This window comes from Spiroplasma sp. TIUS-1 (assembly GCF_010365785.1).
GTDB lineage: Bacteria > Bacillota_I > Bacilli_A > Mycoplasmatales > Mycoplasmataceae > TIUS-1.
The window spans coordinates 115,343-173,013 of record NZ_CP048387.1 but is presented as its reverse complement, the minus strand read 5'-3'; the positions used below and the strand labels follow the sequence as shown (position 1 = coordinate 173,013).

Genomic DNA, 57,671 nt, shown 5'->3' with positions numbered 1-57,671 from the left:
GGTGCTTTATCTTTATTAGTTACAAGTACAATTTTAGGTGTTTCAATTATTTTTGGAATGTTCGGTATGCTGTTTGAAGAAACAATTCCAGCACTAGCAAACTTAAAATACATTTCGCTAAATATTTTATTTGATACTTCATTTATTGATGCAGATAAAGTTGGAACATGAATTGGTCAATACCTTGCAATGATTGCTGGTTCAATTGGTTTATTCTTTGGAGCTGTAATATATTTCAAAAATAAAGACTTACCTTTATAAAAATAAAAAAACGAATTAGATTCGTTTTTTTATTTTTTAGAAATAACTGCTTTTATAAATCCATTAAACATCGGATTTGGTTTTGACAATCTTGATGTAAATTCTGGGTGGTATTGTGATGCTAAGAAAAATGGATGATCCGTAATTTCAATTAGTTCAACTAAATCACCTTTTTTATATATACCTGAAATTTTCATTCCAGCTTTTTCAAATTCATCTCTGTATTTATTATTGAATTCATATCTATGTCTATGTCTTTCAACCGCTTTTGATCCATAAATTTTTTCAGCTAATGTACCCTTAATGATTGTAGTTTCATATTCACCTAAACGAAGTGTTCCCCCTAGTTGATCTTTATTATTACCTTCAATTAAATGAATCACTTGATTTTCTGATTCAGGGTTAAACTCAGATGAATTTGCATCTAAATAGCCTAGAACATTTCTGGCAAATTCAATTGTTGCAACTTGCATACCAAGACAAATTCCTAAATATGGTATTTTATTTATTCTTGCATATTTAGCAGCTAAAATTTTACCTTCAACCCCATTTATTCCAAAACCACCTGGAACCAAAATACCATCACTGTCTTTTAGTTCTTTTTCAATATTCGTTTCAGTCAAAGTTCTGGAATTAACTCAATTAATTTTAACTTTTGTATTATTTCAAATACCTGCGATTTTTAATGATTCGCTTACAGAAAGGTATGCATCTTGTAAAGCAATATATTTTCCAACAATTGAAATTTTAACTTCATTTGTTGCATTATGTTTTTTTTCACTTGCTTCAATTCAAGCCTTTAAGTTTGGTTTCAATTTAACATCTAATTTATCTGCAATAACATCATGAATATTTTGTTTATATAAAGCTAAGGGCACGTCATAAATTGAAGACTGGTTATCTCCAATAATTACTTGATTCGGTTTTAGATTACATAAGTTTGATATTTTTTTTATCACATTTGGTGGTACAACTTCATTTACATCAGAACGTGCAATTAAGATATCAGGTTGAATTCCATGTGACAACATTTCTTTCACTGAATGTTGTATAGGTTTTGTTTTAAATTCTCCAGTTACATTCACATAAGTTAATAGTGCAACATGCACAAATAATGTATCTTTTTCAGGTAACCTATTTTGAATTTGTCTTATGGCCTCAATGAATGGTTGTGATTCGATATCTCCAATTGTTCCACCAATTTCTACGATCACAAAATCAACTTCATTATTACTTGAACAATCATATATTTTTTCAATTATTTTTTCTGTAATATGAGGAATTGTTTGAACAGTTTGCCCTTTGTAAACACCTTTTCTTTCGTTATTTAAAACCTCTCAATAAATTTTACCTGCTGAATAAGAAGATGTTTTAGATAAATTTGTATCTATAAATCTTTCATAATGGCCTAAATCTAAATCAGTTTCACCACCATCAGCTGTAACATAAACTTCACCGTGTTCAACTGGATTCATTGTACCTGGATCCATGTTTAAATAAGGATCAAGTTTTTGCATGAAAACTGATTTTCCAGATGATTTTAAAATAGCACCAATTGAACTACCAGCAATTCCCTTACCTAAACCAGAAACAACTCCACCTGTTATAAAAATGTATTTTGTTTGTTTTCCCATATTTATCCTTCTCTATTAAGTCTAAATTATAGCATGATTTTTTATCATAAAATATCTTCAAAATATAATGAGTTAACAAAATTATTTGCAAAGTTTTTAAATTAATTAGCTTTGTTTATTAGAATAAAAAAATCTGCATATTTTTTTAAAAGTGCAGATTTATTTTTTAAAATATAAATTTTTTATTATGATTCTCATTTCATTTTTCTAGATGATACGAAAGAATAAACACAAATTAATACAATTGCTAATCCTACATATAATCCCATTAGTCAGTCAAAATTAAATTCAACAGTAGAATTACCCATTATTGTATCTCCACTCGATCATGCTTTGTTAAATGGTTCTAAACAATATTTAAACACATTTATATATGTAGCATATTTAAGAACATCTGATCCTTCAATCATTGATGTTGGTAAAAAAGATCCAGATAAGAATGCAACAGGCATATAAATAACATTTGACACTGCAATATATGTTGTTGTAGATTTAAAAATTGAAGCCAACATCATACCTAAACTTATTGCTGAAATTAATATTAATAATAAGAATAATAATGAAGGTCCAGTTAGGTTTGCTCAAGCAATTGATCATCCCATATCTCCTCACCCAAACATTAATGCACCCATTAATAATGTTCAAAGAAACCCTAGAATCATTATTAATATTCCAGTTAAGTTAACTGTTAGTACAAAAACAAATGGTTTTATGTTTGTAGCTCCGATTCTTTTCATAAGCACACTATTTTTAAAATCAAGAATTGTTTGAGGAATAATAAATATTCCACAAGCTATAATTTGCATTGCTGCTAACGCTCCAATTATTCCATGAATTGTTCCCTCTCCACCAATATTTTGAAATGCAAAACCTTGCAAGAATAATAAAATTATAGGAAATATAAACACAAAGAACGGTACAGCTCCACCTTTTAAATAATATTTAAATAGTAATTTAGACAAAGGAATATTTTTTCCTTTAATTCTTTCATCATTAATAATTCTGTCAACTTTATTTTTTTTAATTTGTTTTTGTTGTTCAGATATTAATGCTTCTCTTTCTAAATTAGATTTAGATTTGTGGATTGCAAATTTTTCTCAAGTATAGTTGTGTACTGATCCATATTTTTTAACAATATCAGCTACTAATCCTTCTTCAATTATTACACCTTCGTGGATATATACGAATCTCTCACAAAGTTCTTCAACCTCACTCATCATATGAGTAACTAATATTAAGGCCTTATCTTTTTCTACAATTTGTTCTTTAATATGTTTAAATATTTCACTTCTAACTTCAATGTCAAGGCCTGTTGAAACTTCATCTAAAATAACCAAATCTGGATTGTGAATTAAACTCAATAATATATTTAATCTTTGTTGTTGACCACCAGACAGTGAAACGATAAATTTATTTTTAAAATCTGATATTTGATATGTTTTTAATAATAAATCTAATTCAGATTCTTTCATTGGAATTGAGAACGTTTCTAAATAATATTTCAACATATCTATAACTGTAATTCCAACAGGATACTTTGATTCTTGAAACTGTAATCCAATTACCATCTCCTCTTGCTTTGTAACAGATCCACTAGTAGCTTTTCTTATTCCACCTATTATTTCTGAAACAGTTGACTTACCAGAACCGTTCGCTCCAATTATTCCAATTCTGTCACCAGGATTGATTGTTAAACTCACACCTTTTAGAGCTTCTTTATCTTTATATTTTTTTACAACGTTATTTATAACGACTAAAGGTTTATTCTTATCTATCATTTTGCCTCCAAAATTTGTTATTCCCTTAATCTTAACAATAAAAAAAATAATTTTTTCAAATTATTTTTTAATCTCCCATTATTTTTGATAAAGAAACCCTTTTCATTGATTCAAATATTGCAAAATAAGTTATTAAATATATTATTATTCCTACAATAAATACAATCGGTATAATTCATCATGAAATTATGAATGGAACACTCACTTCAGCCGCTAATAAGGCGTTTGGTAAGGTTACTCCTAGTATTATGCTGTATGCCACTAGAGGTATAATTATACCCAATATTGCAACGGGCAAGAATATTGACATAATGATTGCATTAATCTCACCTTTTCTATAACCTTGAAGTCTCATGAACCCAATAAATATTTTAAACTTACCAACAAATATATCAGTAATATTGTAAAGAGTTATTATTGCAACAATCAAGAATATAACTACAAAAATAATTGAAATAGAATAACTACTTACAATCATGTTAATAAATGCTTCTTTTTCTTTTGAAACATAATCAACTTTACCGACTGATTCGATTAGTGAATCATCTAAATTTGATGTAGCATTATTTCCTAATTCTGTTGTCATCATCATTCTTTTAATTTGGTCGTTTATGTTATTCTCTCTACTCATTTTTGAATTAGATCAAATATTTATTTCACGTCCATCAAATAATTCTACTGAATCTGATGGATTTCTTAGACCGAGAATTTTATTTGCATCAACTTGATTCATTAAAATACGCTGTCTATCATAAATCCTTTCGGCACCTGCCACAACCAATGTCAGTTCTGAGATTTTTTCATAATCAGTTTTTACTGTAAACAACTTATTAGCTAAACTAAGATTTAATAAATTATTTGTTCCACCTTTTGACATTAAATCAATTAGTTGAGCAGAATCTAGGTCTACTAATTCTCCAGATTCATTTGCTAGTCTAATATCATAAGGACTGATGATAATACTTTTATCATCTTCTTTTATTATATTGTCCATATAAACTTTAACTGGTTTTTCATTTAATGAATTAACATATTTTTCATAATCTTCTTTAGTTTTATCAAAAGATTTTTTTAACTCTTTGTCATTTTCAATTATAGTTTTGTCAATCTTTAATTTAATATTTTGCATCAATTTATATGATTTATCTGCTTTTGCAATATCTTCACTATATGTCAATTTCGATAAATCAAATTCTTTTGAATTTATATCAGTAGATTCCCCTTCATAATATATTCTAAATTTATCTTCAGAATTATCAATTGTATTTAAATCTAAGAATTTTCTATTAAATTTCATTTCAATTTCAGAACCAATATCAAATCCTCGTTTAAAAATTTGATCACTTACTAAAACGTTTATTTTCTCACCATCACCTGTGGGTTTTGAAATTAAGTTTGAATGTTTCAAGTCAATTGAACGTTGATCATTTGCTACACCCACAACATTAACATCCTTGAAAACTCTGCTTGTTGATTTGTTTTCTATTGTGCTAACAAAACCTGTATATAAATCATCTTTTTTATCAATTGGGATTGAGCCAAAATTAAACATAAAGTTTTTGAAACTTTCTTCGTCATTGTTTCAGTCTTCTTTAATTGTTGACGGTAAAATGTTGTTTGACATTTCTTTTATACAATAGCTATATGTAGATTCATAATTTGAACCGATTCCAGAAATTGGTGATTGTCCAAACAATGAAGGCAATGCCACACATGCTAAGTTTTCTATTTGCTTTGTAACGGGTTTACTTGAACCATTTATTTGTTTATCAATATTAGCCATTCTATCTAATAACTTGATATTTATATTTGCTCCTTTAAATGTCATAAGTGAATTTGCAAATGCATTATCAAAAATTGATGAATATTGTTCAGAATCAAAGAAGTCTTTATAATCATCTTTTCAACTACCATCTTCATTAGTTACTTCAAAAATATTTTTTGGTCCTTCATTAACATATTTACTATTATTACTATTAAATTTATATGCAAAAGGGTTGTTATTATAAATAGATGTTGGGTTATTATCAAAGAATGAATATCTTGTAATTGGAACATTGTCAATTGTTCCTGTATAAGAATAATTATTTTCCATTTTTACAGGTTTATAGTACTCGTTTTTAACGTTATTTAAAGTTGTTGGTACAACTAATCCTGCAGTTAATATTGTTATTGAAATTAATATAGTAATAAAGAATAATGAAATATCTCTAATTGAAGTTCCAATCAAAGCAACACGTAACTTTGAAGATGTTGTTTTTGGTTTAAATATTTTTGCAAATAAAGATGATATAGTTGTTGAGTTTTTTGAGTACTTTGGTTCCATTAAAGAAAGTGCGCTTTCTTTAATTGTTGAATAAGCTATAAATCATACTAATGCAATTATTATTCCCAAAACCACAAAAAACTCAACTAAAAATAATTCTCAATCATAGTTAATGCTATTTTCAATATTAAAATATACCGAAAAAATATTTAATATTGGTATCTGAGCAAAAACACCAAGAATTCAACAAATTGGTACGATTATGAAAATTGGGAGAGCCATAAATGAAACAAATGAAAATATTAATTTTGATTTTCTATAACCCAATGCTTTTAGTGTTGCTATTTGTTTTCTTTGAGAATTCAATATTTTATTGAAAATGTTATATACAACAAAAACAATTACCGCAATCATAACTACACCTACTAATATTGAAATAAATATATAGATGTCAATTACCTGTTTTAATAATGTCTGTCTTTTGTTTATAAAACTAGTTTCACCATAATCTTGAACAATAACATTATTTGATACTTTTATATTTTCATTATTATTTGTTTCTAATAACTTAGCTGATATGTCACCCAAGGCAGAGGATTTGTCGGCCATATACAATTTATACATTTCAATATTTTCTAACATGTTATGTTTAACAGGATTCTTACTTCTTAAAAATATTCTTGAAACATCTTGAAATTTATTATTATTGACAACTGGTTTTGAAATTTTTGTATTTCTATTAAATAGGTTTTTGTAGTCATATGAATTAATATAAAAAATTGCTTGACTTAATTGATTAGGAATTAAGTCTTCTTCATATATTGTTGGATATAAATTCCTTGCATCAACACCATATCCATCTAACCTAAATTTGATACCACCAAGTCCAGGAATTATTGAAATATCATCTCCAACTTTTCAACTTTTTGCTCGACCATAACTTTGAGAGGAAACAAATGTACTAGATCCAAATAAACTATCTTCTTTTGAACTTAAATTTCGCTTTTCAAAAAGAGTTAAATTTAAATCATCATATTGTTTACCTTGTTCATTTTGAAATGCAGAAATTATTCTAAATTTTTCACCCAATTCATTTCACATAACAACTTGTCGAGTAATATCTAAATCAAATTCTGTAAGTTGAGCTACCATCAAATAATAGCTTGTATAAAATCCTTCGTTTTTTAATATTTTATCTCCAATCTTATAAATTGGTTTGTTGTTTATGGCTGATGTAAAGTTATTAGTTGACTCAAAGTCTTTTACTAAATAGCTACCTTGTGTTTCTAAAGAGTTATCAATATCATTGTATTTAATTTCATAACTTTCACCACTTGCCGAAAAGTCACCCTCTTCAGATTTTCCTAAAACATATCTTCCATTTTCAATAAATCCATATGTTTTATTATTCAAATACTCTTCAATGTTATTTACACCTTTATCAATTTGTCTTAAAATATCATTTTTTACAACGTTGGTAATACTTGAATTGTTTAGATAAAACATATATTCATAAATTAAATTAGCAGTTTTTTCCTGTTCAACATTGTATTCATTTGAACGAAGATTGAATTTTGAATATAGTTGCCCTATTAATGATCTGTTAAAGTATTCTGAATTAAAGTTAAATTTATATAAAAGACCAAATTTTCCACTTCTTACAACTTTATTTATTTCTTCTTGTGATGCATTAAAAACATAATCACTTTCATAAATTTGTGTTCCATCACTTTTTTTTGCAAATGATTTTTCTCTTTGATTAGGCTCGTCAATAATAGAATCAAGATCTCCAAAATTAAAGTTTATGATTTTTTTATTCTTAGTTAGATAGACTATGTTTGACTCATATGTGTTTCTTTCATTTTCACTAGTTGCTACTTTAAAATCGCCTTCCGAAAAACCAAGTAATGCTGATTGATGTTCATTTAATTTTTCTTCAGAATTTTTATTTGGATCTTGAAAAGAAATATAATTATATTTTCTACCACTTTTATCAGATTCAGTGGTATCAATATTAAATGCAAATCATGGAGAAAGTGTTTGTGTATCATTTGCTGAATAGTTAGAAGTAGTCATTTTGTATGAAAAATCATGTTTAAAAGATTTTTTTGTTATTTCATTATTTTGAGAAATCAATATTGATAAGGACATTCCCAGCATTGAAGTAAAAACAATAATTAGACACATTAAAAAAATATATATCCCAAATTGAATATAATCTTTAAATATTTGTCTAACATTATTTTTGAAAAGCTTTAGCAAAATTATTTTCCTTTATTTTTAATACATATTGTAGAACTCTTGTCCTTCATCATTAAATGCTCTTATTGATGTGATAACTCACATTTGTTCGTCTGGATTTCTTGAAACATTTTTTCATATTACTTCATATGAATGTTTTACAGGAACATACGCCCCATAATTTTCTTCTGTGCCTTTCAAATAACCATTATAATTTCCAAGTCCATCATATTTGATTAAATCTGAATCCTTAATTTTTAATTGTTCTTTACCTAGTACTTGACCAGACTTTTTATCAAAATTAAAATTATTATTTTTATTGATAATGTCTTTATTTTCTGGGGCTTTAATTTGATAAGGGTTAAAATCTTTTGGCACAATTACTTTTTGAGTTTGTTTACCAGCATTTGAAGTTGGATCACCATTACCATTGTAAGAAAGGGTAAATTTCATTTCTCCATTTAATGCTTTTTCATTATTTGTATTTATCTGTACATTATTAATATCTCAATATTCATCATCAGTTATATACTTAAATACATTTTCGTGCATTTCTTCAACTGTATTACTTACTGCATTTTTGAATGTATTTAATATTTTTCTAATTGGACTATCTTCTCTTCCATATTCTTTGTAACCAGAATAAAACTGGTCCAGCATTGAACCTTCTATTAAAGCGTTTGAACTTGTTTCAAACCCCAAATCACTTAAGAATGAATCTCTAGCTGCATTTTTCATAGTGATAAATGATAAAGTACTATTGCCATCTGAATTTTCAATTTCTAGAGCTTTTTCTTTTGCTTTTTCAATTACACCGAGTCCATCTTCAGAATAATCTTTTATTAACACTTTAAATATTCCAGAAACAACTTTTATTGATTCAATGCCACCTATTCCAGTTTCTACATTCATAGCATCACTTCAAACATCATCTTTAATATAACTATTTATGAACATTTTATATCCAGATACTAAATCACTTCCATTTTTAAATAGTTTTTCGTAGACCTCTTTTTTATCTAAAAGACCCTCTTCATAATTGAAAACAATTTTATCTAGTAGATTTACTACTAATTGAGCTTGGTCAACTTTGAAGTTCTTTTTTAAATTTACATAAGGTGTGCCACTATAAAAAGGTTCAACTCCATTTGCAGCTACAATTTCTTTGTCCGCTTGGAGCCAATCATAATTTTTCCCATTTTTAGCAACCTTTGAAACACCGTTTCACAATTCAAAAATAATTTTAGATCCAATTGCTCTATCATCAGACAATGATCCTAAAAAATCATTTGATATATTAAATACTGGCAAAATAATATCTATAAAAGACATCATATTATTTATACCCATTTTAGTTGAGTTAATATTTTCAAAAAGTGTAGAAACTTGTGCAATGTGTGAACTCACATTTGCTTCTCCTGCAGTAAATGATAATAATTTTCCAGTAGATCCAAACTGTAAAATTTCTTCTCCATTTTTACTATTTGTGATATCCATTAACTTATTTGGTTCAGTTGACTTTGATTTTTCCACTTTTAAATTATTAGACTTTATTTTATTATTACCTTCCGGAGACTTTAGAATACCAGGAAATGCAGTTGCAGATTTTAAACCATTACTAGTTACTGAATTATAATAAAGATAACCTCCAGCGTTAGTTCCAACAGATTTCTCTGCCTTTGTTTTTGGACCTGAAGACCCAGCAACTAACCCAGAGTAATCACCATCATAACCATTGTCTAAAAGATAATTTGTAAGTGCACCATTATCTTGAATTCCTCAAGAAAGTTGTCTCCTATAGAAAGAATCTAAATCATCACCTTGTGGTAAATTTGTATTCTTTCCAAAACCATTATAAAAACCTAAAGCAGAATTTTTTTCTCTAAATTTATTGCTTGCCCCATCTTCACTGTAGGCTTCATCAAATGCACCATTAACAATAAAATTATTATAAAAGTCATCATCCATCATGCCCATTATGTAACTTGCATATACTCCACGATAATCTCCATTATCATATGAATTAAAATGTGGGGCTAAATAACTTTTATACTTACTTATATCATTTGCAGGATTTATAACTTTTCCTTTGTAGTCATATAACATTGGTAAAAATTGTGCACTATTCATTGGAGTTAAAATGCTTGATAATATTTCATTAACATTAAAATTTAAATTTTCATGTCTTGAAGATAAAATAAGACGAGACATAAATTGCGCCCCCTCTATCATTCCTAATTGTTTTGTTGTAAATTTTTCTTTTGAAAGTCCTGTATTTTTATCGTTACTGTTTGTACATGCAACAATTAAAATTGGAGTTTGAATAGTTAAAAATAAAGTTGTTAAAGATAATAGAAGTTTTTTCATATTAACACCTTATAAATTTCATTAATTTTATTTTTTTAATTAAATCCTTATTAATCATTATGACAAAAAAAAAAAAAATACAATTCTGAAAATGTTTATTAAAAAAATAAATAGATTTTTTTTAATAAAAAAACACTATTTTAAATAGTGTTTTCTTTTTGTTTTTTTTCTCCATAAACAGCACCATACATTCCTGATTCCCAAGCGTCGGTTACTTCATTCATGAAATAACATAGATATAATTTATTTTTTTTATAATCAAAAATAATTTTCATTCTTCCTTCAAAATTTCTTAACTTTGGGTTCTCTAATTTAGATTCCATTGTGATCTCTTGAATATAATTTAAATCCAATTTTAATAAATGATGTTTTTTGCTAATCATGAAGTTATGACTAATCATTTTTCCTACAGCCATATCATGTTCGTTTTTGATACCAGTAACCTGTCTTGTAAAAAAATTTTGCTCAAGCTCAAATACATCTGAATAATAATGAACATCTTTAAATTGACCTTTATTTGCAATTACATAATCATAATTTTCTTTTGAAATTAATTTCATTTTTCTATTGAAATCATTATCATCAATACAATCACTTCTTAATCAAACTAATTGATTATTTTCCAATCATTTTTTTAATTTAGTAATATGTCTATTTTTTATATATGCAATAAAAGGAGTAATAACACAAACTGAAATTAGTAAAGTAATCATAACTGAACTAAGTATAATGGCTAAATTGGATCAATTAGACAATCCGGCATCGTGTAGTCAAAGTTCATTAATTATAATTTCAACAGTTATTGGTAATCCGATATGAAGCATTAATTCATATATGCTATCTAAAATACTTTCTTTTCTATATTTTTTATATGTAATCTGTTTATCCACTTTAACCCTTAATTTAATTTATAAGTTTTACTTTCACGTTTATAAATTACTATTTTATTATCTAAAATTTCATTAAATTTATATATACCAAAGAAGTGGTATCCTGGTTCATGTAGTTTATCTTGATAATTCACAAACACAACAAGTTTAATGTTTTCTTCAATATATTTATCAGTAGTCTTTTTAATATTTTGAGTTGTGTTGTAATGATAAATGTTATCATCGTTTTCTTCTAAGTAAATTGAATACCCTGATTTTATGTCCTTTTCTTTCTTTTGTTTATTACTCAAATTGACAAATCAAATTTTATATTCAGAATCAATTTTATAAGTTCCTGTTAATTTTGATATACCATTTTCATCTGAAAATAGAGCGCTAACAATATCGGCAATAACTCGGTATTGCACATTATCATCAACAGATATTTCTTTTTTATCTTTTATTTCTTTTATTGAATTACTCATAAGCTCCTTGAAAATAAAAATAGAAGTGACCTTCTATTTTACAATTAATGATGGTTGTGTCATTTCCTCTGGAATTTCCACACCTAGTATGTCTAAGATTGTTGGAGCAACATCTGCAATAGCTGCATCTTTTTCTCTTAGTTTTATATTTTTATCAGTAATTATAATTGGTACTTGTTGAGAAGTATGTTTCTTATTAGGCCCACCTTCAGCATCAATCATAATTTCAGCATTACCATGGTCTGCTGTAATTAACATTGTTCCATTGTTTGCTTGAGCTGCATTATAAACGCGCTCTAATTGTTTATCTAAAGTTGATACTGCCTTCTTAGTCGCAGCTAAATCACCAGTGTGTCCAACCATATCACAGTTTGCATAGTTTAAGACAATTAAGTCATATTTTTGACTTTCGATTTCTTCAATTAATTTATCTGTAATTTCAACAGCAGACATTTCTGGTTTTAAATCATAAGTGGCAACTTTTGGAGACATAATTAAATCTAATCCTGCGTGGGGTAAAGTAATTTCATTTGGTTTAGCTAAACCATTTTTAAAGTAATCTTTTCCACCATCAAAGAAAAATGTTACGTGTGCAATTTTTTCAGTTTCAGCAATTCTTAATTGACTCATTCCTTTAGAACTCAATCATTCACCTAATCCGTTAATAACTTCAATTGGTAAGAATGCTACATGTTTTGAGGTTACTGAGTCTGAGTATTTCATCATTGACACAAAGTGGATCTTATCACCTAAGAATTTTTCATCTTTAAATGCAGGATCTTTTCATCCAATGAAATCTTTATTTGTAACAATAGATGCCATTTGGATTGCACGATCTGGTCTAAAGTTTGCAAATATTACTGCGTCACCTTCTTTAATATAACCATTTGATGCTGCTTTGTTATATGCAGGAATGATCCCTTCATCATCTTTTCCAGCATCATATTGTGACTGAATGTAATCGGCTGAATTTGTGAAACTTTCTTTAATAGTTCTTTGAGTTAAAGCATTGTATGCAGCAGCAGTTCTTTCAAATCTTTTATCTCTATCCATTGCATAGAAACGTCCTGAAATAGATCCCACTTTACCAACACCTAATTTAACAAATAATTCTTCTAAGTCCTTTAAATAATTTAAAGCAACTTTTGGTTTTGTGTCTCTTCCATCTGTAAATAAATGTACATAAATTTCCTTAACACCTTTATTTGCGGCAGCCTTGATTGTTTCAAAAATGTGATTCATATGAGCATGAACTCCACCATCTGAGAATAATCCCATAATATGTAGAGCTGAATTATTTTTCATAACTAAATCAAATGATTCATTTAATGCAGCATTATCTTTGAATGTATTATTTTCAATTTCGTTATTAATTAAAGATAGTGATTCAAATTTAATTCTACCTGCTCCCAAATGAATATGACCCACTTCTGAGTTACCCATTTGCCCAACTGGTAATCCCACTCATCTTCCAGCAGCGTGCGCAGGAACTCATGGATATTCTTTTTTTAATTTATCAACAAAAGGCATACCAGCTTGTGTTACTGCATTACCTTTGTTATTTTCGCTTAATCCTCAACCATCTAAGATAGTTAAAATTACTTGTTTTTTTGACATAATATATCTCCTAATTTTATTATTTATTAAAGATTAATTCTTCAATAGTTTTTGCCACACAACCTTCTGCGTCAGTGTATTTAGAAACTGTTTTTGCAGCAGCTTTTGCAGCAGGCCCTGAGTTAGCAGGACAAACTGAATAACCAGCAACATTTAATGAAGCAACATCATTTGCTCCATCTCCCATTGCCAATACTTCACTGTGATTAATTTTTAACATACCGCAGAAGTAGTCCACTACAAACCCTTTATTGATGTCTTTTGCATTAATTTCAGCAACACCTCCGGGTTCTCATTGAACATGGAATCCTTTATCTTCTAATATCTTTTTATCTTCTTTTGTAAATCCAAAAAACAAAAATTTATATGAATTTGGGAATTCCTTTAATTCTGTTGACAGTAAATATTTTGCATCTGGATGACAGAATACTTTTTCAACTTCTATTAATGCTTTATCGGCACTGTAAATAACATCAAAGTTATCTGCTGAGTAACTCATAACAGAAAAACGATTTTCTGTATCAACATAATTTCATAATCATTTTGTCATTTCATTTGAAATAACACTTTTTTTAATTTCTGTATTTGTTGCTAAATTTCTAATATTAGCTCCATTAAAAGATGCAACATAATAGTCACCATCTTTCAAATTACCTAACTTATTAAATTCATTGAAGTGTGTGTAGTATGTTCTACCTGTGGCAAATACTACTTTTACACCATATTCATCATGTGCTTTTTTAATTGCTTCAAAGTTTCCTGGATGTGGTCCTGCAAATTTAATGTGACAAGTCCCATCTAAGTCGATTACTATTAATTTTATTTTTGACATAAATCTCCTAGTTGTTAATTTTTGTTAAAAACCAATTCTTCAATTGTTCTTGCGACACAGCTTTCAGCATCTGTATAATTTGATATTCTATTTGCCGCACTTTTTGCCGCTGGTCCACTATTTACAGGACATATACCATATCCTGCTTTTTTTAGAGATTCAACGTCATTTGAACCATCGCCCATTGCCAATACTTCACTATGATTAATGTCTAATTTTTTACAAAAGTAATCAACTACATAACCTTTATTAATATCTTGGAAGTTTATTTCAGCAGTATCACTTGAAGGTTCTCATTGAACATGAAAACCTTTTTCTTCAAGTATCTCTTTGTCTACTTGTGTGAAATGCTTGACAACAAATTTATATGTTTCAGGAAACTCTTCTTTCTCATAAGGTGAATGCACTTCAAAATCTGGATTATTAAAGTGTAAAACTCTTTGGACCAATAAATTATCTTTACTGCTTATAACATCACGTGAATTATGAATATAGCTCACTGCAGAAAAACGATCTTCTTTATTTATATAATTTCATAGTCATTTTGTTAAATTGCTAGGAATAGGATTTTCTTCTAGTAATGTTTTATTAGACATATTTTCAATGTATGCACCATTAAATGCTGCTAAAAAATAATTACCTTTTGAAATATCCCCCAGTTTGATAAATTCATTGTACTTAGAATGGTTTGCTCTACCTGTTGCAAAAACAACATTTATTCCATATTCGTCATGTGCTTTTTTAATCGCCTCAAAATTATTAGGATGCGGACCACCACCCATTTTGTGACATGTGCCATCTAAATCTAGAATTAGCAATTTGACTTTTGACATTTTAAACCAATAAAGCTAAGAATGAATCAACTTCTAATGAAGCTCCACCAACCAATGCTCCATCAATGTCTGGTTGACTTAAAATTTGTTTTACATTATCAGGTTTTACTGATCCACCATATTGAATAACAACTTGGTCTGCAGTAGCTTGATCATATAAATCAGCAATAATATCACGAACACCTTTACATACATTCTGTGCAATTTCTGGAGTTGCTACTTTACCTGTACCAATTGCTCAAATTGGTTCATAAGCAACAATTACTTTAACTGCGTCTTCTTTTGAAACTCCTGCAAAGTCAGCAACTAATTGTGCTTTAACAAATTCAATTGTTTTTCCTTTTTCAAATGTTTCTAAAGATTCACCACAACATAAAACTGGTGTCATATTTGCAGCCAATAAAGCTTTAACTTTTTTGTTAATTACTTCATCTGTATCATTAAAGTATTCTCTTCTCTCTGAGTGTCCCACTAATGAATAGTTAATATTAATATCTTTTAACATTGGTATTGATATTTCACCTGTATATGCACCTGATTGTTCAAAGTGAACGTTTTGTGCTGAAACGACCAATTTTTTTGAATTTGTTTTAACTGTGTCTAATAATGTTGCAGATACTGCAACTCCTGCAATTAAGTCTGGTTTTGTTTTGAAACCTTTTTCTGCCAATTTCATAAATTTTTTAGCTTCTGAATTTGTTTTAAACATTTTTCAGTTTCCAATTATTACTTGTTTTCTCATATAAAAACTCCTTATATATAAACTAATTTTAATATAAAAAAAACATATCACAAAATATGTTTTAAATATTTGAATTTGGTTAATATATTATAACTTCGAAGCTGCTTTTTCATCAATGATGATTGTTACATCTTTGTGGTTTTGTAATAAAGTACAAGGTCAACTTGGATCAACTTTTCCATTTACTAATTCGGCAATAGCCTCAGCTTTAGATTCTCCTAAAGCAATTAGTAATATTTTCTTTGCTGACATAATTGATTTCATACCCATCGAAATTGCTTGTGTTGGAACATCTTCTTTTTTAGCAAAAAACCTTTTGTTTGATTCTATTGTTGATTCAACTAAGTTGACAATTGATGTTAGTGAATCAAAATCACATGGAGGTTCATTGAATCCAACGTGACCATTAACTCCAAGTCCTAAAAGTTGCAAGTCAATTCCACCTTTAGATGCAATTAATTCATCGTATTGATTTGCTTCTTCATTTGTTTGAATTGCTCCACTAGGAATATTTGTATTTTCCTTTTTAATGTTAATGTGATCAAACAATTGTTTTCTCATAAAATAATCATATGATTGTTCATCAGTTGATTTTAAACCTTTATATTCATCTAAGTTGAATGTAATAACATTTGATCAATCAATTTTTTCATTTTTAGTTCTTTCAATAATTTGATTATATGTTGAAATTGGTGTTGAACCAGTTGCTAAACCCAATACAGGTTTATCTTTATTTATAACTAGGTCTAATATAATTTCTGATCCTAATTTCCCTGCTTCCATTTCATTTTTTACTTTTAATATTTTCATAATAGCTCTCCCCATTTCTCTATTAATATATTTTATCTAAAATATCATTTCATGTGTCAAAGTATGAATATAAATTTGGAATCTCATCAACATTTCATTCTCGTTCTTTATTCATTCTAGATAACATAACATAAGTAAGTAACTTGTTTTTACCTCTAACAAGATATTGTACTTTTTCGCATTCTATGATAATTCCAAATTGTTTTGGTGTAATGCTAATGATGTTATTGTATTTTATTTTATGTTTAATTCTTTGATCTTTATCAGTAATAATAATTTGGCTTGTTGAATAAAAGAAATCAAATGTTCCAATTTGTTCTATTTCTTTAGTATTGTTAAAAAAATGTAAGTTACAACTAGACTGATATAAATTGACTTTTTCTTTTGATTTAAACTTAATTTGCATTTCTTTTAAGGGCCTTCATGTTGTAAAAACTAGCTCTTCCAACTGCCTCACAAATTTCTTTTCCCTTTCAGTAAGTTCTATTTTTAGTTTTTTAATTATCTTATTGAATTCAAATAAGAATAATTCTGTAATTAAAAAATTGTCTTTAACTCATTTAAATAGAACCCAATGTTTATAGTCAACATAATTTTTATCTTCAGAATGTTGTGAATCAAGTTTTTTTAATTTAAGTTTTCCAATTTTTAAAACATTATCTGGATTCAAAATTGGAAAAAGATCTGATCTAATTTTTTGAAAATTTGAACTAGCATTGTGAATTACAAACATAAATTACCTTTTTAAATATATAAATATTATAATCTATATATTAATTCCTTGGAGGTGTACATGAAATTGATTAACGGCACTGAGTTATCTAATAAGTTGAATGAAGAAAATCGTATTGAAGTTCTTAAATTTAAAAGAAAACCAAAATTACAAATTTATCAAGTTGGGGATGATTTTTCTTCAAATAAATATATTAAATATAAACAAAAAAAAGCAAAAGATTTAGGAATAGAATTTGAACTATTAAGATTTAAAAATAATGTTTTAGAAGAAGTTGTTATTGAACAAATTAATAAATCAAACAATGATGATTCAGTTACAGCAATCATTGTACAACTTCCAATTCCAAAACATATTAATCAAATAAATATTATTAAAGCTATTGATCCTATAAAAGATGCTGACGGTTTTACACCTGTTGCCATGGGAGAAACAGTTCTTGGTCTGCCAATTAATCCACCAGCAACCCCTAAAGGTATTATGAAATTAATAGAGGGTGAAAAGATTAATCTTATAGGATCTGATGTAGTCATTATTGGTAGAAGCAATATTGTAGGTAAGCCGCTGGCAAATATGTTAATAAATAAGCAAGCTACAGTTACTATATGTAATACAAAAACAAATAATTTAGATACTCATATAAAGAATGCTGAAATAATTATTGCCGCAGCAGGATCTCCAAATTTAATTAATAAAAATAATATTGGACACAACCAAATAGTTATTGATGTTGGTTCAAACTATGTTAATGGAAAATATTGTGGTGACGCTAATTTTGATGAAATTAAAAATGAGGTCTCACTTATTACCCCTGTTCCTGGAGGCGTTGGTCCAATGACTATTTGAGCATTGTTTGATAATGTTATTCAATTATACAAATTGCAAAATAAAAATAACACATAAGTGTTATTTTTTTGTATCTTAATGGGGCGTGTAACGGGTCTCGAACCCGCGGGTGCCGGAACCACAATCCGGTGCGTTAACCACTTCGCCATACACGCCATAACTAAAAATTATTATACATTATTTGTTTTTAAGATAATGTTAATATTTCTGGTGTTTCCAATAAGTATTTGATTCATTTTATAAATTCATTTGCTTGTTCTTCACTAGAAACCCTTTGATCATATGTCAATACAAAGTTCATTGAAGCCTTACTATAAATTTTTCCTTTATATTCAAATGGCTTTTTAATAATTTTACTCATAGCAACAATAGCTACATTTCCACCTTCTAAAGTTGGTTTCATAAATGTTGATGATCCAGTAAATGTACCTATTTTAATTGATGAATGTTCTTCAGGTAGATTTCTTCCTCTTCTGATATCAGATGTAATTCCGATTAGCTTATTTCCTAATTCCTTAATTGATAAACCATTTGCCATAGAAACTACAGGAACAACGGTTTTTTCATCAGTTTCAATAATAACTCCAATATCATGCTTTTTAACATTTACCGGTTGTTGATTTGTTTTATCAAATCTACCATTGAAAACTGGGAATTTTTCTAATGCCGTAGATAATGCTTTAACAACAAACGCCATTGATGAAAATGGGAATGCAGAATCATTTTCTCGTAATTTATTTTTTAATTTGATTATTCTTGACATATCAATACTTGTAGAAAGTGTGTTTGGTTGAACTGTACTTCTAACAATTTCTAATGTTTTTTTTGTAACCGGTCTTGATTCAAAGTCCTCTAATCCAAACATAACATCTGCATCAGAAAACCCCTTATTAACATCCGCTTCAAAGTCAACAGTATTATAAACTTCTCTATTAACTTTGTTATCTAATAATTCTTTTTTTAATAAAATTATTTCTTTTTTCAATTGAGCTAAATCATCTGTTTTTGTTCTATGTTTTATTGTAGTAGCAGCTGATTTAACAACATTAGAAATTTCAGTTTTTGTTGACGGCAATTTAATAATTGGTTCACTAGAATTTTTCTTATTATCTTTTTTACTATTCTCACTTTTTTGTGAAGGTAAATTAATCAATAGTTTTTGGCTTTGTTTAGTTGATACAGGTTTTATTGAATTTGGATTCGATAAGGGTTTTTCAACAAATCTTTTTTTTGCCAATGATATTTCATCGCGACGACTAGTGATTTCACTTGGTTCTGGCAATTGAGGACCTGAAGCTGCAATTAAATTTTTTTTCGGTTGCTTTGGTTTTTTAACTTTAACCGGTTGAGGTCTTTCAATTTTAAAACCTGTTTCATTATTTAAAGTTGCCCTAATTGATACCCTCTGAATTTTAGCTTCTTCATCCAATTTCTCTTTTAATAAAGCTTGATCTCCAGTAACTGGTGGTAATTTTTTTTCTACTCTATCATAAATACCATTCAACTTAAGTCATATAACAAAATCATGGCGTCCTTCAACTGTGTTCTTGTATTTTGTGCTAATAACTTCACCTGTTGCATTGTCCGAGATTTTTAATTCACGGTTAAAGTGAACTGGAATCTCAATACCTTCAATATAACTATCATTATTTGATCTTCTTTTTCCAGCCAATTCAACGTCAAGTTCTTTACGTCTATTGTCAAGTGCATTGGCTTGCATTTGATTTTGCCCGTTCAATGAAGAACCTTGGTTTAATAATTTTCTTTCTGTATAAGTTAGACTAGATTTTGGTTTAGTTCTTAATTCATCTAGTTTTTTTTCTTGAGCTGACTCTGGTAACGTCACATTTTTGCCCAATGAGTCCGTTACAAATGATGAATAATTATTGAATTCAGTTGTATCAACTTTATCAATGTCTAACGTACCTTCTTCATAATCCTCTTTTCTTTGATTAATTATATTTCTATAAGTTTTTGGTCTACCTTTAGAATCAAGTGAAGAAGTTGCATCTATTCTCTTGTTTTCAACAACCTTGTAGTTCTCTTCTGCCATGATTTTATTCATACGTTGTTCAACAAGTTCACGAAATTTTGGTACATTATCTTCTAAAATCTTATCAGAAATATCAGTATTTGTTTTTGAATTTTTATCAGCCATGTAGTAAACCCCTTAGATATTTATTTTAATTATATTATATACAAAAAAAATAAGGTTTATTCAAACCTTACTTTTGAGATTGTTACACCTTTTTTTACTAATTTTTGGAAACGTTTTGCTTCTTTTATATTTCGAAGAACTATATCTGAATCTTTTTTAGACAGACCAGCAATCATGTCATCAAAAACTTTTTTGTATTGCCTCTTAGCAATAATGTATTCTTCAATTCCTCATTGCTGTTCTGCTCAAATTTGATTTTTTTCACGTTTGAATTCTTCAATTTCACGCTCGTGATATTCTTTTGGAATCAGTCTTAATTTACGTTTGAAATTTAATCATTCAACTTTATCATGAATTCTAACTTTTCGTCTTTCTTGTTTGGCAGCATATCTATTAGCTTTTCTTTGTGCCATACGATAATCATGTTCTTCTTTTGATAAAACAACATCATTCAATGTGTGCCATCTGTAATATTTTGAATTGTTTAATGATAAGAAACCTAATGTAACACCAATAAAAACTCCAGCAATTCCAAAACATGATCCAACAAACATTACTATGTAAGTTCATTGTGGATTGTCGTGCGCAAAAGATACAATTTGAGTACCATCACTATTTAAATTATAAGTTAAGCGATATTTATGAATGTCTAAAAATCAGTATGGATAGTAGAATTGTGATCCGAATCTTGCCTCTCGATCTATTATTCCGATTACTACTCCATCTGGGCCAAATAAACTTTCCCATCCAGGAAACGTGTTGTTATCATTATATGAATATATATGCTCGAAAAAAGCTTCGCTATATTGAATAAATCTTAATTCACCCCTAACCATAACAAAAATTAAATATAAAAATGGATAAGCACAAACCAATAAAATTCCAACTTTGTTGAATTCTTCAATTGACATATAAACATTACCAGTTGATGTTGCAAAGTTAAATACCATGAACATTGGTATTGCTAAATGAAGTACAATTGTTGATACTCAATTTATTGGACGATAAGCACCTATTTCATCTGGTGATGCCAATAGCCCAAACCAAAAAACTATAAATGTAACTGTAATATATGTTGTAACTGCTATTTCTAACCCAAGTAATCTTTGTGTTCCATAGATTTTTTGTAATGAGATTGTGAATATTAAATAAAACACAACAATATAGTTTGATTGTGTAGTTCAGAATGCATAATAAATATTAATTCTTTCAATAGTAGGTATTCCACCCAAGTTGTATTTAGGTAATCAAATTTGAGAACAAAAGTCAAAAATTAAAAAAGCAACTAATATATTAAGAATAATAACTTTAATTGTAAAGTCTAAATTTCTACTTGTTTTCATTATCTTTTCCTCGTTTATTAGTTATTATAAATAAAAAAAACCAAGTATTTCTACTTGATTACAAAGTTTACAATTCTATCTGGAACTGCTATTTCCTTTATTAGTGTTTTATCTTCTAATTGATTTTTAATTAAATCGATTAATTTTGCAGTTTTTAACAACTCAGGTGATTTAGTCCCACGATTTACTTTAAATGTTGCTCGTAATTTACCATTTATTTGTACTGCAATAGTAACGGTATTTTCAATTAACTTTGATTCATCAAATTTTGGTCAAGTTTGATCACAAACAGAACCTTTTTGGTTTAATTTTTCTCATAATTCTTCACATACATGTGGAGTAATTATTGATAACATTATCAAGAAATTTTTTAGGTACTCAATATATATTGGTTTTTGTTGTGCATAAACTTCATTTACAAAAACCATTAATTGTGAAATAGCTGTATTAAACTTATAGTCATTAATCATTTGCCCAAAATTTTTTACCATCTTGTTATAAGCAACTTCAAGTGAACCATCATTCTTGTTTGTAATTTCAAATGTGTTTATCATTCTATAAACACGATCAATTCATTTGCGCGAACTATCCAATCCATCTTCACTCCATTGCAACGAAGCTTCAATTGGCCCCATGAATGCAATAAATAATCGAAGAGCGTCTGCTCCATGTGATTCAATAATGTCATCAGGATTTACAACATTACCTTTAGATTTTGACATCTTAGTTCCGTTGTTATCAAGAACCATACCTTGATTAATTAATTTATTAAAAGGTTCTTGAGTGGGAACAATTCCTAAATCAAATAATACTTGATGCCAAAATCTGATGTACAGCAAATGCCCCACAGCATGTTCTTGCCCACCAATATATAAATCAACTGGTAACCATTTTTTAAACAATTTCATTGCTTCTGGTGATTCCAAATCAGTAAATTGATTTGGAGCTTTAGCTAAAATATAAGCCAAGTGATATCAAGATGAAGCAGCAGATTGAGGCATTGTATTTGTTTCTCTTACAAGTTTTTTACCATCAACTTCAATATTCAATCAATCCTTGATGTTAGCAAGAGGAGATTCTCCAGTACCCGATGGTTTAATATAATCTGTTTTTGGTAATTCAACTGGTAAAGATTTTTCCAATAATACAATATTTTGATTATTATCAAATGCAACAGGAAATGGTTCTCCATAAAATCTTTGTCTTGAAAACAATCAATCACGTAACTTGTAATTTACTTTTACGCTAGCCTTCTTATATTCTGCCAAAAATTTAATTAGTATATCTTTGGCTTTTATAACATCCATACCTTCAATTAATTTTGAATTAATGTATTCAGATTTACCAATAAAAGCCTTACTTTCATCATCTGCTTTTAATACAAATTTAATTGGTAATTTAAATTTTTTAGCAAATTCTCAATCGCGTGGATCATGAGCAGGAACTGCCATAATAACTCCTGTTGCATAATCATTTAATACATAATCACTAATTCATACAGGTATTTCTTCTTTAGTAATTGGATTTATTGCATAGCTTCCTATAAATACTCCAGATTTAGGTTTTGACTCATCTTGTCTTTCAATATCTGATTTTGATAATGTTTTTGAAACATATTCATCAACATCTTTTTTATTATCTTCAGTTGTTAACTCTGATACAATTTCATTTTCTGGTGCAACAACTAAGTAAGTAACCCCATAAATAGTATCAATACGAGTTGTAAATACATTCAGTTTTTTTTCTGAATTTTTTACATCAAATTCAACTATTGCGCCTTCCGATTTACCTATCCAATTTTTTTGCAAATCTTTAATAGACTTAGGCATATCAATATTATCAAGACCTTTTAGTAACCTTTCAGCATAGTCAGTAATCTTTAAAACTCATTGTCTCATTGGTTTTTTAAATACTTCAAAACCACCAACTTCAGAAATCATTTTTCCGTCTTTATTAATCACTTCTTCATTTGCCAATGCTGTACCTAATTCAGGACATCAGTTTACGTTCACATTTCTAATTTCTGCTAAACCCTTTTTGTAAAGTTTAATAAAAATTTGTTGTGTAATTTTGTAATAATTTGGATCAGATGTAATTACCTCTTTATTTGGATCATATGAGTAACCCATTTTTTCTAGTTGAGTTCTAAAAACTTCAATATTTTTTATTGTGAAATCTCTAGGATCATTTCCAGTTTTAAGAGCGTATTGTTCAGCTGGCAATCCAAAAGCGTCATATCCCATTGGGTGCAAAACATCATATCCATTTAATCTTTTAAACCTTGAATATATATCTGTTGCAGTATAACCCTTTGTGTGGCCAACATGCAATCCAGCCCCAGACGGATATGGAAACATATCAAGAATGTAAGCTTTTTTATCGCTATTATCTTTAGTAGCGAATGCATTATTTTTTTTTCAAATTACTTGTCATTTTTTTTCAATTGCTTTATGTGAAAATTCCATACACCGTCTATGTCTCCTATCTCTCTTTTTGGTATTTATACATTTTTGTTAGTACTGTTTTTCTTGGAGCAATTTTAATACCAAATTTTGCAAGCTTATTCATTTTTCCAATAATAACTACTGATTTATTTGTTTTTAAACATTTACGCAAAGATTTAATAGCATAAGTTCTAGTACTCATAACTTTTACCTTTGAATAATAAGTTGCGTCAATTTGATTAGAACTTCTATTTCAAAAATCCGTTTTTAGTGGTCCAGGACATATTGTAATAACACGCACCTTTGATTTAGCTTTTTTTAATTCTAAGTTAACTGCTTCACCAAGAGATACTACATAAGCCTTCGAAGCATAGTAACCAGCAAATACTGGTCCGGGAGTAAAAGCTGCCATAGAACCAACATTAATAATTCTTCCTACATTTTTAACTTTAAAAATTTTTACAAATTCTTTAGTTAATATATGCAAAGATTTAATGTTTAAATCAATCATGTTCATTTCAGACATAGTATCTGATTTTTCAAACATTCCCCAAACACCATAACCTGCATTATTAATAACCAGCTCAATATTTTTTTCTTTTACTTGTTCAATTAATTTAAAACAATTTTCATTATTACTTAGGTCCATGTTAATTGCAATAACTTCTCTATCTGTATACTTGTTTTTCAATTGTTCTAAACTAGTTGTGTTTCTTGCAACACCAATTATGTCATAACCTTGTTCCAATAAAAGATCACAATATTCAAATCCCAATCCTTTAGAAGCACCTGTTATAAGTGCTCATTTTTTATTCATTTTTTTCTCCATGTCCATGATCTGATGACATACTAAATAAAACTTCTTTATTTAATATCATGTAGTTCAATGCTGCTGCAACCGATAATATTGCTGCTGTATATGTTGGAATCATAACGATTTGGTTAATTAAACCAAATTCACCATATAGTCATTCTCCATTGTCATTTCAACTTGCTAACCCTACAAAAAATAATATTGACAATCCCAACATTTGTATTGCTGCTTTATATCTACCAAGATTATTTGCAGACATAATAGTTTTTTGTGAAGCAAGTAACTGTCTTACAACATCAATAATAAAATCTCTACCAATAAAGATTAATACTATTCACAATGGTAATATTCCAATTACTGCAAAAACTACAAGTAATAAGTTTGTTAATAATTTATCAGCAATTGAATCAAAAAACTTTCCAAAACTTGTAACTTGATTATATTTTCTTGCTATATATCCATCCAACATATCTGATAGTGAAGCTAAGATAAATAATATTCCCGCTAATAAATCTGTTAATGAAAGTGAATAATTTCCTGATGTAAATTTTGTTGTTATAACATCTCATCCATAACCTTTTGCTGGCCCTAAAAACATCACAATAATTATTATTGGGATTAACACTAATCTAATTAATGTAACTCTATTTGCTCAATTCATAAATAATTTCCTTAATTTAATTATATACATTAATAAAATTAGTTATTAATTGATTTAAGGTTTCACTTTAACATTGAATTTAAAAAAAAAAAAAAAAGGATTTCTCCTTGTTCCATTTCATCTTCTAAATGGTCGAAATAAGTGGACTTGAACCACCGACCTCTCCGTTATCAGCGGAGTGCTCTAACCAGCTGAGCTATATTTCGAAATGGTGGTTTTGAACGGAATTGAACCGCCGACACATTGAGCTTCAATCAATTGCTCTACCAACTGAGCTACAAAACCATTAATGGCGACCCCAACGAGACTCGAACTCGTGATCTCCTCCGTGACAGGGAGGCGCGATAACCAACTTCGCTATGGGGCCATTGGTTGCGGGAGCAGGACTTGAACCTACGACCTTCGGGTTATGAGCCCGACGAGCTACCAACTGCTCTATCCCGCGATATATAAAAAATGGCGGAAGATGAGGGATTCGAACCCCCGCTCGGGTTTCCCCGACTCTCGGTTTTCAAGACCGACCCCTTCAGCCAGGCTTGGGTAATCTTCCGTAAAATTTTTTTATGGTCCTCATAGCGAAGCCGTTTCTGGCGTCGAATTTGGTGGACATTATTGGACTTGAACCAATGACCGCCCGGTTATGAGCCGGGAGCTCTAACCAACTGAGCTAAATGTCCAAAATAATTAATATAAATATGGTAGCGGGGGCGAGACTTGAACTCGCGACCTCCCGGGTATGAGCCGAGCGCTCTAACCAGCTGAGCTACCCCGCCATATTTGGTGGACCCGATCGGGATCGAACCGACGACCCCCTGCGTGCAAGGCAGGTGCTCTCCCAGCTGAGCTACGGGCCCAAATAAATGGTCGAGAAGACAGGATTCGAACCTGCGACCCTTCGGTCCCAAACCGAATGCTCTACCAAGCTGAGCCACTTCTCGTTATATAACAAATATTACTGGTATGAATATTTGTGATGTTTCTTGCTGGCGCGCCCTAAGGGACTCGAACCCCTAACCTTTTGATCCGTAGTCAAACGATCTATCCAATTGATCTAAGGGCGCATGTGAAATATCATAAATATTATATATAAATTGTGCCTATACTTATAGACAAAATAAATTATATATTAAAAATTATCTATTCCCTTAAAAACGGTTTAAATTTCAAATTAATTTTGAACTAATAAAAACACAAAGTAATTTAAGACCTTGTGTTTTATTTGTTCTTTTTTTAAATCCAAAACTTATGATTTTATTCAATATCTTTTAATCATGAGAATGTTCTTTCAACTGCTGTACTTCAACCTTTGTTTAATCATGCAGCCTTTTTCTCATCAATTGTTGGAGATAAGACAAAATCTTCTACATAATTTTTTTTGATTTCTTCAACATCTTTTCAGTACCCAATTGATAACCCTGCAAGATAAGCTGCTCCCATTGCAGTTGTTTCAACATTTACTGGTTTTACAACTTTAGATTGAGAAATGTCAGCTTGAAATTGCATTAAAAACTTATTGTTTGAAGCTCCACCATCAACTTTTAATATTTTTAATGGAGCTTTAATATCTTTTTGCATAGCTCTAACGACATCATTTGCTTGATATGCAATTGCTTCTAGAGTTGCACGCACAATATGTTCACGTTTAGTACCTCTGTCTAATCCAAAGATACCTCCACGAGAATAGGCATCTCAATATGGTGAACCTAATCCTGTAAATGAAGGGACAACATAAATTCTTCTGTCATCAGTAACTTGACCTGCATATCATTCTGTTTCAACAGCGTTATAAACAATTCTTAAATTATCACGTAGCCATTGAATAGCTGAACCAGCAACCATGACTGAACCTTCAAGTGCATATGTTATTTTTCCATTGTATGCAACAGCTACAGTTGTAAGCAACCCATGGCTAGACATAACACGTTTTTCACCTGTATTCATTAGGATAAAACATCCTGTTCCATAGGTAATTTTTGATTCACCATCATTTACACATAATTGTCCAAATAATGCTGATTGTTGATCTCCAATAGAAGAACAAATTGGAATTTGTGTCAGATCTTGTTTATTAATTAAACCAGCATAAGTTATTCCATATTCTTCAGAACAAGATTTTATTTCTGGCAAGATACTTCTTGGAATATCAAATAATTTCAATAATTCATCATCTCAATCATTTGTGTGAATGTTATACATTAATGTTCTTTGAGCATTAGTATGGTCTGTAACAAAAACTTCACCACCTGTCAGTCTATAGATTAATCATGTATTTATTGTCCCAAACATTAGTTTACCTTCTTTTGCAAGTTCTCTTGCACCTTCAACGTTATCTAATATTCATTTAACTTTTGTAGCTGAGAAATACGGATTTATTATTAAACCAGTTTTCTTTTTAACCATATCTACTTCTTCTTGCTTCATTGATTCACATCACTTAGCTGTTCTTGTATCTTGTCATACAATCGCATTATATATTGGAACCCCTGTTTCTCTATTTCAAATTACTGCAGTTTCTCTTTGGTTTGTAATACCAATTGCAGAAATTTGCTTACCTTCAATATTTGCCTTATTTAAAGCTGTTGTAATTGTTGAACGTTGTGTATTTCAAATTTGATTCGCATCATGTTCAACTCAACCATCTTTAGGAAAATACTGTGGAAACTCAGATTGAGCAACAGAAATAATTTTACCCTTTTTATTTGTAATTAGAGTTCTAGCACTAGTAGTACCTTCGTCCAATGTAACAATATATTTTTCCATATTTATCTCCTTATTTTAACTTAGAGGCAAGATTGATTTTTCTTTTGGATTTCAATCTTTTCTCTTGTTTAATTTTTCTACTTTTTCTACTAATTCAATTACATAATCTGCGATGGCTGGAGCTGAAGCAATAGCTGGAGATTTCATACCAGCTACATTAATAAAGTAATTATCATCCTTAGCTGGCTTGATTCAAAAATCATTTTCAATTGGCTCAATAGGTCTTGATCCAGATAGTGTCATACATGTCTTATTCATATTTATTGATGGAATTAGTTTTTTACCAATATCTCCAATAAAGTCAAATTGCTTTTGAGTGACTAATCTTGTTTCATCTTTAGGAACCCCATCTTCTGCAGTGGGACCAACTAAAACATGACCATTTAACATAGGTGATACAATTACACCCTTTCCGTGAATTGTTGGAACCATAAACACAACAGAATTAACAATACCTGCTTCAGTTTTTTCTAGTATCCTGTATTCTCCACGTTTTGTTACTAAGTTAAAGTCAGGATAACCAGCCATTTTGGCAATTACGTCTGCGTAATGCCCAGCAGCATTGATTATAAATTTTGAATTTATAATTTCACCTTTACTTGTTTTAATTTCAAATGCATCATTTATTTTTTTAATTTCTAACACTTTTGAATTAACATGTAGTTCTGCTTTATTTCTAATTGCATTAGAAAATAATACTTTCGTCAGCTCTGGTGCATCAACTGCAATAGATGAATTACACACAAGAGCCCCAACAGCTTCTTTTGATATATTTGGTTCTCGTCGGTGAAGTTCTTTTGAATCTATAATCTCCATTTCACTTGGTTTTAAACCATTAGTTATTCCGCGATCATATAACATATAAATATGTTTCATTTCTTCTTTGTTGAAAGCTACAACTGTTGAATCTATTCTTAAATATGGAAATTCCATATCTCTAATTCAATCTTCATATCTTAATTTACCCTTTTGATTTAAACTAGCGTTTAATCTTCCAGGTGTTGGGTCAAACCCTCCATGGACTAATCCTGAATTTCCCGATGTTGTTTCTAAAGCAACTCTTGAGTTTGCTTCTAAGATTACTAAATCTACATTGTATTTTGCCAATTCACGAGCTATTGAAGCTCCAATAATTCCTCCACCAATTATGCAGATATCATATTTTTTCATATTTTTTATTCCTTATCTAATTTGCTAATAATGTTATTACACCAGCTAGTGCTCCACCAGCTAATGGTGCAAGTACTGGTATTCATGCATATGTTCAATCTGAAACAGATCCAGATTTTTTAAATAACAGCATGTGTGCTATTCTTGGACCTAGGTCACGAGCTGGATTAATTGCATAACCTGTTGTACCACCAAGTGATAGACCGATTGCCAATACAACTATTCCAACAATAATTGGACCAATGAATCCTGAAACAGTTCAGTGTCCTAATCCTAAAATTGCAAATACCAATATTGCAGTTGCAACCATTTCCATTAAGAAATTTAATGGAATTGATTTTGTTGTTGCTCCTGTTGAATGCATACCCAACACATTACTACATCCAAGTTCACCATCTGAAAGTGTCATTTTAATATGTTTTCAATATAAAATATCTAGTAATAGTTGACCTAAAAATGCTCCAATAATTTGAATAAACATTATTCCAAAACAGAAAGCCAAAGCTTGTCCATTTGTCATATCCAAAGGTATTGCAACTGCATCACCAATTCCATTAATCATTACACCTAATGTAACTGCTGGATTTAATCAACCAGCTCCATCAAATGAATTAGATATTAGTGCTGCCACAGTAACTGCAAACCCTCAACCTATCGTAATTGAAAGCCATCCAGCATTTTCTCCTTTTGTTCCCTTTAGAACTACATTTGCTACAATACCATTACCCATAATGATTAAAAGTGCTGTACCAAATAATTCCGTAAGAATTAAACTTGTTATACTCATATAATTTTCCCCCTATTAACAATATTATATGATTAAATAATTTTTACAATATTGTGTCAATTTATTGGAAATTATTATTATAATTTAATAATAAAAAAACTCCTTGTTGGAGTGTTACTTTCTTATTGGAGGCGCTAGTCGGATTCGAACCGACGATCAGGGTGTTGCAGACCCATGCCTTGAACCCCTTGGCCATAGCGCCATATAAAATATATTATACAAAATATTAGTTAATAATAGGTATTATATATTTAATGAATATTAAGGAGAATTAAGATGAAACAATCAAGTAGAGCAAAAGAATTTTGATCTATGTTCTTGTTAGTTGCTGGTATAGTTATTGGTGCTGGTATCTATTTAAAAAATAAAGAATTGTTAGCTCAAACAGGTAACCCAATTATTGCAACAGCACTATGAGGTGTAGTTGGATTAGTTTGTATTATGTCTGTTGTTGTTTTTGTGGAGATTTCTAAGTCGACTTTAAAATCTGGTAATGGAACAATTGGTAACTGATCAAAGTTATTTTTAAATAGACGTATAGCTTCTTTTTTTGCAATTGTTTATACTTTTGTTTATATGCCAACTACTCAATCAGTGTTTGTAGCTGGTGTTGTAGGATATATGATTCAAGCAATTGGTATTGAATTATCACCAGTTGAAATACTATCAATTTATTTAACATGTTGTATTTCTATACTTGCATTGTTTGTTATCACAAATATATATTCTCCAAGACATTCAAAAAATCTACAATTATTTGGAGGAGTATTTAAATTTATTCCTTTAATCGTTGCTATGATTGCTGGATTCATTCTTTGAGGAATGGGAACAAGTAATTCATTTAATGATCCAGCAATGGCAGAAAATATTAAGGCACTTTCATTTTTGGGTGGATTTGGTGCAATATTATTTTCTTTCGATGGTTATGTGTATATTGCAAATATGCAACGTGGAGCAAAACATCCAGAGCAAGTATCTAAAGCTTTAACTGCAGGTATGGTGTTTGTTACTATCTTTTACATCTTGATTGCCTTAGCTACATTTGGTGGTGGTAACGGAACAATTGAAGGAGTTCTATCTAAAATATTTGGTGGTGGTAAAGAAGCAGAAAATGTTGCTTGAATTATTGCAAATATAATAATGATGTTAGTTTGTTTACTATCTGTAAATATGTTTACAAATTTAGGTATGACCGAAATATTTAGTGACTACAACTGTAAAATTATTTATATTCCAAAATCTAAAGCAAGCATTAAATCTGCTGCATTATTACAATTTGTTTTAACTATAATTTATTTCATAGCAACTATACTATTGGGAACTCTAGCTCCGCATGGTGAATGACAAGGTGTTAACGCAAATGTTGGGCATTTTAATGGTGATCTACCACTCTACCTAGATCAAGCTGCATACTTCATTAATTCATTTTCATCTGCTACAACAGTTATGGTTTTTATTATGTTAGATATGTTAATTTTTGGAGCCATGATTAATCGCTTTACGCGTAAAGTTGATGTACCTAAAGTAAAACTATTTTGACCCGCTGCAATAGTTTCAAGTTTAATGATAATGGTATTTAATATCTTTGGTATCGTTGCATTCTTGATTCCTGACAAGGGTTTTACATTTGTAGAATCAAATGGTTTTATATTTTTATTAATATTAATATTCTGTATTTTTTACGCAACAATAATCTTTATTGCTCAAGAAATATTCTTTGCAAAAAAAGATCCCTTCAATGGTTTCGAAGGTGTTGTTGATGAAAATTTACTTACAAATAATTGAGTAGAGGCAAATAATGAACAAATCAAAATCTAAATCAAAATCCTATGAATTTTGATCAATGTTCCTATTAGTAATAGGAATGGTGATTGGAGCTGGTATATACTTAAAAAACCAGGAACTATTATCACAAACTAATAACCCTATTGTAGCAACTTCCTTATGAGCAGTTGTTGGTTTAGTACTTGTACTAAGTGTAGTTATTTTTATTGAAATATCTAAATCAACAATGAATCATGGAAATGGTACTTTGGGTAACTGACTAAAAATTTGGGTTGGAAGAAGAACAGCATCTGTATTTTCAGTAATGTATTCTTATATATTTATCCCATCTGTAATTACAGGATTTATGACTCCCGTTATTACATATTTTTTAATAACTTTAGACATCTATATAAACCCCTTATCACAACTATTTATTTATCTGTTTGTAGGTATTTTTATACTTATAACAATATATGCATCAAATGTTTGAATTCCAAAAGTTTGTAAAGGTATACAATTGTTTGCATCTGTATTTAAATTTATCCCACTATTTGTGGCTTTAATTGCAGGTTTTGTTTTATGAGGAGATAACTCATCATTCAATGACGAAACCTATAAACAAGGAGCAACAGCAATTACCTTTCTTTCAGGTTTTGGTGCTATCTTACTTTCTTTTGATGGATATGTATATATTGCAAACATGCAAAAAGGAGCAACTCATAAAGAACAAGTTCCTAAAGCTTTAATTGCAGGAATGATATTTGTATCTGTATTTTATGTAATAATGGCTATTGCCTTGTTTGGTGGAGGTGATGGTTCTATTGTTGGAGTGCTTTCAAAAATATTTGGTAATAGTGCTTCAGGTCATAGAGCGGCCGTGATTTTAGCAAATACAGTGATGATGTTGGTATGTTTTACTTCAACAAATGTTTTTGTAAGTGTTGGTATGACTGAAATGCTAAGTGACTACAACGCTAAAGTAATTTATTTACCAAAAGAAAAAGCAAACTTTAAGTTTGTAGCACTTCTGCAATTCTTGTCAACAACAATATTTTATATAGTATTAGTATTACTTGGGACTTTTGTACCACGTGGGGATTGGGAAGGAATTAACTCTGGATATGATCTTTGAGAAAACATTGAAACTAGAAGTTTATTTATGAATGCAATTGGAGATTTTATCGGACAAATGGCTAGTGCATTAACAGCTTATGTTTTCATTGCTATTAACACTTTAATAGTGGCAGCTATGATTAACAGATTTACAAATAAAGTTAAAGTTGAAAAATTGAACTCATATGTTTTTTGGCCAGCAGCAATTATTTCTTCTATCATGCTAGCAGTAATTAATATAATGGCTGTAGTAATATTTATTATTCCAACAAATGATGCAGTTCCATTTGTACAAACAGGTCAATTTATATTTTTATTATTCTTTATATTGTCTATAATTGCATCGTGCGTTCTGTGAACTATTCAAGAAAAAGTCTTTAAAAAGCATAATGAAACTTATTCAGATTTTAGTGAAAACATTGATGAAAATATGAAGTTAAATAACTGAGATTAATTTAATTATAGTTTTTTTAAATTGATTATTAAACACTAAGTTAAAACACACTTAATATAAGTGTGTTTTTTAATACTTCACTTTATTCTAATTGCTCAGAAAATGTAATATAATAAAAACCCATAGGAGTTATTATGGAATTTAAAGAAATGATTGATGCATGTAAAAAATACACAGGAACAAGAGACCTGGGGCCTGAAATTAAATGTGGAATGGTTGGTGCAGCATTATTAACAAAAAATGGAAATCTATATACAGGTATATGTTTGAATAATCATTGTTCAATTGGATATTGTGCTGAAAGACAAGCAGCCGGTGAAATGATTAAATTGGGAGAAACAGAAGTTGTAAAAATGGTTGCAATTGATGATTCATTTGCAGTGATTCCACCATGTGGTGTATGTAGAGAATTTGTTATGCAAATTAATCCTAAAAATTCCGAATGCGAAGTGATGTATTTAGATGGTAAAGTTAATAAGTTAAAAAACCTACTGCCCCATTATTGAATGGAATTGTTTTTCAAAAACAAAAAATAAAAAAAGAGTTTTAAGAACTCTTTTATTTTTTAATATTAATTAATTCATTTTTATAAGTTTCTTTTGACTCTTGCTTTACTTTCAAAAAATCCATTTTTTTATCTTCTACAAATTGTTTGTAATCCAATTTAATTTTCTGTTTTTCATCTTTGCTAATTTCTTTATTAACAATTGCCTTATTTTTTTTATTTAGTTCAATTGCTATTTCGTCTTCCATTAAATACTTAAATTCATTATTAACTCGGATTTCTTTTTGCTTTGCAATTAATCTTTTTGTTAACAGTGGTGATCCATCTTCAATAAGCCCTTCTGACTTAGCCACAATTGGTATTACTGCATTAGCTCCAAGAACATTGACTCCAGTTCTACCCATATCAAATATTCCATCTAGTGGTTGAATTATTCCTAACACCGGCGCAATAAATCCACCGAATCCCATACCTCCCAAAACACCAACTGTAACAACAGTTGCTGTACCTGGTGTTCCAGCTATACCTAATGAGGCTACCATTGTTACTATTAACGCAATCAAGAAGAAAGGTAACAGCCCCATACTGTGTACAACATCTCCATCAGAGTTAGCAGTTCATAATAAACTTGTTGTAATACCTGCTTGTACACCTGCACAAGCCATTAAACCTAATGTAGTGGACATAGAACCAATTGTATTTACGGCTTTTTCATTTACCTTCATACCTTCTCCAACACTAGTTAAAGTAGTTGGTAATGTTGCTAGTGCTGATTGAGTGGCAAACGCTTGAACAAATGGTGTTCATGCTTGTTTTCATCATTGTTTTACATTGATACCTGAAGCTGCAATTTGTAAAGTAAGTATCAATACACAAATTGCCAAAGCTAAGTAACCAATACCTATTACTTTTCCAATTGATGCCAAAGCTCCAATTGGTTTACCAACTATAGCGGTAGCTAACATAGCCATAACCGCTATTGGCAATATCTTCATAAAGTTCATCATCATTGATGTTGAAATTTTTCATGCTACTTCTGTACCAGCTCTTAATTTATCCATTTGCGGACCATTTCTTTTTGAAAGTATTCTAATTGACATCCCCATTAAAGCTGCTATTACCATAATCGGAATAATCAAAGTTCCCGATAACGCACTAACGATATTTTTTGGAATGTAATCACTAATTAATTGAGGTATTGGTTTCATACCTTCTGTCGCAATTTCACCGTTATTTTCAAGTGTAAGACCATCTCCAACTTTAAATAAGTATCCTAATCAAAAAGTTAATATAAATGCGATAGCTACATTAGCCAATAAAAGTGCAACACCCTTAATTGTTATTTTTTTTAAACCTCGTACTCCAACTTTTGATGTTATTCTTAACACTGCTAAAAAAACTATTGGTATACACATCATCATTACACCAGCTATAAATATGTTTTTAAATAAAGATAACCAAATTAATGATTCTTCCAATCATTTATACTCTTCTTTGAAAATTGTTGTTACTTTACCGTCAATCTTCTCATATAGATCTGATGAATCTGGAAATCCTATTGCTACCTGAACTATGATTCCAAATAATAAACCAAGTAACATACCAGATAAAACTCGGTATATAAATTGGATTTTAATCTTTTTCAAAAATATTCAAAAACCTATTTGAAGGAATAAAAATATTCCTATTACCACTAGTGATTGTCAAGTTGAAATTGCAATAAAATCTGTAAGAATTTTATTGCTAAATAATGTATTCATATAACTCCTATTTGTTTAATTTAGATAATGCAATATGCAATATATCTTGTGTTCTAGAAAAAGGTGGAGCATAAGGCATGTCTATTTGTTCTAATGCTGAATCCACTTTTGTTTTAGCTCATATTAACGAAACTATTCCATTAATTCTTAGAATTGAATTATCACTCCCAATAATTTGAGCTCCAATTAATTCTCTACTTTTTTTGTTCATTATTAATTTTAATGATATATCTGTTTGACCTTTTAAATATGAAGGATAATTTTTATCATTAATCAATACTGTTTGGTAATCAATACCTTCTGCTTTGGCTTGTAATTCTGTTAAACCCGTACGAGCTGATTCTTTTGAGAACAATTTAATCATAGCACTTTGAATTGATCCTACGTAATTAATATTTTTATTACTAATATTATCTGCAATAACTTTTGCCATTTTTGAAGCCACTGTTGCAAGAGGTGAATATATATCTTTACCAGTAATATAATTTTTAGAACTACTACAATCACCACCACTGTAAACATCTTTAATATTTGTTTCACATTTTGTATTTACCAATATAGCCCCATTATCCATCAATTTAATTTTAGTTTCTTTTAAGAAAGACGTATTAGGTTGGAAACCAATAGATAATATCACAGCTTCAACTTCTATTGATTTACCATTAGAGAATTTAACTCCACAAACTTTCTTATCATTTAAAAGGATTTCAGAAACTTGTGTAGAAGTATAAACTTGAACACCATTAATTTTAAGTTCATCTTCAATATGATGAATCATATCTTGATCAAATGATTTGCTTAATAAAGTGTCTTGCATTTCTATTAAGTTAACTTTTTTATTCATATTGATTAAAGAAACACTGGTTTCAACTCCAATGAATCCTCCTCCAATAATGGCAACAGATTTAATTGAATTATTTTTAGCAATCTTATCCCTAACTTCAACTCCGTCTTCAAGAGTAGTTAAACTATAAACCCCTTCACCATCAACCCCAGGAATTGATGGAACTATTGGTCTTGCTCCTGTAGCGATTATTAACTTATCATATTTATCCTTAACACCGTTTGCATAGACAATCTTATTATCAAAATCAACTTTTGTAATTTCAATATTAGTAAAAACTTGAATTCCACTTTTTTCAAATTCCGCAATACTTCTTGATAATAAATCTTTCTCGTTCTCTACTTTTCCATCAATAACATATGGTAAACCACATGCTCCCAAAGAAACATATGATGATTTTTGATATACAACAACTTCTGCATCAGGAGTGTTTCTTTTAAGTTTTGCTGCTGCTCCCATTCCGGCAGCACTTCCACCTATAATGATTATTTTCATAGTTCTCCTTTAGTGAATAAAAAAATATTATATATACATAATATTTTTTCAATTTTATATTAATAAATGACCATTTTATCCGTCATATTTTTTGTTATGATTTTTGAATTTTCCAGACTCATGCACTTCATAACGAAGTTTTTTAACATGTCCATGTCTCTTTCTTTTTCTTAATTTTGAAGTTATTCCAAGTGAAATAATATCTACAAATAGTGTTGATTTGCCTTTAGATTTTTTTCTATTTCTCATTTGGTATTTTCCCCACACATATATTTTAACTAATTATTATTCAAATAGAAAGGGACAAAAAAAATCCACAAAAAGTGGATTTAATTATTTTGAAGCTCTAATTTCATTAAAGGCTTCAACTACTTTTTCATCTAATTTTTCATTCAGTTGGAAAGGCTCACCTCTTTCAGCAATTTTAAATCAAGAATTTAAAAAGTCATACTCAAAGTTTTCAGGATCATCATTAATTGAACTTAATGCTCCTAAGTATCCAGAATAATCAAATTGCAAGTCTTGAATTTCTTCTTCTAAAATAAATGCAATTCATTTATGTGCAAGATCTGCATTTCTAGCAGAGTTTGAAATAACCATACTATCTGATCAAGTATTGGTTACTTCTAGTTTGTCACTTCCTTCAATTTTTTTAGCTACATAACCTTGTGCAAATGGAGCTGGCGCATCAACTGGATAATCACGATCATCCATTCAAGTATAAGTTGAACTTACAAGATCTCCGTTATAAATAACAGCTACATCAAAATTACCAGTTTGAACTTTTTCAATCAATTGATCTGTATATAATCCAACACCTTTATATTTAATTAACTTTTTAAGATCTTTTGTTGCGTCATCAATTTCACTTTGATTTTTTGGAGCTACACTACCCTTTTTACCAAGTGAGTACATTAAGAAGTTTTTTGGGTCCTCATTTAGTGCAACATCTAATCCAGCAATTGCTGCATCTCATAATATATTTCAAGAAAGTTGACCAGGATCAATTATTCCTTTATCGTCAAAATCAATGTTGTTAGTTTTTAAAAAATCTACAACTGAACTATTTTGAGTATTAAAAGCAATTCTAACATCTCCTCAAAAGAATGGTGCAGCATAATCTGAAAGAGAAGCATTTGGGTCTTCACCTTCTTCAGTTTCAATATTTATGTTTGATTTTTTCACTTGTTCAAATCAATTTGAATCAAGTTTACCATTACCAATAACTTTACCATCAGCATCAGTTGCCAATTTTCCTGTTTCATCATCAACAATTAGTTCTAATTCTTCATTATATTCATTTATCAATTTTCAATCAATTGGCATTAAGTAATTGTCTTGAGCAAGTTTAACTGCCATATAATCTGATGGAACCATAACATCATATCTGAATGTAATGTTTTTGTTATACATAATTTCGTTTGAATCATATTGTTGGTAGTTGACTTTAACTCCATATTTCTTTTCAAATTTTTTAATAACAATTGGATCAATATAACTTCCCCAGTTACCAATCACAATATCATAAATATTGTTCATTACATATGCAGTCGTAATTAATCCAAAAGATGTCACAAGAATAAAAATTGTTGCAAATGTTTTTCAAGTTCTTTGAATATAACTTTTACCTTTTGAATAGCCATCATTTCCTGTTGGAAAGTATTTTTCTTTTAACACTTTTTCTTCATTTTTAATTTCTGTAATTTTTTGACTCAACTCATTATTATCAGATTCAATATTTTGTTTTGCTAACATGATATATTCATTTCTTTTTTGAGTTAAATCACTATTTGAAAGAATGTTTCAATTATTTTTTAAATCAAACTCATATGCTAAAGAAACTTCTTTAAATACACGTTTTTTTAGTTCCTCTAAGTTTATATATAAAATAGCTATTTTTTCATCTTGACTATTTTTTAATTGATTTAACTTAATTAAGTTTGTTTTTAATTTTCTTTTACTTTTGCCATCAAGAATTTCTTGACGTCTGATTGTAAGATTAACAATTTTTTGATTTGATTTTTTAACGTAAACATCATTATGTTCTTTGTTAGCTAAATCTGTTTTTAACTCTTCAATTCACTCTTGAATCTCTCTAGCCTTTTCTTCATTAACTGCTTTTTGATGTTGAACACGCTCAATCAAATCCATCGCCTTATCGATACGTTTTTGTAATTTGTTAATTTGTAATTCAATTTTTTCTATCTTAACTTCATTTTTTTCGCTATTCAATTTAACTTCCAAAGATTTTTTCTTGTACACAAGTGAATCATATGAAATTTGAGCGTTGGCATCTTTTGTTATTTTTTTATTTATAACTTCAACTTCTCATTCTAGTTTAGAAATTTTTGAATAGTAGTTTTTATTTTTAACCATTTTTATTCTTATAAGTAAAAATCTATATTGAATTAATAGTCAAAGATTTTTTGTTTTTATTTTTTTAATTCCTGATTCAATAATTTGATTGTTATTTTCAATTTGATTTTTATAAGCAAGAATTGCTTTATTTTTGTATTCACTTTTTCTAACTGCATTTCTTCTTTTTTCATTGTTATATGTAACAGCTTTAACAATGTTAAAACCAAGAATTGCCAAAAAGATTGTAATTACTAAAAGTGTTCCAAAAGCATTAATATAAGGTTGTATTTTTTTAGCTGTATATATGAAAGTTGAAACGTTAGTTTGATCTCCACCAGTAAAATAAGAAATAATAAAATCATCAAAAGACATAGAAAAGCAAATTGCTGCTGCCGTAATAATTGATGGAATTAAAATAGGTAATACAACTTTAAAAAAAGTTTGAAACGGTGAAGACCCAAGGTCTTCACTTGCTGAAACAATATTTTTATCAACACGTTTCAAAAATGGCATCACAGTAATAATCACATACGGTACGTTGAAAGATACGTGTGCGGCAATTAAAGTAAAAATACCAAAGTTTAATCCTAGTATCAAGAACACAACCATTAAACTAACAGCAGTAATAATGTCAGCGTTTATCAATGGAATGTTTGCAATTGAAATTCATCTTGACTGCCTCTTTTGAGATAATTTAGATAATCCCACTACAGCCATAACTCCAATAACAATTGAAATTATTGTTGAGGTAATCGCTACAAATAAACTTGTTGTAATTGATTTTAGGAATGGTGAATTATTTAGTAACTCTGCATATCATTTAAATGAAAAACCAGTAAAATTTGAAATATTTGACGATGAGTTAAAAGAAAACAACATCATTACAAAAATTGGAATGTACATCAATAAAAGAATAATTACTAAATAACTTGACTGAAAGAATCTTTTCATTTTTTCTTTTTCCCCTCTTCAAATTTTTTAGATAATAGATTTGATAATAAAATTATTATAAAAATTAATATAGCAAGAACTATTGAAATAGCGGCACCAAAACCAAAGTTAGTTCCTTGTGTAAAGTATGATTCAATAATTGATGTAATCAATGTTATTTTTCCATCTCCCATATATCTCACAATTAATAGAGATGTAGCAGATTGAATTAGTACCAATGAAAAAGCGGTAATAACTCCAGGCATTGAATGTCTTAAAGTGATTTCTCTAAATGCACGAAGCTTGGACGCTTTTAAATCTAAAGCAGCTTGTACATACAAAGGATCTTGTCCCTCTAATGCATTATAAATAGGAGCCACTGCAAAAGGTAAGAACATGTAAACCATTCCTACAATTACTGCAAATTGAGTTCCTAACATATTACCACCTATTAGATGGAAAAAAGATTGAAGCCCAATTGATTTTAAAATCATATTAACTCATATTGGCATTGTTACTAATAATCAAATATTACGAGCAGCAAATTTAGACTTTAGTGTTGATAAAATATACGCTAACGGATATGCAATCAATACAGAAATCAAGCTTGCTACTAGTGCTAGTAAGATTGATAATATTAACATTCATACAAGTGATGAATTAGTTAAAAATTTCATAAAATTATCTAAATTAAATTTAAATAATGTTATATTTCCAGTTGGTTCAATAATTGAATAAATAACAACTGAAATAATTGGAATGATAATTAAAACTATCATAACAATAAAAAATGGAACCAAGATTGGCCAAACTTTTTTTGTCATTCGTCTTTCAACAAATGCATCAAACTTCTCTCTCTTTGTTTTTTTAATTTTAGGTTGTATTGGTGGTGTGTTTGTTTGATCTTGTAAAGAGATTTCCCCTGTAATATCTAAATCTTTTGTGTTAATGTCCATTACTCATCAATTTCCTTTCACATTACGTGAATATCATCTTTTTCTCATTTGATTGATACTTCTGTATCAAAGTCAAAAAATTGAGTTGTTTGTACCATAAAAGTTCTATGTTGTGTTTTAATAACATATTCGTAAACTGTACCTTTAAATACAACATCTTCAACTACACCATCAAAATACCCTTTTGCTTTTTCACCAATAACAATATCTTCTGGTCTAATTACAATATCAACACTTGCTTCATTTTTACCAAAACCTTTATCGTGACATGCAAACGTTTTGTCGTCGAATGAAACTTTTTCATCTTCAATAAAAATTCCATTTTCAATTATGTTTGATTTACCAATAAAATTTGCAACTCACTTGTTTTCTGGTTCATTGTAAACTGATTGTGGGGTTCCTATTTGTTTAATGATTCCATCATTTAAAATAACTATTCTATCACTTAGTGTTAAAGCTTCTTCTTGATCATGAGTAACTAAAACGAAAGTAATTCCTACTTGTTCTTGTAGTTCTTTCAATTCATCTTGCATTCTTCGTTTAAGCTGAACATCAAGTGCAGCCAATGGTTCATCTAGCAATAGAATTCTAGGTTTTAAGATCAAAGCTCTTGCAATAGCAACCCTTTGTCTTTGACCACCTGATAAGTCTTGCACACGTTTATGTTCAAAACCAGCTAGTCCCATTTTTTTAATATAGGCTCCAACTTCTTCTTGTACAATGTGTTCTTTTGTCTTTTTAATCCTTAATCCATAAGCAATGTTTTCAAAAACATCATAATGAGGGAAAAGAGCATAACTTTGAAAAATAGTATTGATCTCTCTTTTGTTAGTTGGGATCTTTGTTAGATCCTTTCCTTCAAATAAAAGGTCACCACTATTTGGATTTTCACGGCCTGCAATAATGTTTAGTGTTGTAGATTTTCCGCACCCAGAAGGTCCTAATAGAGTTACAAACTCACCTTCTCGGACATTAAAACTAATACCTTTTAAAATAACTTTCCCGTCATATTGCTTAGTAAGATCGCGAATTTCTAGAATTGTTTTATTCATGTAATTCTTTCTCCTTTACTTTTAAAATTTATTAATTTTGAACGCGCAATGCCTGCGCCTATACGGAGAGATTCTCAGTTCCTAAAACGTCACTTAATCATTCAATACGATCATCGATTACATCAGATAGTTCTGCAATTAAATATTTTTGTATGTTTATTACATTAGTTAATTTCATAATCAAATCTCCTGTTGAATTTTTTATTTCTTTTATTATATATATTTATTACTCATTTATTTGTTTTTTTATTTTGTAAATTTTGCACAAAAAAAGTAAAAGTTTTTTCACACTTCTACTCTTAGGCATTTATATTTTGGTTACCTCGAATAAATAATTTATTAAAAATTACACAAAGCAATAGCATTGGAATTGTTGAAATAATTGTTCCTGCCATTTTTAAGTTAACTGGATTCTCTAAGCTTGAACTTGGTAAATTTTCCGGGTCAATTAATCCTCAAAGCATCATTGGCAATGTAACTCATTTTGAATCTGAATTTAATACCGTTGTAGGTCATAAAAGTGAATTCCAAGATGAAATGATTGAAAACAAAACAACAATCATTATTGTGTATTTTATTTGTGGAATTGCAACTTTAAAAAAGAATTTAATATCAGATAAACCATCTACTCTTGCAGCTTTTTTTAGTTGTGAAGGAACTGATTCAAATGCTTTTGCAATTAAATAAATTCCCATTACATTTGCAGCAAATGGAACAACTAATGCAATAAACGAATTGCCTAATCCAATTTGCTTCATGAATATTAACTGTCCCAAGATCAGAGATTCACCTGGTATTGCAAGTGTGCCCATAAAAATAATTGTTGTTAATTTTGTAAATACATTTTTAAAGTTAGCAATTGCAAATCCTGCAACAATAGAAACTATTATTTGTACCACTACTGAAACAACTGTTACAAAAACAGTGTTACCAATTATTCTTCAAAATGAAACAGCATAAACATTATTGTTATTAATATAATTAATTAAATCTTCATATGGCTTGAAGGATCAATGAGTTGGAAAGAAAGGCGGCACAGAACCTTGCATCAAATACTCATCTGGAGTTAATGAAATGTTTAACATTCAATAGAAAGGGAACAAAATTATTAGAGCCATAATTATCAAAAATAACAATTGTAAAATTTTGTTTATAAGGAAAGTTTTAGATTCACTTCCAGCAAACTGAATAGTTCTAGAATTTTCTTTTCTTATATGTCTCAAAAATGAATAATTAACCAAATTGAATTCTATTTCAAAAATTAAATTGGAAAACATAAACAAAACTCTAAATATTAATTTTAAGTAACTTGATGAAGACAATAATTGTGCTTGAAAATTTTGTTTAACTGTTTTAATTTCTAAATACGAATTATATTTTTTTTCTTGCACTAACATTTTAGGATTGTTATCATTTTTTTTAAAAGAAAAATCATCAGACTTTATACGTCTAATTTCATTTTTAAAATTCTCTCTAATCTTTTTGTTTTTCATTTACCTACCTACTCGTTTTGAAATTAAGGAATTAATAATTGTCATTAGTAAAATAATAAACATCAGAACTACAGAAGCAGTTGATGAAAGTTTGTAATCACGTATTCCGTCAATCCCATTTAACCTATCGTAAATATAAGAAACCAATGTTTGGGCTTCTAGTAATGAAGTTTGGTTATATGATTCAAAAAGTCCAATTGGAAATATTTTGAATGAGCTTATTATTCCTAATGTAATTAAATAGAAAATAGTTTGTCTAATCAAAGGCAAGGTAATTTTAAACAGTTGTTTAAAATTACTCATGCCATCAATTGAAGCAGCTCTATAGTATTTATTATTTACTCGAACAAAAGATCCAGTTAATAGCAAAATTTGAAAAGGCATTAAAGTCCAAATACCAAAAATTAAAATCATGACAAGCGCTCAACCTTTACTGAATCAATTTATATTACCAATTCCCAATGATTGTAAAATGGAATTTAATATACCACCACTTGGTGAAAATATTATTGCAAATGCCATAGTAACTGCAATAGTTGAAGTAACATATGGAATGAAAAATATTGTTTGAAAAAAACTGAATGCCTTTTTATTTAAAATATTGCTAATAAATTTTGAAATTAAAATACTTAAAAATAATGAAATGGGAATTACAGTAACAACAAATATTAATGAATTTCGTAAAGCTATCAAAAAACTTTTATCCCTAAACAAAGTCCCATAATTTTTAAATGTAAACACATATGTTCAATAACTTTCATATTCGTTAGTTGATGATTTAAAGACTGTGAATATTGCAAAATATGAAAACATTACAACAAGAATTAATGCAGGAGTTAATCATAATAAAGAATTTAAAATTGAACTCTTACTTTCTTTTTGTTTTAACACTAATCTATCCAAATGCAATTTAAATTTCATTAGAGCACCTCAATTAATTTTTGATCATTTCCCTTTTCAAAAATTAACAGTTTATTTGATTTAAAGTCAAATTTAATTTCTTGACCAATTGAGAATTCTTTTGAAGCATCAAAAGAAGCAATAATTGTTTTGTTTTCAAATTTGATTGAAACATTTTTAGTTTGTCCCATATATTCAACCAAAGATATTGTGCCTGTAAATTTATTTCCAAAAATTATATCTTCAGGTCTTATGCCTATATAAACTTCTCCATCAGAGTTTGTTTTAAATTCTTCATTTTGTATTTTGATTTTAGAATTTGTAATTATTGCTTCAAAAATATTAGTTTTGGGTGATCCAACAAATTCAGCAACAAATTTATTTGCAGGGTTATTATAAATTTCACTTGGTGTCCCTATTTGAATTATTTTTCCCTTATTTAAAATAGCAATTTTATCAGACATACCCATTGCTTCTGATTGATCATGAGTTACGGCTATAGTTGTAATATTCATTTTTCTTTGGAACTCTTTAAATCATCTAGTTGTTGAGCTCTTTAGTTGATAATCTAAATGAGATAGAGCTTCATCCATTAATAAAACATCAGGTGTTTTAACAATAGCACGAGCTATTGCCACACGTTGTTGTTGACCTCATGATAATTGGCCAGGTTTTTTATTTAGTAACTCTTGTATTTCTACCTTAGTAGCTACATTTTCAACCATTGTTTTAGTAATATCTTTTATATTTAAAATTTCTGATTTTAATTTATTTTTTTCAGACTGCAGTTCTTCTTTTGAATATATTTTTGGTTCTAAACTAAGTTCTAATGTTTTTTTGCAGTCTTGAAAATCAGAAACAAAAGTATAAAAATTATTTGACATTACTGTTTTAACTTCTGTAATTACAATATTAAAAGCATTATTTAATAAAGAAAACATGTCATTTAAGTATTCTGGAGAAATGATTTTTTTAAAAGATTCAATTTCAATTTTTGATACTTTAATTTGATTTAATTCATGTTTAAATAAATCAATTTGAGACTTAACTGATTTTTTATTTTTATTTGAAAGATATTTATATTTCACAATTCATTCATAATCAAAACTTCTTAAAATGGAATTTAAAATTTTTCTAATCATTCCATCTGATTCTTGTTTTTCTAATGTAGATACAAAATTTTTAACTTCCTCAAATGTTTTTACATATTCATTAAAATAAAGTATTCTAGCTTGATCAAATAATACTGAAGTAATTCTTGCATACAATGTTTCTTCATTTCTACTAATTTTTGCAGCAGCAATAGCTTCAACTTCTTCTAATAATTTTTTTGTAATATTTTCATCATCAGAAAAGAATGCATCATGAGCATTACTAATTTGTTTTTCTAATTGTTCATAAATTGATATTTGATAGTCGAATAAATCCTTAATGTTATTTGATTTGTTTAAGATTGATATTTTTCTTTTAATTTTAATATTCTTTGTTTTAATTTTATTTTTCAAAGACTTAGACTCAAATAAAGGTAATGAAATATTTTTTTCAACACTTAAATGAGGGTAAAGAGCATAATCTTGAAATATATATCCTACATTTCTTTTTTGCGGTGCAGTTCTAGTAACATCGAATTTATCAAAAAGAATTTGACCTGAGCTCAGCTGCTTAAGTCCAGCAATAGAATCAAGCAATGTAGTTTTGCCAGATCCAGATGGACCTAATATTGTGAATACTTCACCACTTTGAACGCTAAAAGAAACATTATCCACAATGTTTTTGTTATCATATTTAATTTTTAAATTCTTTACTGTTAAACTCATTTTATCTATACACTACTCTTCTTGATTTTGATGCATTTTCAAATGCATCTTTATTATCAACTAGTACCCTTTCTTTATTTCAACCATTTTTACTTTTTAGTATATTTACAAACAATTCATTAAATATAAACTGATCATAAAGTCCTGAAGATTCATTTGCTTCAATACTAAACTGCTTTGTATCCTTGCTTTTTACTATCTCCAACACTTTTTGCTCTGGTGCTCCATCTTCAAATTTAAAATCTCCAGACAATTCATTACTTGTTCAAGGGATATATCCACTTGCACTAGCAGATGTTGATCATAAATCTTTGGACTCAATTAAAGAAACAACAAACTCTTCTGCTACATTTTGTTTTTCCTTACTCCCCGATTTTAGTGCAATTAGGCCATCTCCTCTTTGAACCATGAAGTTATCAGAATTATTTGGTAAATTAATTATTGCTATATTAGGATCTCACCCTTCTTTTGAAGTGTTGTAGTATTTTAATCCTGCACTTGATGCTGTAGTCATCAATAATTTTTGTTTACTAAAATCATTTGATGGTCTAGTTGAACCGCTTGTCATCACAAGTGAATTTCTAATTTTATTTAACTTACTCATTAGAGGATCAATTGTATCAATTGCCTTTTTATTTACAATCAATGTTTCATTGTAATAGTTGAATAAATAATCATCATTTTGCTTTGTTGTATTTATCTTTTCTTTTCTTGCAAATTGAAGATTAATTAAATCTGACAAATCATCAATTCCCATTAATTTTGACTTGTCTTTTTTTTCTAATGATTTAATCAACGATTCAACATTTTCAAAAATATATTCAATCAATTCATCATCTGGAGTTGATTCATCAAATGATTCATCAACTTCTTTTAATAAAGTTTTATTAATTAACAAGACTGAAAATGATTTTCCCACTGGAACCATTAACTGGTTGCCATCTTTATCTTGGCCATACTCTAAAAAAGAATAATCATAAGCCATACTTTTTTCAAATTGAATTGGCATAATTTCTTCAGATCTTATTTGTTGAACTCGAAATGTTCTATCCATTGACCCATTAATAATGCTTGGAGCATATTTATTTGATAATAATTCACGTTCCATATTACCTTTTGCAACATTTTTAACTTCCACTTTTATATCTCTATCAACATTAAATTCTTCAGCTGCTTCTATATATCCTTGTAACGATGGACTATTTGGATTTGACTCAATTCACATTATCACATTCTTACTTTCAATAGGTCCACAAGAAATCAATAGCAATGCTGTTGGCACCGTTATTGAAAATATGGAAAATAAGCTAATCAGTTTCTTCATAGAATTCCTTGGTTAGTTTTATTATATAAAAAAATAGTCCAAAGACTATTCCTATATTTTTAAGTTTATGTTTATTAATCTTTACTTTCAGGTGCGGCCTCGTCTGAAAGTATTGTATTAGATGCATGGCTTTCATCAACATGTTCTTCAACAAATTTTAAGATTGCTTCTGTAATACCTTCACCTTGCTCAACTCTGAATTTTGATACTTCTTTAATTTGATCTGGAGCCTCTGCCATTGCAAAAGAACTACCTACTCATTTTAATGAAGATATATCATTTTCGCCATCACCAAAGTAAGCAATTTCAGATTGTTTAATTCCAAATTCTTTTGCAATCATTTTAAGAGCATACAACTTATCAATACCTGGTGCTGTTACTTCTAAAATTTTTGGATTTGTTTTTGGATAACTTGCACTTGTAAAAATGTATTCTTTTTTAGTTAGAAATTTTTTAAATGTTGTAATATTTTTAGAAGAACCTCTAATTATCATTTTTGAAAACAATTCAGTTGGCAATGTTGTTCCATCATATTTTGATAGTGGTAATTTATTGTATTTTGACATTCCAATAGCAATAATTGAGCCTTTTTTATTTGTAAATGATTTTTTACCACTTACACCATAAGCAAATATCTTTAATTTTAAATCTTTTGCTTTTTTAAATATTTCTTTAATTTGATCTTCTGAAAAAGGTTTAGACACAACTTCTGTTAAATTATCATCTGAAAATTTAAAGATTTTGGCCCCATTTAAAGTAACAATATAATCGTCAAATTTGTATCCATCAATTGATCTTGAAATTTCTTCTACACGGCCAATACTTCTACCTGTATTAATAATAATTTTTACATTGTATTTTCTAGCTGCACGAATTGCTTCAATCGTATTTTTATTGACTCCACCTTTTGAATTTAGTAATGTACCATCCAAATCGAATCCTATCATTTTTATCATATTTTTTCCACCTTATTTTTATTTTTTAATTAAGTTTAATAACATATCTTTTGAAGCAAATCCAATATGAGATTTAACTTGCTCTTTATTTTCAAATACTAACATTGTTGGTATAGACATAATCGCAAATCTTTCTGCTATATCTTGATTTGCATCAACATCAACATCAATAAACTTTACATCTTTCATTTCTTCTGCAATGTCATGAATTATAGGTGAAACCATTTTACATGGTCCACATCATACTGCTGAAAAGTCTACAAACACTTTTTCATTTTCAGAAATTATTTTATCAAATTGTGACATACTTGTTACTTTTGTTACTGCCATATTTTCTCCTAAATTTTTGCTCATTAATATTTTACAATATTTTCTTTAATATATGTTGCAACACCATCATTATTATTTGTTTTTGTTTCTTTTTTTGCTTTAGTTTTTAAAATGTCTACTGCATTTTGCATAGCTATTGGATGATCAGCTTTTTCAAACATTGTAATATCATTAGCTCCATCACCAAATGCATAGGTTTCAATATCTAAACCTCTTTTTTTAAGTTCATTCATAACCACTTCAACTGCTGCACCTTTACTTGTTGTAACTGGAGTTAACTCATAAACACGGTTAGTATATTTATGAAATTGAGTATAGTCATATTTAAAAGTATTGTGCATTTCTTCTACATCTATTTCACTTGCATTTTCATTTAATATAAATGTTACTAAATAAATAGAGTCTTTTATCTCGTCTAAATTTTTTATAATCTTAAATTCTTTTTTTGTAACATTAGCTCAGTATTCAGTATTTTTTGCTTTTCCATAACTATAAGTTACTTTATCTGCAAAGAAATGAATTTTATATTTTCCAACTTTTCCATATGTTTTTTCAAAAATATCTTTAATAATTTCTTTTGAAACAAACTCATCAACAATCATTAAGTCATTTTTAATGTCATAAATTTGTCCACCATTATGTGCAACCAAAAAACCATCATATTTTAAAATACCCATAACTCGAGCTAGCATCATTACATTATTAATACTTCTTGCTGAAATTGGAATAAATATTCCACCCTTGTTACAAAATTCATTAATAATTTCTTTTGTGTATTCTGAAAATCTGTGATCATCACGCAGTAATGTTGAGTCAAGATCAGAAAAGACTACTTTTGTTTTATCTGACATAAGTTTTTCCTTTTTAATATTTAAAAAATTATAACAAAAAAAAGACCTATAAGGTCTTTTGGTTTCAATTTGGTCCGGAATAAGGGACTTGAACCCCCACGTGTTACCACGCCAGATCCTAAGTCTGGTGCGTCTGCCAATTCCGCCAATTCCGGAAGAACAATTAGATTAAACCATAAAATGGATAAAAAATAAAGTTAGAAATTTACTTTCTTTAGTTGTTTATTTATCAAACAGTTCCTTCATATCTGAGACTAAAATATATGCATAAAATTTATAAAGTGTATTAGGTGAGTAATTTATTATCAATAATCGTATTGCATTATCTGATCAATATCTATAACTTTTTGATCTAATATTCTTTCTAGGTAATTTATTTTTTTTACGTTTAGACGTATTTTCTCCATAAGAATCATTTTGTAAAAAATCATTAATTATTAATAAATATTTCATAGGATTATTAGTTGCTTTTTCTGTATGTTCAACTGTAATAGGTTTTAAAACACCAACATTTACAGCTAATTTTAAGTATCTATCAACCATAAAAACATATGAATTTCAAAATGTTTCAAACTCAATTTCATTATCAAAATCACAATCTTTAAATTTAATTTTTTTAAGTTCATTATAAGTATTTGTCTTATCTTTTTTGTACAATTTTCTTAATTTTGAGTTTTCAATATATCTATTAAATAAAGAAACACAAGCATAAAGTCCAATCGTTAATTTGTATGTTGTTTCTGAATCAAAATCTTTATATTTTAAAATGTATTTTTCTAATGTAAGTTTTTTACCGTCAACTTCTTTTCCTAGAGAATAATTGAGAGAATCATAAAAAATTGAATTCATAAGTTTCAATACTGTATTTTTAAATTTTGGATTACTCAATAATTCTATAGATGGTTCGTCACCTGGCTTTAGACCATAACTTTCCATTAAAGGATAAATCACACTTCTAATATAGCTTAATACCCTATTATTGAAAACTAATTTTATGTTCATTCCATACCTTTTTGGTAGTATCTTAACAAAAAAAAAAAAAAAGCAATCAATTTTTTTAAATAAAAAAAGACAATTTACATTGTCTTGTATTTTTCATTTTCAATGGTGCTGATGATAGGAATCGAACCTACAACCTACTGATTACAAGTCAGTTGCTCTACCGTTGAGCCACATCAGCATAAATGGTGGAGCAAGAGGGACTTGAACCCCCGACCACCTGCTTGTAAGGCAGGCGCTCTCCCAACTGAGCTATTGCTCCATTTATGGTAGCCAGTACGGGGTTTGAACCCGTGAATGCACGGATGAAAACCGTGTGTGTTAACCACTTCACCAACTGGCCAATTGGCGGCTTTTGCAGGATTTGAACCTGCGACCAACCGGTTAACAGCCGGTTGCTCTACCACTGAGCTAAAAAGCCGTGTATGTTATATGTGTAATAAAACTTACTCTAAAATAATAACATATTTTAGTTATGTGCGATATTGATTTCTTAGAAATTAATATCTTAAATTATTTTATATAATTTTATTTAAAATTGATAATTTTATTTAATAATGAATAAAAAAATATATTCATATTAATAATTTTGTTAGTAAATTTTTTTAAATATTTCAATAAAATAAAAAAATTATCTTAAAAAGTTTAAAATAAAGATAGGGAGAAAATCTAATATGAAAACAATAGTAATCGGTACAAATCATGCTGGAACAACAGCAGTAAGAACCTTAAGAAGGTTAGATCCTAATATGGAAATAACAACATATGATTCTAATGATAATATTTCATTCTTGGGTTGTGGTATTGCATTATGAGTTAAGGGAGAAGTAAAAGATCCTAAAGGTTTATTTTATGCTTCACCTGAAATTTTAAAAGCTGAAAATATTAACGTTAAAATGAAACATAAATGAGTTGGTATAAACGCTAACAAAAAAACTATTAGTGTTGAAAACATTGACACTGGAGAAGTCTTTGAAGACGGGTATGATAAGTTAATTGTTGCAACTGGAACATGACCTATTACACCCCCTATTCCTGGTATTGATTTAGATGGTGTTCAAATATGTAAAAACTATCATCATGCTCAAAAAATTAAGAAAGCTAATGAAGATAAAAAAATAAAAAAAGTAGCAGTAATTGGTGCTGGATATATTGGAGTTGAATTAGTTGACGCATTTGTGCATTCAGGTAAAGAAGTAACTCTTGTTGATTTTGCAGATAGAATCATGCCACTTTATTACGATAGTGAATTTACAAGCTTGGTTGAAGCGGAAATGAAAAAAAATAAAGTTAATATTAAACTTAATCAAAAAGTTCTTGAATTCAAAGGTAAGGATGGTAAATTAACACACGTAATTACTGACGGTGGTGAAATTGCAACAGATTATGTAGTATTTAGTGTTGGTGTTAAACCACAAACTGAATTACTAAATGGTATTTGTGATCTTGATCAACGTGGAGCAATTAAAACAAACTTATTTGCTCAGTCATCAAATAAAGATATTTATGCAATTGGTGATTGCTCTTCTGTTTATGATGCAAGTACAAAAACATCACATCAAATTGCTTTAGCCACAACGGCAGTTAGAACAGGAATAGTTGCTGCTTTAAATATTGTTAAAGGTAATACACTTAAATCACCCGGTTTTGCTGGTGCAAATGGTATTGAGGTATTTGGTTGAAAATTGGCATCAGTTGGAACAAGTGAAGCCTCAGCTAAATTACATGATATTGATTATGAATGTATAATGTTTACAGATTCAGATAGACCCGAATTTATGTCTACCTATAAAGATGTATTCATAAAAATTGTTTGAGATAAAAAAACTAGAAGAATAATTGGAGCACAAGTTGGAGGCCAAAATAATCATACTGAAGTTATGTATATGTTTGCACTTGCTATTCAAAAACAACTAACAATTGATGAATTACCATTAGTTGATATATTCTTTTTACCCCACTTTAATAAGCCATATAATTTCATCACTTTACCAGGTCTTGAGGTATTGGGACTAAATTACTTTAAAAAATAATTGAGAAAAAAATGATACAGCTGTATCATTTTTTTATTTTGTTAATTTAATTACGTCTTTGCAGATCATTAATTCTTCATTAGTTCTTATTTTAAAAACTTCATATTGAGATTTGTTTGTAGAAATTTTTAAACACTCATCATATTGTTCAATATTAGATTTAGAATCAAGTTCAATATTAAGCATAGGTAATTTTTTAATAATCTCCTCTCGAATAATAAATGAATTCTCACCAATTCCTGCAGTGAAAATAAGTCCATCTATTTTACCTTCAAGCTGATTTAAATACTTAATAACAAAGTCGGCAACTCTTTGACAATACATATCCACAGCTAATTTAGCACGAGTATTTTCATTCATTACAGATGTTATATCTCTCATGTCACTTGAAATTCCTGAAATACCCTTTAATCCAGAATCCTTATTTAATATCGAAGTTACTTCGATAACATCCATATTTGAGTCTTTTGAAATGTATTCTATAATTGACGGATCAATTTCACCACTACGTGTACCCATCATTAGTCCATCCAATGGAGTTAGTCCCATTGAAGTGTTAAATGACTTACCATTTTTAATTGATGTTATACTTGCACCGTTACCTAAGTGAGCAATTATTAAATTAAAATCATTATTTTTTAGTTGTTTGACTTCTCTAAACTTTTTGACAATATATGCATAACTTATTCCATGCATACCATATCTTCTAACACTGTTTTTTTCATATCATTCGTAAGGAACTGGATAAAGAAATTTTTCAGGTTTAATTGATTGATGGAATGCAGTATCAAAACAAGCTACTAATTTTGCATGAGATAAAGTTTTTTCAAATGCTTCAATTGTAACAAGTGCTGGTGGATTATGTAATGGTGCTAATTTTGAATTAATTTCAATAATTTTCTTAATTCTAGAATCAATAATTACTGGTTCAAAAATTTTATCGCCACCGTGTACAACACGCAATCCTATTGATTTTATTTCGTTCTGATTTTTTACAATATTTAATTCTCTTAATTTTTCTATAATAGTTTCGGCTGCTGCCAAATGATCTGGAAATTCAGTATTGAACTTATGTTTTTTTTCATTAGTAATTAATGTTAAAGCACCATCAATTCCTATTCTTTCAGCCAGACCTTCGACTAACACTTCAAAAGCTTCATTGAACAATTTAAATTTAATTGAACTACTACCTGGATTAACAACTAAAATCATTATTTATTTTCCTTTATCATTAAGCATTGGAAGGCAGTAATAATAACAGTACCTAAAATATCATTGACAGTAGCTCCTCTGCTTAAATCATTTATAGGTTTTTTTAAACCTAACATGAAAGGACCTATCGCATCGAATTTACCAAAACGTTGAGCAATTTTGCAACCTATATTTCCTGAATTTAAATCTGGAAACACGTATACATCAGCAGAGTTTTTTGTAAAGTTATTTTCTGGAAATTTTTTGTCTCTAACTTTTTTATCAAATGCAGAATCAAATTGTAGTGGTCCTTCAAATACAACATCTTTAGATTCTATTTTTTTTAGAATGCTAGTTGCATTTTTTACTTTTTCAACAGTGGGACCCATACCAGAATTATTTGTTGAATAACTCAACATTGCAACTTCAGGTTTTAATACGCCTAATTTAACTGCAAAGTCTGAAGCCATTCTAGCAATATCGACTAATTGATTTTCATTAGGATCAACATTTAATGCGCAATCAGTAAATAAGTAATTTTCATCTTTTTTACTCATAATAAAAACAGATGACGCAATTGAATACTCTTTACTTGTTTTAATGATTTGAAGAGCCGGTCTTAAAGTGTCAGCTGTTGTAAAAGTTAATCCACAAACCATGCCATCTGCTTCACCTTCTTTAATCATCATAGTTCCATAGTAGGTTCTCAACTTAATTAATTCTTTTGCTTTATCTAAATCTATTTTTGGTTTTCTTAAATCAAATAACTTTTGAGCAAAATCATCTTTATTAAGAGAAGCGACATTTATACATGTAAGTCCTTCAACAAAATCACTATCCTTTTCGATAAGTAATATTGGATCAATTAAATTATCATTTTTTAATATTTTGGCAACTTGAACAATTTCATCTGCATCTCCTTCTGGAAATACAATTTTTTGTAAGTTATTGTTTCTTAGTATTTTTTTAATTTGTTCGATGTTTATCAAAATAATTTCTCCTATTTACTTTGTATTAAAAGTTTATTGGTTTCCCGTGTAATAATGCTTCCGCTGCTTCACCAATAGCCTCACTTAGAGTTGGATGCGGATGAATTGCCATTGCTATTTCAGATATTGTTCCTTCACATTCCATTACAGTTGTTATTTCTGAAATCATATCTGTTGCATGAGAACTGATTATGTGAGCTCCTAAAATTTTACCAAACTCGGGTTCAATAATTAGTTTAACAAAACCTTCAGTATTTCCATCAGCTAATGCTTTACCAATGGCAGAAAATGGAAATTTATAGGCTTTATAATCTATATTGCTTGCCTTCACTTCTTGTTCTGTTTTACCAACAGTTGCAACTTCAGGATGAGTATAAATACAACTTGGAATTTTATCAAACTCCATTTTGTGGTCATCATTTGGCATTGCTCTTTTTTTGGCAATATGATTTGCAACAATAATTCCTTGTTTTGACGCAGCATGAGCTAGCATCACTTTTCCATTTACATCTCCAATAGCATAAACGTTTTTAATATTTGTTTGACAATAATCATCAATTTGAATGAATCCTCTCTCTGTCAATTGAATTCCTATTTTTTCAAAACCTGATGTAATCGCATGTCTTCCAACTGATTGAAGACAAACATCAGCTTTTATAGTTATTTTTTCACCACTTGTTGTTGATTCATAAACAACGGAATCTTTTTTAAATTCTAATATTTTTACATTAGGTTTAATTGTCACTCCATTCTTTTTAAATATTTTTGTCATTTCAACAGACACATCATTATCTAGAATTTCAAGAATTGTTGGCATAGCTTGAAGTATAGTTACATCAACACCAATATTTGAATAAAGATTAGCAAACTCAACACCAATAACTCCACCACCAATAATTATCATTTTTTTAGGAACAGTTTTTAACGATAATGCTCCTGTTGAATTGATAAGAAATCCACTTTTAATGGCTTCTTCAGCTCCAGGTAATCTTAGTGAATTTGCATCACTACCTGTAGCAATAACTAAACTCTCACAAGTATATTTTTTATCTCCTACTTTGATAGTGTGTTGATCTACAGCAATTGCTTCACCCTTTACTTGTGCTACTAAATTTTTCTTAACAAGCATTTCAACACCCTTTGTTAATTTAGCAACAACTTCATCTTTTCTACCTTGAAACTGTTTTCAATCAACTTCAACTTTACTTTCAGCTGAAATTTTAATTCCATAGAATGCAGCCTTGTTTTTAATTTGACTATATAAGTAAGCAGATTTAAGTAGTGTTTTAGTTGGAATACATCCAATATTCAAACATACTCCTCCATACTTATCTTTTTCTACAATTAAAGTTTTTAATCCCAATTGTGCACATTTGATAGCACTTGTATAACCTCCAACTCCGGCCCCGACAATAATTACATCATATTCAAATTTTCCAATTTTGTCTTTTAAAGATGGAGCAATTTCATTATTTCCATACTCTACTTTGGCTGAAAAAATTTCTTTTGCCTTTTCAACTTCTGCAGCAGGTTTTTTAGTTTGACCACCTCTACTTGGTATTACGTCATTAGATACAGGAGTTGATCCAACAACACTTGCGTTTTCTTCTTCTTGAACTAGCGGTTCTTCTGTTGAAACTTTTCCATCATCAATTTCAACGACTACATCTCCAACTTTAATTTCTTGATTAGCTTTTATTAATATTTTTGCTATTTTACCATCTGTTGGTGAAGGTATTTCAGAATCAACTTTATCAGTTTCTACATGAAATAAACTGTCACCCATTTTTACGCTATCTCCAATTTTTACTAAAACCTCAGTCACTTTACCTTCAGTTAAACCTTCTCCAATATCTGCAAATTTTACTTTAAACATTTTGTACTCCCTTTATAGCATTAATAATGCTGGTTTTGATAAATAATATGCAACTCTCATTAAGAATCTTCCAACATCGGCACCATCAATAATTTTGTGGTCAGCTGTCATAGAAAACGGCATGATTTGCCTTGGCTCTAATATATTGTTTATATACATTGGTGTAAGAGTCATTGTACCTATACCTAGAATCGCTCCTTCTGGAGGATTTGGAATAGGTGTCGCAA

Annotated in this window: 44 protein-coding genes and 17 tRNA genes (2 of these 61 running past the window's edge); 6 read left to right on the top strand and 55 right to left on the bottom strand. The window is 28.9% G+C overall.

What is annotated here, in order from left to right:
• Window positions 1-261: the end of an ABC transporter permease subunit gene (locus STIUS_RS00825; RefSeq protein WP_162649375.1), read on the top strand. Its footprint begins 519 nt before the window's first position; the window shows 261 of its 780 coding nt (coding positions 520-780); the start codon falls outside the window, past its left edge; it ends in the stop codon at window positions 259-261.
• Window positions 262-290: 29 nt separating this feature from the next.
• Here the strand turns inward: STIUS_RS00825 and STIUS_RS00820 are convergent, their stop codons facing one another.
• The 12 genes from STIUS_RS00820 to STIUS_RS00765 form a co-directional block, all read right to left on the bottom strand.
• Complete coding sequence (locus tag STIUS_RS00820; RefSeq protein WP_162649373.1) at window positions 291-1,895, bottom strand: CTP synthase; 1,605 nt, start codon at window positions 1,893-1,895, stop codon at window positions 291-293.
• A gap of 185 nt (window positions 1,896-2,080) precedes the next feature.
• Window positions 2,081-3,673: an ABC transporter ATP-binding protein/permease gene (locus tag STIUS_RS00815; RefSeq protein ID WP_162649371.1), complete on the bottom strand. Its 1,593-nt coding sequence runs from the start codon at window positions 3,671-3,673 to the stop codon at window positions 2,081-2,083.
• 67 nt (window positions 3,674-3,740) lie between these two features.
• Window positions 3,741-8,090, bottom strand: a complete 4,350-nt coding sequence (locus tag STIUS_RS00810; protein WP_162649370.1) for an FtsX-like permease family protein — start codon at window positions 8,088-8,090, stop codon at window positions 3,741-3,743.
• Between the two features lie 129 nt (window positions 8,091-8,219).
• A complete protein-coding gene (locus STIUS_RS00805) occupies window positions 8,220-10,547 on the bottom strand; it encodes a hypothetical protein (RefSeq protein WP_162649369.1) in 2,328 nt (775 codons plus the stop codon).
• A gap of 140 nt (window positions 10,548-10,687) precedes the next feature.
• Window positions 10,688-11,437, bottom strand: a complete 750-nt coding sequence (locus STIUS_RS00800; RefSeq protein ID WP_162649368.1) for a hypothetical protein — start codon at window positions 11,435-11,437, stop codon at window positions 10,688-10,690.
• A gap of 8 nt (window positions 11,438-11,445) precedes the next feature.
• On the bottom strand, window positions 11,446-11,901 hold the full coding sequence (locus tag STIUS_RS00795) for a hypothetical protein (protein ID WP_162649367.1): 456 nt from the start codon (window positions 11,899-11,901) through the stop codon (window positions 11,446-11,448).
• Between the two features lie 33 nt (window positions 11,902-11,934).
• Entirely contained in the window at window positions 11,935-13,521 is a 1,587-nt protein-coding gene (gene gpmI, locus STIUS_RS00790; protein ID WP_162650030.1) for a 2,3-bisphosphoglycerate-independent phosphoglycerate mutase, read from the bottom strand.
• Between the two features lie 16 nt (window positions 13,522-13,537).
• Complete coding sequence (locus STIUS_RS00785; protein WP_162649366.1) at window positions 13,538-14,350, bottom strand: HAD-IIB family hydrolase; 813 nt, start codon at window positions 14,348-14,350, stop codon at window positions 13,538-13,540.
• Window positions 14,351-14,364: 14 nt separating this feature from the next.
• Complete coding sequence (locus STIUS_RS00780) at window positions 14,365-15,183, bottom strand: HAD-IIB family hydrolase (protein ID WP_162649364.1); 819 nt, start codon at window positions 15,181-15,183, stop codon at window positions 14,365-14,367.
• A 1-nt stretch (window position 15,184) separates the two neighbouring features.
• The gene (gene tpiA, locus STIUS_RS00775; RefSeq protein ID WP_162649362.1) at window positions 15,185-15,925 is read right to left on the bottom strand and encodes a triose-phosphate isomerase; all 741 of its coding nucleotides are present in this window, start codon (window positions 15,923-15,925) and stop codon (window positions 15,185-15,187) included.
• An 87-nt stretch (window positions 15,926-16,012) separates the two neighbouring features.
• A complete protein-coding gene (gene nagB, locus STIUS_RS00770) occupies window positions 16,013-16,735 on the bottom strand; it encodes a glucosamine-6-phosphate deaminase (protein ID WP_162649361.1) in 723 nt (240 codons plus the stop codon).
• A gap of 22 nt (window positions 16,736-16,757) precedes the next feature.
• Window positions 16,758-17,468: a hypothetical protein gene (locus STIUS_RS00765; RefSeq protein WP_162649360.1), complete on the bottom strand. Its 711-nt coding sequence runs from the start codon at window positions 17,466-17,468 to the stop codon at window positions 16,758-16,760.
• 60 nt (window positions 17,469-17,528) lie between these two features.
• On the opposite strand from STIUS_RS00765, the gene STIUS_RS00760 reads away from it, so the two are divergent.
• Complete coding sequence (locus STIUS_RS00760; protein WP_162649359.1) at window positions 17,529-18,371, top strand: bifunctional 5,10-methylenetetrahydrofolate dehydrogenase/5,10-methenyltetrahydrofolate cyclohydrolase; 843 nt, start codon at window positions 17,529-17,531, stop codon at window positions 18,369-18,371.
• 22 nt (window positions 18,372-18,393) lie between these two features.
• Here STIUS_RS00760 and STIUS_RS00755 read toward each other — a convergent pair.
• The 20 genes from STIUS_RS00755 to STIUS_RS00660 form a co-directional block, all read right to left on the bottom strand.
• A tRNA-His gene (locus tag STIUS_RS00755) sits at window positions 18,394-18,469 on the bottom strand.
• A gap of 32 nt (window positions 18,470-18,501) precedes the next feature.
• Entirely contained in the window at window positions 18,502-20,472 is a 1,971-nt protein-coding gene (locus STIUS_RS00750; RefSeq protein ID WP_162649358.1) for a 2-oxo acid dehydrogenase subunit E2, read from the bottom strand.
• A gap of 56 nt (window positions 20,473-20,528) precedes the next feature.
• The gene (locus STIUS_RS00745; protein ID WP_162649357.1) at window positions 20,529-21,815 is read right to left on the bottom strand and encodes a hypothetical protein; all 1,287 of its coding nucleotides are present in this window, start codon (window positions 21,813-21,815) and stop codon (window positions 20,529-20,531) included.
• A 50-nt stretch (window positions 21,816-21,865) separates the two neighbouring features.
• Complete coding sequence (gene leuS / locus STIUS_RS00740) at window positions 21,866-24,280, bottom strand: leucine--tRNA ligase (RefSeq protein ID WP_162649356.1); 2,415 nt, start codon at window positions 24,278-24,280, stop codon at window positions 21,866-21,868.
• 16 nt (window positions 24,281-24,296) lie between these two features.
• Complete coding sequence (locus STIUS_RS00735; protein WP_238988692.1) at window positions 24,297-25,076, bottom strand: SDR family oxidoreductase; 780 nt, start codon at window positions 25,074-25,076, stop codon at window positions 24,297-24,299.
• A complete protein-coding gene (gene pgsA, locus STIUS_RS00730) occupies window positions 25,069-25,734 on the bottom strand; it encodes a CDP-diacylglycerol--glycerol-3-phosphate 3-phosphatidyltransferase (protein ID WP_162649355.1) in 666 nt (221 codons plus the stop codon). Before pgsA ends, STIUS_RS00735 begins: the two co-directional genes overlap by 8 nt.
• Window positions 25,735-25,863: 129 nt before the next feature.
• Window positions 25,864-25,940, bottom strand: a tRNA-Ile gene (locus tag STIUS_RS00725).
• Between the two features lie 3 nt (window positions 25,941-25,943).
• Window positions 25,944-26,019: transfer RNA gene (locus STIUS_RS00720), tRNA-Phe, on the bottom strand.
• Window positions 26,020-26,024: 5 nt separating this feature from the next.
• Window positions 26,025-26,101, bottom strand: a tRNA-Asp gene (locus STIUS_RS00715).
• Between the two features lie 2 nt (window positions 26,102-26,103).
• Window positions 26,104-26,179, bottom strand: a tRNA-Met gene (locus STIUS_RS00710).
• Between the two features lie 12 nt (window positions 26,180-26,191).
• A tRNA-Ser gene (locus STIUS_RS00705) sits at window positions 26,192-26,284 on the bottom strand.
• A gap of 50 nt (window positions 26,285-26,334) precedes the next feature.
• Window positions 26,335-26,411 (bottom strand) — tRNA-Ile (locus tag STIUS_RS00700).
• A 19-nt stretch (window positions 26,412-26,430) separates the two neighbouring features.
• Window positions 26,431-26,507 (bottom strand) — tRNA-Met (locus STIUS_RS00695).
• Window positions 26,508-26,512: 5 nt separating this feature from the next.
• Window positions 26,513-26,588 (bottom strand) — tRNA-Ala (locus tag STIUS_RS00690).
• 7 nt (window positions 26,589-26,595) lie between these two features.
• Window positions 26,596-26,672, bottom strand: a tRNA-Pro gene (locus STIUS_RS00685).
• A gap of 46 nt (window positions 26,673-26,718) precedes the next feature.
• Window positions 26,719-26,795 (bottom strand) — tRNA-Arg (locus tag STIUS_RS00680).
• Between the two features lie 190 nt (window positions 26,796-26,985).
• Window positions 26,986-28,494, bottom strand: a complete 1,509-nt coding sequence (gene glpK / locus STIUS_RS00675) for a glycerol kinase GlpK (protein ID WP_162649354.1) — start codon at window positions 28,492-28,494, stop codon at window positions 26,986-26,988.
• 15 nt (window positions 28,495-28,509) lie between these two features.
• The gene (gene glpO / locus STIUS_RS00670) at window positions 28,510-29,664 is read right to left on the bottom strand and encodes a type 2 glycerol-3-phosphate oxidase (RefSeq protein WP_162649353.1); all 1,155 of its coding nucleotides are present in this window, start codon (window positions 29,662-29,664) and stop codon (window positions 28,510-28,512) included.
• Between the two features lie 16 nt (window positions 29,665-29,680).
• Entirely contained in the window at window positions 29,681-30,451 is a 771-nt protein-coding gene (locus STIUS_RS00665) for an MIP/aquaporin family protein (protein ID WP_162649352.1), read from the bottom strand.
• A gap of 126 nt (window positions 30,452-30,577) precedes the next feature.
• Window positions 30,578-30,653 (bottom strand) — tRNA-Cys (locus tag STIUS_RS00660).
• A 74-nt stretch (window positions 30,654-30,727) separates the two neighbouring features.
• Here STIUS_RS00660 and STIUS_RS00655 point away from each other — a divergent pair.
• From STIUS_RS00655 to STIUS_RS00645, 3 genes are all read left to right on the top strand, one after another.
• Complete coding sequence (locus STIUS_RS00655) at window positions 30,728-32,269, top strand: APC family permease (protein WP_162649351.1); 1,542 nt, start codon at window positions 30,728-30,730, stop codon at window positions 32,267-32,269.
• Window positions 32,250-33,785, top strand: coding sequence for an amino acid permease (locus tag STIUS_RS00650; protein ID WP_162649350.1), 1,536 nt, complete (start codon window positions 32,250-32,252; stop codon window positions 33,783-33,785). Before STIUS_RS00655 ends, STIUS_RS00650 begins: the two co-directional genes overlap by 20 nt.
• A gap of 134 nt (window positions 33,786-33,919) precedes the next feature.
• The gene (locus STIUS_RS00645; RefSeq protein ID WP_162649349.1) at window positions 33,920-34,321 is read left to right on the top strand and encodes a cytidine deaminase; all 402 of its coding nucleotides are present in this window, start codon (window positions 33,920-33,922) and stop codon (window positions 34,319-34,321) included.
• A 22-nt stretch (window positions 34,322-34,343) separates the two neighbouring features.
• Here STIUS_RS00645 and STIUS_RS00640 read toward each other — a convergent pair whose 3' ends face one another.
• From STIUS_RS00640 to STIUS_RS00550, 19 genes are all read right to left on the bottom strand, one after another.
• Window positions 34,344-36,050, bottom strand: coding sequence for a cation:dicarboxylate symporter family transporter (locus tag STIUS_RS00640; RefSeq protein ID WP_162649348.1), 1,707 nt, complete (start codon window positions 36,048-36,050; stop codon window positions 34,344-34,346).
• 7 nt (window positions 36,051-36,057) lie between these two features.
• The gene (locus tag STIUS_RS00635) at window positions 36,058-37,389 is read right to left on the bottom strand and encodes a CoA-disulfide reductase (protein WP_162649347.1); all 1,332 of its coding nucleotides are present in this window, start codon (window positions 37,387-37,389) and stop codon (window positions 36,058-36,060) included.
• Between the two features lie 75 nt (window positions 37,390-37,464).
• Window positions 37,465-37,638 (bottom strand): hypothetical protein, encoded by a 174-nt coding sequence (locus STIUS_RS00630; protein ID WP_162649346.1) that lies wholly within the window; start codon window positions 37,636-37,638, stop codon window positions 37,465-37,467.
• Window positions 37,639-37,722: 84 nt separating this feature from the next.
• Window positions 37,723-40,698, bottom strand: coding sequence for an extracellular solute-binding protein (locus STIUS_RS00625; RefSeq protein ID WP_162649345.1), 2,976 nt, complete (start codon window positions 40,696-40,698; stop codon window positions 37,723-37,725).
• Complete coding sequence (potB, locus tag STIUS_RS00620; protein WP_162649344.1) at window positions 40,668-41,633, bottom strand: spermidine/putrescine ABC transporter permease; 966 nt, start codon at window positions 41,631-41,633, stop codon at window positions 40,668-40,670. Before potB ends, STIUS_RS00625 begins: the two co-directional genes overlap by 31 nt.
• The gene (potA, locus tag STIUS_RS00615; protein WP_162649343.1) at window positions 41,633-42,685 is read right to left on the bottom strand and encodes a spermidine/putrescine ABC transporter ATP-binding protein; all 1,053 of its coding nucleotides are present in this window, start codon (window positions 42,683-42,685) and stop codon (window positions 41,633-41,635) included. Before potA ends, potB begins: the two co-directional genes overlap by 1 nt.
• A gap of 299 nt (window positions 42,686-42,984) precedes the next feature.
• The gene (locus STIUS_RS00610) at window positions 42,985-44,178 is read right to left on the bottom strand and encodes a carbohydrate ABC transporter permease (protein WP_162649342.1); all 1,194 of its coding nucleotides are present in this window, start codon (window positions 44,176-44,178) and stop codon (window positions 42,985-42,987) included.
• Complete coding sequence (locus tag STIUS_RS00605) at window positions 44,179-45,099, bottom strand: carbohydrate ABC transporter permease (RefSeq protein WP_162649341.1); 921 nt, start codon at window positions 45,097-45,099, stop codon at window positions 44,179-44,181.
• Window positions 45,099-46,895: an ATP-binding cassette domain-containing protein gene (locus STIUS_RS00600; RefSeq protein WP_162649340.1), complete on the bottom strand. Its 1,797-nt coding sequence runs from the start codon at window positions 46,893-46,895 to the stop codon at window positions 45,099-45,101. Before STIUS_RS00600 ends, STIUS_RS00605 begins: the two co-directional genes overlap by 1 nt.
• A 1-nt stretch (window position 46,896) precedes the next feature.
• The gene (locus STIUS_RS00595; protein ID WP_162649339.1) at window positions 46,897-48,219 is read right to left on the bottom strand and encodes an ABC transporter substrate-binding protein; all 1,323 of its coding nucleotides are present in this window, start codon (window positions 48,217-48,219) and stop codon (window positions 46,897-46,899) included.
• Between the two features lie 74 nt (window positions 48,220-48,293).
• Window positions 48,294-49,175 (bottom strand): HAD family hydrolase, encoded by an 882-nt coding sequence (locus STIUS_RS00590; RefSeq protein ID WP_162649338.1) that lies wholly within the window; start codon window positions 49,173-49,175, stop codon window positions 48,294-48,296.
• 18 nt (window positions 49,176-49,193) lie between these two features.
• Window positions 49,194-49,505, bottom strand: a complete 312-nt coding sequence (gene trxA, locus STIUS_RS00585; protein ID WP_162649337.1) for a thioredoxin — start codon at window positions 49,503-49,505, stop codon at window positions 49,194-49,196.
• A gap of 23 nt (window positions 49,506-49,528) precedes the next feature.
• Window positions 49,529-50,356 carry an HAD-IIB family hydrolase gene (locus STIUS_RS00580; protein ID WP_162649336.1) on the bottom strand — a complete coding sequence of 276 codons (828 nt, stop codon included), beginning with the start codon at window positions 50,354-50,356 and terminating at the stop codon, window positions 49,529-49,531.
• A 70-nt stretch (window positions 50,357-50,426) separates the two neighbouring features.
• Window positions 50,427-50,511: transfer RNA gene (locus STIUS_RS00575), tRNA-Leu, on the bottom strand.
• Between the two features lie 67 nt (window positions 50,512-50,578).
• The gene (locus STIUS_RS00570) at window positions 50,579-51,358 is read right to left on the bottom strand and encodes a hypothetical protein (protein WP_162649335.1); all 780 of its coding nucleotides are present in this window, start codon (window positions 51,356-51,358) and stop codon (window positions 50,579-50,581) included.
• Between the two features lie 103 nt (window positions 51,359-51,461).
• Window positions 51,462-51,536, bottom strand: a tRNA-Thr gene (locus STIUS_RS00565).
• Between the two features lie 5 nt (window positions 51,537-51,541).
• A tRNA-Val gene (locus STIUS_RS00560) sits at window positions 51,542-51,617 on the bottom strand.
• Window positions 51,618-51,622: 5 nt separating this feature from the next.
• A tRNA-Glu gene (locus tag STIUS_RS00555) sits at window positions 51,623-51,698 on the bottom strand.
• Window positions 51,699-51,701: 3 nt separating this feature from the next.
• Window positions 51,702-51,776, bottom strand: a tRNA-Asn gene (locus STIUS_RS00550).
• A gap of 253 nt (window positions 51,777-52,029) precedes the next feature.
• Between STIUS_RS00550 and STIUS_RS00545 the strand changes: the two genes are divergently transcribed.
• A complete protein-coding gene (locus STIUS_RS00545) occupies window positions 52,030-53,388 on the top strand; it encodes an FAD-dependent oxidoreductase (RefSeq protein WP_162649334.1) in 1,359 nt (452 codons plus the stop codon).
• A gap of 33 nt (window positions 53,389-53,421) precedes the next feature.
• Here the strand turns inward: STIUS_RS00545 and STIUS_RS00540 are convergent, their stop codons facing one another.
• The 4 genes in view from STIUS_RS00540 to STIUS_RS00525 are tightly spaced (at most 25 nt apart) and all read right to left on the bottom strand, a layout consistent with a single transcriptional unit that may run on beyond the window.
• The gene (locus STIUS_RS00540) at window positions 53,422-54,600 is read right to left on the bottom strand and encodes an acetate kinase (RefSeq protein ID WP_162649333.1); all 1,179 of its coding nucleotides are present in this window, start codon (window positions 54,598-54,600) and stop codon (window positions 53,422-53,424) included.
• Entirely contained in the window at window positions 54,600-55,568 is a 969-nt protein-coding gene (pta, locus tag STIUS_RS00535) for a phosphate acetyltransferase (protein WP_162649332.1), read from the bottom strand. Before pta ends, STIUS_RS00540 begins: the two co-directional genes overlap by 1 nt.
• A 25-nt stretch (window positions 55,569-55,593) precedes the next feature.
• The gene (gene lpdA, locus STIUS_RS00530) at window positions 55,594-57,444 is read right to left on the bottom strand and encodes a dihydrolipoyl dehydrogenase (protein WP_162649331.1); all 1,851 of its coding nucleotides are present in this window, start codon (window positions 57,442-57,444) and stop codon (window positions 55,594-55,596) included.
• 12 nt (window positions 57,445-57,456) lie between these two features.
• Window positions 57,457-57,671 carry the 3' portion of a dihydrolipoamide acetyltransferase family protein gene (locus STIUS_RS00525; protein ID WP_162649330.1) on the bottom strand. 1,093 nt of this gene lie beyond the right edge of the window, so 215 of the gene's 1,308 nt are visible here — the last part of the coding sequence; its start codon lies beyond the right edge, outside the window; it ends in the stop codon at window positions 57,457-57,459.